This is a genomic window from Nostoc sp. ChiVER01 (genome assembly GCF_034531155.1).
GTDB lineage: Bacteria > Cyanobacteriota > Cyanobacteriia > Cyanobacteriales > Nostocaceae > Nostoc.
The window spans coordinates 241,605-299,275 of the sequence record NZ_JAVRBS010000003.1 but is presented as its reverse complement, the minus strand read 5'-3'; the positions used below and the strand labels follow the sequence as shown (position 1 = coordinate 299,275).

45 protein-coding genes and 3 pseudogenes (2 of these 48 cut by a window edge) are annotated in these 57,671 nt (G+C 40.8%); 22 read left to right on the top strand and 26 right to left on the bottom strand.

Annotated elements, in window-relative coordinates; all coding sequences use genetic code 11:
* The 7 genes from RMY00_RS05865 to RMY00_RS05835 form a co-directional block, all read right to left on the bottom strand.
* Positions 1-209, bottom strand: partial view of a CVNH domain-containing protein gene (locus RMY00_RS05865; RefSeq protein ID WP_322646652.1) — the 5' end (the start) only. It extends 214 nt beyond the left edge of the window; 209 of the gene's 423 nt are visible here — the first part of the coding sequence; it begins with the start codon at positions 207-209; its stop codon lies off the left edge, out of view.
* 728 nt (positions 210-937) lie between these two features.
* Positions 938-2,131 (bottom strand): MFS transporter, encoded by a 1,194-nt coding sequence (locus RMY00_RS05860; RefSeq protein WP_322646651.1) that lies wholly within the window; start codon positions 2,129-2,131, stop codon positions 938-940.
* Positions 2,132-2,143: 12 nt separating this feature from the next.
* Positions 2,144-2,707, bottom strand: coding sequence for a Uma2 family endonuclease (locus RMY00_RS05855; protein WP_416212044.1), 564 nt, complete (start codon positions 2,705-2,707; stop codon positions 2,144-2,146).
* Between the two features lie 284 nt (positions 2,708-2,991).
* Complete coding sequence (gene recQ, locus RMY00_RS05850; RefSeq protein ID WP_322646649.1) at positions 2,992-5,151, bottom strand: DNA helicase RecQ; 2,160 nt, start codon at positions 5,149-5,151, stop codon at positions 2,992-2,994.
* A gap of 127 nt (positions 5,152-5,278) precedes the next feature.
* Positions 5,279-6,841 carry an AAA-like domain-containing protein gene (locus RMY00_RS05845; protein WP_322646648.1) on the bottom strand — a complete coding sequence of 521 codons (1,563 nt, stop codon included), beginning with the start codon at positions 6,839-6,841 and terminating at the stop codon, positions 5,279-5,281.
* Positions 6,842-6,970: 129 nt separating this feature from the next.
* Positions 6,971-8,350, bottom strand: a complete 1,380-nt coding sequence (locus RMY00_RS05840) for an AAA-like domain-containing protein (RefSeq protein ID WP_322646647.1) — start codon at positions 8,348-8,350, stop codon at positions 6,971-6,973.
* 379 nt (positions 8,351-8,729) lie between these two features.
* Positions 8,730-9,392 (bottom strand): class I SAM-dependent methyltransferase, encoded by a 663-nt coding sequence (locus tag RMY00_RS05835; RefSeq protein ID WP_322646646.1) that lies wholly within the window; start codon positions 9,390-9,392, stop codon positions 8,730-8,732.
* A 146-nt stretch (positions 9,393-9,538) separates the two neighbouring features.
* Here RMY00_RS05835 and RMY00_RS05830 point away from each other — a divergent pair, with 146 nt between their 5' ends.
* Positions 9,539-9,973, top strand: coding sequence for a CoA-binding protein (locus RMY00_RS05830; protein WP_322646645.1), 435 nt, complete (start codon positions 9,539-9,541; stop codon positions 9,971-9,973).
* A gap of 238 nt (positions 9,974-10,211) precedes the next feature.
* Positions 10,212-11,150: a phosphoribulokinase gene (locus RMY00_RS05825; RefSeq protein ID WP_322646800.1), complete on the top strand. Its 939-nt coding sequence runs from the start codon at positions 10,212-10,214 to the stop codon at positions 11,148-11,150.
* Between the two features lie 223 nt (positions 11,151-11,373).
* On the opposite strand, the gene RMY00_RS05820 is transcribed toward RMY00_RS05825, so the two are convergent.
* A complete protein-coding gene (locus RMY00_RS05820; protein ID WP_322646644.1) occupies positions 11,374-11,907 on the bottom strand; it encodes a GNAT family N-acetyltransferase in 534 nt (177 codons plus the stop codon).
* A gap of 271 nt (positions 11,908-12,178) precedes the next feature.
* On the opposite strand from RMY00_RS05820, the gene radC reads away from it, so the two are divergent.
* Positions 12,179-12,910: a RadC family protein gene (gene radC / locus RMY00_RS05815; RefSeq protein ID WP_322646643.1), complete on the top strand. Its 732-nt coding sequence runs from the start codon at positions 12,179-12,181 to the stop codon at positions 12,908-12,910.
* A 114-nt stretch (positions 12,911-13,024) separates the two neighbouring features.
* On the opposite strand, the gene RMY00_RS05810 is transcribed toward radC, so the two are convergent.
* Positions 13,025-14,572, bottom strand: coding sequence for a sodium:proton antiporter (locus RMY00_RS05810; RefSeq protein WP_322646642.1), 1,548 nt, complete (start codon positions 14,570-14,572; stop codon positions 13,025-13,027).
* A gap of 130 nt (positions 14,573-14,702) precedes the next feature.
* On the opposite strand from RMY00_RS05810, the gene RMY00_RS05805 reads away from it, so the two are divergent.
* Positions 14,703-15,704 carry a DUF389 domain-containing protein gene (locus RMY00_RS05805; RefSeq protein WP_322646641.1) on the top strand — a complete coding sequence of 334 codons (1,002 nt, stop codon included), beginning with the start codon at positions 14,703-14,705 and terminating at the stop codon, positions 15,702-15,704.
* Positions 15,705-15,791: 87 nt separating this feature from the next.
* On the opposite strand, the gene RMY00_RS05800 is transcribed toward RMY00_RS05805, so the two are convergent.
* From RMY00_RS05800 to infC, 4 genes are all read right to left on the bottom strand, one after another.
* On the bottom strand, positions 15,792-15,983 hold the full coding sequence (locus RMY00_RS05800) for a hypothetical protein (protein ID WP_322646640.1): 192 nt from the start codon (positions 15,981-15,983) through the stop codon (positions 15,792-15,794).
* 67 nt (positions 15,984-16,050) lie between these two features.
* Entirely contained in the window at positions 16,051-16,425 is a 375-nt protein-coding gene (locus RMY00_RS05795; RefSeq protein WP_322646639.1) for a hypothetical protein, read from the bottom strand.
* Positions 16,426-16,574: 149 nt separating this feature from the next.
* A complete protein-coding gene (locus RMY00_RS05790) occupies positions 16,575-19,580 on the bottom strand; it encodes an MFS transporter (RefSeq protein WP_322646638.1) in 3,006 nt (1,001 codons plus the stop codon).
* 279 nt (positions 19,581-19,859) lie between these two features.
* Entirely contained in the window at positions 19,860-20,393 is a 534-nt protein-coding gene (gene infC, locus RMY00_RS05785) for a translation initiation factor IF-3 (protein WP_100898496.1), read from the bottom strand.
* 515 nt (positions 20,394-20,908) lie between these two features.
* Between infC and RMY00_RS05780 the strand changes: the two genes are divergently transcribed.
* The 7 genes from RMY00_RS05780 (at position 20,909) to RMY00_RS05750 (ending at position 34,125) form a co-directional block, all read left to right on the top strand.
* Complete coding sequence (locus RMY00_RS05780; protein WP_322646637.1) at positions 20,909-21,916, top strand: zinc-dependent alcohol dehydrogenase family protein; 1,008 nt, start codon at positions 20,909-20,911, stop codon at positions 21,914-21,916.
* Positions 21,917-21,925: 9 nt separating this feature from the next.
* A complete protein-coding gene (locus RMY00_RS05775; protein WP_322646636.1) occupies positions 21,926-24,172 on the top strand; it encodes a pentapeptide repeat-containing protein in 2,247 nt (748 codons plus the stop codon).
* Between the two features lie 783 nt (positions 24,173-24,955).
* The gene (locus RMY00_RS05770; RefSeq protein WP_322646635.1) at positions 24,956-25,777 is read left to right on the top strand and encodes a hypothetical protein; all 822 of its coding nucleotides are present in this window, start codon (positions 24,956-24,958) and stop codon (positions 25,775-25,777) included.
* A 377-nt stretch (positions 25,778-26,154) separates the two neighbouring features.
* Complete coding sequence (locus RMY00_RS05765; RefSeq protein ID WP_322646634.1) at positions 26,155-27,681, top strand: hypothetical protein; 1,527 nt, start codon at positions 26,155-26,157, stop codon at positions 27,679-27,681.
* A gap of 268 nt (positions 27,682-27,949) precedes the next feature.
* Positions 27,950-28,423, top strand: a complete 474-nt coding sequence (locus tag RMY00_RS05760) for a hypothetical protein (protein ID WP_322646633.1) — start codon at positions 27,950-27,952, stop codon at positions 28,421-28,423.
* A 344-nt stretch (positions 28,424-28,767) separates the two neighbouring features.
* Positions 28,768-32,964 (top strand): CHAT domain-containing protein, encoded by a 4,197-nt coding sequence (locus RMY00_RS05755; RefSeq protein WP_322646632.1) that lies wholly within the window; start codon positions 28,768-28,770, stop codon positions 32,962-32,964.
* A 510-nt stretch (positions 32,965-33,474) separates the two neighbouring features.
* Entirely contained in the window at positions 33,475-34,125 is a 651-nt protein-coding gene (locus tag RMY00_RS05750) for a Uma2 family endonuclease (RefSeq protein WP_322646631.1), read from the top strand.
* Between the two features lie 155 nt (positions 34,126-34,280).
* Here RMY00_RS05750 and RMY00_RS05745 read toward each other — a convergent pair whose 3' ends face one another.
* Entirely contained in the window at positions 34,281-35,027 is a 747-nt protein-coding gene (locus RMY00_RS05745; protein WP_322646630.1) for a creatininase family protein, read from the bottom strand.
* Between the two features lie 190 nt (positions 35,028-35,217).
* On the opposite strand from RMY00_RS05745, the gene RMY00_RS05740 reads away from it, so the two are divergent.
* Positions 35,218-35,694 (top strand): hypothetical protein, encoded by a 477-nt coding sequence (locus RMY00_RS05740; protein ID WP_322646629.1) that lies wholly within the window; start codon positions 35,218-35,220, stop codon positions 35,692-35,694.
* Positions 35,695-35,756: 62 nt separating this feature from the next.
* Here RMY00_RS05740 and RMY00_RS05735 read toward each other — a convergent pair.
* From RMY00_RS05735 to RMY00_RS05710, 6 genes and pseudogenes are all read right to left on the bottom strand, one after another.
* A pseudogene (locus RMY00_RS05735) lies at positions 35,757-36,031 on the bottom strand (cupin domain-containing protein).
* Between the two features lie 22 nt (positions 36,032-36,053).
* The gene (locus RMY00_RS05730; protein WP_322646628.1) at positions 36,054-36,413 is read right to left on the bottom strand and encodes a Mo-dependent nitrogenase C-terminal domain-containing protein; all 360 of its coding nucleotides are present in this window, start codon (positions 36,411-36,413) and stop codon (positions 36,054-36,056) included.
* Positions 36,414-37,133: 720 nt separating this feature from the next.
* Positions 37,134-38,576 (bottom strand): protein kinase domain-containing protein, encoded by a 1,443-nt coding sequence (locus RMY00_RS05725; RefSeq protein WP_322646627.1) that lies wholly within the window; start codon positions 38,574-38,576, stop codon positions 37,134-37,136.
* Between the two features lie 48 nt (positions 38,577-38,624).
* Positions 38,625-39,173 carry a GIY-YIG nuclease family protein gene (locus tag RMY00_RS05720; RefSeq protein WP_322646626.1) on the bottom strand — a complete coding sequence of 183 codons (549 nt, stop codon included), beginning with the start codon at positions 39,171-39,173 and terminating at the stop codon, positions 38,625-38,627.
* 68 nt (positions 39,174-39,241) lie between these two features.
* Positions 39,242-39,571: a hypothetical protein gene (locus tag RMY00_RS05715; protein WP_322646625.1), complete on the bottom strand. Its 330-nt coding sequence runs from the start codon at positions 39,569-39,571 to the stop codon at positions 39,242-39,244.
* Between the two features lie 454 nt (positions 39,572-40,025).
* Positions 40,026-40,217 carry a hypothetical protein gene (locus tag RMY00_RS05710; protein WP_322646624.1) on the bottom strand — a complete coding sequence of 64 codons (192 nt, stop codon included), beginning with the start codon at positions 40,215-40,217 and terminating at the stop codon, positions 40,026-40,028.
* A 269-nt stretch (positions 40,218-40,486) separates the two neighbouring features.
* Between RMY00_RS05710 and RMY00_RS05705 the strand changes: the two genes are divergently transcribed.
* Positions 40,487-40,999, top strand: a complete 513-nt coding sequence (locus RMY00_RS05705) for a GNAT family N-acetyltransferase (RefSeq protein WP_322646623.1) — start codon at positions 40,487-40,489, stop codon at positions 40,997-40,999.
* Between the two features lie 108 nt (positions 41,000-41,107).
* Here the strand turns inward: RMY00_RS05705 and RMY00_RS05700 are convergent, their stop codons facing one another.
* Positions 41,108-41,725 (bottom strand): class I SAM-dependent methyltransferase, encoded by a 618-nt coding sequence (locus RMY00_RS05700; RefSeq protein WP_322646622.1) that lies wholly within the window; start codon positions 41,723-41,725, stop codon positions 41,108-41,110.
* A 300-nt stretch (positions 41,726-42,025) separates the two neighbouring features.
* Between RMY00_RS05700 and RMY00_RS05695 the strand changes: the two genes are divergently transcribed.
* From RMY00_RS05695 to RMY00_RS05670, 6 genes are all read left to right on the top strand, one after another.
* Positions 42,026-42,313, top strand: coding sequence for a Mo-dependent nitrogenase C-terminal domain-containing protein (locus tag RMY00_RS05695; RefSeq protein WP_322646621.1), 288 nt, complete (start codon positions 42,026-42,028; stop codon positions 42,311-42,313).
* Between the two features lie 195 nt (positions 42,314-42,508).
* Entirely contained in the window at positions 42,509-43,183 is a 675-nt protein-coding gene (locus RMY00_RS05690) for a response regulator transcription factor (protein WP_322646620.1), read from the top strand.
* Between the two features lie 197 nt (positions 43,184-43,380).
* Positions 43,381-44,349 (top strand): arsenosugar biosynthesis arsenite methyltransferase ArsM, encoded by a 969-nt coding sequence (gene arsM, locus RMY00_RS05685; protein WP_322646619.1) that lies wholly within the window; start codon positions 43,381-43,383, stop codon positions 44,347-44,349.
* Positions 44,350-44,484: 135 nt separating this feature from the next.
* Positions 44,485-45,444 carry an inorganic phosphate transporter gene (locus RMY00_RS05680; RefSeq protein ID WP_322646618.1) on the top strand — a complete coding sequence of 320 codons (960 nt, stop codon included), beginning with the start codon at positions 44,485-44,487 and terminating at the stop codon, positions 45,442-45,444.
* 40 nt (positions 45,445-45,484) lie between these two features.
* Positions 45,485-46,474: an arsenosugar biosynthesis radical SAM (seleno)protein ArsS gene (gene arsS, locus RMY00_RS05675; protein ID WP_322646617.1), complete on the top strand. Its 990-nt coding sequence runs from the start codon at positions 45,485-45,487 to the stop codon at positions 46,472-46,474.
* 228 nt (positions 46,475-46,702) lie between these two features.
* On the top strand, positions 46,703-47,638 hold the full coding sequence (locus RMY00_RS05670; RefSeq protein ID WP_322646616.1) for an alpha/beta fold hydrolase: 936 nt from the start codon (positions 46,703-46,705) through the stop codon (positions 47,636-47,638).
* A 94-nt stretch (positions 47,639-47,732) separates the two neighbouring features.
* Here the strand turns inward: RMY00_RS05670 and RMY00_RS05665 are convergent, their stop codons facing one another.
* Positions 47,733-48,101 (bottom strand): BON domain-containing protein, encoded by a 369-nt coding sequence (locus tag RMY00_RS05665; protein ID WP_322646615.1) that lies wholly within the window; start codon positions 48,099-48,101, stop codon positions 47,733-47,735.
* A gap of 345 nt (positions 48,102-48,446) precedes the next feature.
* Between RMY00_RS05665 and ilvN the strand changes: the two genes are divergently transcribed.
* A complete protein-coding gene (gene ilvN / locus RMY00_RS05660; RefSeq protein ID WP_322646614.1) occupies positions 48,447-48,965 on the top strand; it encodes an acetolactate synthase small subunit in 519 nt (172 codons plus the stop codon).
* Positions 48,966-49,134: 169 nt separating this feature from the next.
* On the opposite strand, the gene RMY00_RS05655 is transcribed toward ilvN, so the two are convergent.
* The 4 genes and pseudogenes from RMY00_RS05655 to RMY00_RS05640 all read right to left on the bottom strand — a co-directional run.
* Entirely contained in the window at positions 49,135-51,420 is a 2,286-nt protein-coding gene (locus RMY00_RS05655) for a PhoD-like phosphatase (RefSeq protein ID WP_322646613.1), read from the bottom strand.
* 278 nt (positions 51,421-51,698) lie between these two features.
* Positions 51,699-53,090, bottom strand: a complete 1,392-nt coding sequence (locus RMY00_RS05650) for a malic enzyme-like NAD(P)-binding protein (RefSeq protein WP_322646612.1) — start codon at positions 53,088-53,090, stop codon at positions 51,699-51,701.
* A gap of 307 nt (positions 53,091-53,397) precedes the next feature.
* Positions 53,398-53,526, bottom strand: a pseudogene (locus RMY00_RS05645) (photosystem II q(b) protein); the annotation flags it as partial.
* Positions 53,518-54,135, bottom strand: a pseudogene (locus RMY00_RS05640) (Uma2 family endonuclease); the annotation flags it as partial. The pseudogenes RMY00_RS05645 and RMY00_RS05640, both read right to left, overlap by 9 nt.
* 231 nt (positions 54,136-54,366) lie before the next feature.
* On the opposite strand from RMY00_RS05640, the gene RMY00_RS05635 reads away from it, so the two are divergent.
* Both RMY00_RS05635 and RMY00_RS05630 read left to right on the top strand, forming a co-directional pair.
* Positions 54,367-55,395 carry an AraC family transcriptional regulator gene (locus RMY00_RS05635; RefSeq protein ID WP_322646611.1) on the top strand — a complete coding sequence of 343 codons (1,029 nt, stop codon included), beginning with the start codon at positions 54,367-54,369 and terminating at the stop codon, positions 55,393-55,395.
* A 121-nt stretch (positions 55,396-55,516) separates the two neighbouring features.
* Positions 55,517-57,671, top strand: partial view of a TonB-dependent siderophore receptor gene (locus RMY00_RS05630; protein WP_322646610.1) — the 5' portion only. It continues 485 nt past the right edge of the window; only the first 2,155 of its 2,640 coding nucleotides appear in the window; the start codon lies at positions 55,517-55,519; its stop codon lies beyond the right edge, outside the window.

Here is a 57,671-nt window from a genome sequence, read left to right as displayed (position 1 = left end):
GAGGTTGAGTTGTATGTGCCATTAATTCTACGGCAACTTGCCGTTAAGGTGGCTCCACTAACATCAATGTTCCGACAGGAATTTTGATAACTACTAAGATCGGTGGGTGCTGCAAAAGCAGCATTGATAGGAATTGTAGCTATGATTGCACCACAAGCCGCAAGACTCATTAAACGTGGTGAACGACTTAGCTTTGCGAGATAAGACATAAGTATTATCCTTGAAAAAATTAAGTTTTATTGCCCTTTTTTTACATGAAAAAGGACAATATAAATATTACCATCTGTGTTCAATAGGTAAGTATAAAAATTTATAACTATATAATTGGTAATTATGAGTACAACGTTTACGTAGCATCTCGTAGAGAAGCAATCACAAAGACTTTGACGGGTTTACATTTTGTTACAAAGTTAGCTTACAAGTCTGCTGATTCTTGAAGTAAATTGTCCTAGCGTTATTTTATATCTCTGGATAGAGAAAAATAAGATGATGACTATGAATATTTTTCATGACTTTTGATCTTTGACTTCCGCCTTGCGGTACAAGTCACCTTGAGATTGTCAGAATATATTTAGTTAGCTTATATGTAATAAAGCAAATTCAAAATCCTGATTTGAAGCAATTGTACTAATTTTGCTGCAAACTAAAAATATAGTAAACACCAATTTTGAATTCTGGAGAATCACAATATGAGTTTAATGGATGGTATATTACTGACGCTGCTAAATACTGTTGCTTGCCTAGTGCTGCCTAAATTGCTAGCAATTATATCCGCGAAAAGCCAAAATACTGCAACCTCAGAAGTTTCCAACTCTGAAATCCCCAGCTTTTCTTAATATAAGCTGACTATATAGAGATATCGCCTTGATGAAGAGAAAATTTAGTTATTGCTGCAAGGCGATATCTCAGTGTAATATTCAAAAATGAAAGTTTGAGATTATTTATTATTTATTCTTGCTGTAGTTGTTTTAGGTCTGACGATAACAAAAAATGCGATCGCAGTAAAAAATAACATTTGCCAAGTTACCAAATTCCAGCCACCGAGATTCCAGCATAATAGACCAATGCTAGTACCTACAGAACCGCCAATAAAATAGGTAGTCATGTAAACTGTGTTGATGCGACTATTCGATTGAGCATCAAGAGTGTATATTCTTGCGACGTTAGTAACTTGGGTTGCTTGTACACCTACATCTAGTAACAGTACAGCAACAGCGATCGCCAGTGCAGAATTAGAAGCAATTTTAGCAATTACTAAGCTTGCAATCACCATCGATACAGCAAGAGTTAAGGAACGTTGGGAGTTACCTTTATCAGCTAGTTTACCAAAAACTGGTGCCATTAATGCACCTGCGATCGCCACAAAGCCATACATCCCAATTGTGTCAGATTGGAAATTAAAAGGTGTTCCGCTTAGATGGAAAGTCAATGTTGTCCAAAATGAGCAAAAAACACCAAACAATAACCCGCTAATTAAAGATGCTTCTCTTAATAATGAAAAACGTTTTAATTGGTGGAGTGTTGAACTTAATAATGCCAAATAATAACCATTAAACTCATTTTTTACACTTGGTAAATAGATATTTAGCAAAACAATAACAATTAAAATCATTCCTGCTGAAAATCCATATACATAACGCCAACTCAACCATTCAGCAATATATCCACTAAAAACCCTTGCTCCTAAAACTCCAATTAATATACCAGTAAAAATATTGCCTACTGTTTGACCTGTAGTTACTCTATCTATACTTGCTGCTAAAGGTAGAATAATCTGAGCAGAGACTGTCGCAATTCCAATTGCTATGCTCAATATCCAAACTTCGACGATGTTTTGTGAAAACGTCATGCCTATCAATAAACAGAATAAACATATCATTAAGCAAAGAATTAATTTTTTCTTGTTGATTTTATCGCCCAAGGGAATTAAAAAGAAAATTCCCAAACCGTAACCAACTTGCGTAAGCACAGATATGCTACCCGCTTCGCCTTCACTGACTCGAAAAGATGATGCAATATCTTGAAGGATTGGCTGATTATAATAAACGTTAGCAACACAAACACCAGATGCGATCGCCATAATCAGTACCTGGACTTTAGTTAATCCGTTACTTGAAATTTGTTTTTCCATTAAACCTAAAATTTATGTAGGAAAAAACTGGTTCACAGTACAGCTAAAACCAGTCAATAAAGGAGAAATTATAATATCACTACTAAATAGGGTTGCTACCAAATTAAGTTGAGTTTGTTCGCGCCGATAGACCTCTAGTTTACGCGATCGCCAATCAGCAATCCAATATTCTTTTACTCCTCTGGAGGAATAAAGTTTAAGTTTAGCTTCCTTATCCCGTCTTAGGTCTTCCTGGCTAGCAGACAAAACTTCGATTACTAAATCTGGTGCGCCAGTTAAATGTCCCGCTTCATCCAATGTTAGGGCCAAGGTTTCTTTAGTAGCCCAAACTACATCAGGAATCACATTATCTGATTCTGAAAACAAAACGCCTGGGTTGATTACAGCTTCCCCTAAACCAGTAGACTCTGACCAAATGTTAAGCTGTTGGAAAATTCTGCCACAAGTTTGCTGATGTTTAAAGTGAGGCGCCCTGGTCACAAATAATTCTCCATCAACTATCTCGTACCGCGTCCCTTCATTTTCTGCAAAGAGTTCTACATCGTGAATTGTCCAGCGTACTCCTGTATTAAGCATCTGACTCATCAGCTAACTCCTTTAATCTTGCTCTTGTATTTTAATCATAAGAGGATGTTTGTAAAGCTGTGGCGATTAGAGGATTTTTGTTTACCAGACTACTATGCCCGATGGCACTATCAAAAGCGGGCCTTTTTTCGGATAATTTTAGTTCATCTCGAATTACAGCTATAAAGGGTGCATTCGCAACAAAATAAGAGCATATTTGTAAAGTCTCAATTAATACTAGTCCTAGCGATTTCTATTCGCCCAATATTTTTGAAACATCCTTTAAAATTTAATTATCACTTGCGATTTTCACGCCGCCATTTACCCCGTACTAAGCGAATTTCATCATAAGTGTAGCTTTCACCGAGTTGTTCTCGAATTGGTGTTAAAGAGATATCACCAAGCACTTCTAAAACTTGCCAAATTTTTTGTTGATGTTCAAGAGGTACTAACTGATTTATATCTACAGGCTGATTTTTTTCAATCAAATCTGTCAAATGGCGAATAATTGTTGTAGGGCGAATATTGCGTTTTTTGGCAATTTCATTAACACTTAAACCTTGTTTATGTAATTGTAATGTGAATATTTCTGTGTCAGAAGGTAAGCTAACAGAGGGTGTAAAACTAACTTGGGGTGGATCTATCAAACCTTTTTCTTGGCGGTAGGCGCGAATTTCTGTGAGGAATTTATCGCCATATTGGGAAAGTTTGTGACTGCCTACACCCGAAAGTTTACCAAATTCCGTTAGTGTTGTAGGCTGTACCTGTGCCATCAATTTCAAGGTAGAATCCTGAAATACAACATAAGGTGGTACAGATTGTTCATCAGCAAGTTGTTTACGGAGCGATCGCAACCTCTGCATTAATATCTCTGCTTCAACAGCCTTCTCGCTCCCTTCTTCCCAAGTAACCTTTTGTGCTACGGGAACAACAAGGGAAACTGTACGCTGTCGCCGCATCACTTCCCAACTGAGGGGGTTAAGTTTCAAAACTGAGTAACCATCGCTAGTCTGTTCTAGCAACCCTTGATGTAAAAGCGATCGCGCCAACATTCGCCATTCATCTACACTTTTATCTTTGCCAATACCGTAGGTAGAAAGTTTATCGTGTTCGTACTGGATAATTTTGTCTTTTTTTGCCCCCCGCAACACATCAATAATGTGCAGCATCCCAAATCTTTCTTTACAACGCGCCACACAAGATAAAAACTTCATGGCTTCAATTGTCCAGTCTTGCATTGGTTTGGGATGACGGCAATTATCGCAGTTACCGCAATTACCGGGAAAACGTTCCCCAAAATAACCTAGCTGAATTGTCCGCCGACAAACAGTACCTTCAGCATAGTCAATTACTTGACGCAGTTGTTGTTTAGCAATCAACTGTTCTTGGGGGTCAGTTTTTTGGTTAATACTCCATTCAATAGTTTTAATATCACTGAAACTAAAAAAAAGCGTACAACGTGAAGGTTCATTATCCCTTCCCGCCCTACCTGATTCTTGATAATAACTTTCTAAATTACGCGGTAAATCAAAGTGAATTACTAACCGCACATCTGGCTTATTAATTCCCATTCCAAAGGCAATTGTTGCCACCATGACGCGCACATCATCCCGAATAAATCGAGTTTGATTGCTGCTGCGTTCTTCATCAGTTAATCCGGCATGATAAGACAAGGCAGAAATTTTATCATTTTGCAATTTAAAGGTGAGTTCATCAACTTTTTTGCGTGTTAAGCAATAAATAATTGCTGAACCTTCATTTTCTCGGATGAGTTCTAATAATTCAGCATACGCAGACTTGGTTTTAGAACGAACTTCGTAATAAAGGTTTTGGCGGTTAAAGCTAGCAATGTGGATACTAGGTTGCTTTAGCCCTAGTTGTTGGATAATATCAGCACGGACGCGATCGGTTGCTGTGGCAGTGAGGGCGAGTGTAGGAACATCAGGATAGCGTTTCCGCAGAGATTTCATTTGGCGGTATTCTGGGCGGAAGTCGTGTCCCCACTCAGAGACGCAGTGGGCTTCGTCAATGGCAAAAGCCGCAATGCCAATTTTTTCTTTGACTAAATCGAGAAACGGGAGAAATCTTTCACTCAAAAGACGTTCTGGGGCGACGTAAAGTAGTCTAACTTTACCGGTGAGGATGGCTTCTTCCCGCGATCGCACTTTATAGGGATTCAAACTACTATTGAGAAATGTGGCGTTAATATTATTGTTTCGCAGTCCTTCTACTTGGTCTTGCATCAAAGCGATTAATGGCGACACCACCACCGTTAAGCCTTGTTTGATTAATGCAGGTAACTGAAAACACAAAGATTTTCCCCCACCCGTAGGCATCACAATCAATAAATCTCGATTTTGCAGCGCATCTTCGATAATTTGCCGTTGTCCGGGGCGGAATCTGTCGTAACCGAAGTGATATTTTAGCGCTTGTTCGAGATTGGGGTACTGAAGCATAGCGATCGCTTTTTCTGGGGCTGTCTGCGTGAGTAGTTATTGAAGATATCAGGATTTTAACTCACATCATCGGCAGCTTTGGGAAGCCCTGCGTTTCTCTATGATATTCTAAAATCTCTAATTCACCTCAGCATCTACCTAAGCGAGGATTTGTAGTTATTCTTTTACCTTGATGCCCTACCTGATTACATTTTAACTGTGATTCTAAGGCATCAATCTTTCGTAAAAGCGACACTCCCCACACTATAGAAATCACCAACTTGATTGTCATTCCCACGAGCAAAAGTGTCACTATTGTAGCAGTTTTCTTTTGTTGAATCAGCCTTTTTTGTTGTTCTGCAAGTCGTGCTTCAATTTCTTTGGCGCGTTCGGCTTCTAATGCGTGCTGCATTTCTCGCCGATCTAATTCTTCACTAGCAGCTAAAAATCGATAATCTAAGTTACTCAAGCTTTTGCCATTTGCCCAAGTTTGAGCATCAATTAAGGCTTGTCCCCGCAATAAGCGAGATTCATCTTTTTCCTTTGAGGCTATCCATGCATTGAAGGTTTCGTAGTAGGGGCGTAAGTAAGCTAATTTTTTTCCAACCCATTCTAAATTGAAAACTTCTTGATAAATTCGATTTTTAATTTGGAGAAAACCTTGCTTTTTGATTACTAAACCAGATAACAACAGTTCTCCCTGTTCTCGGCTATCGTCGGCTAGGACTTGCACTCCTTGGAGGATTTGTTGATAAATTCCCAGCAATCTTGCGGCAATTTGTTCGTTTCCCAGGATGCGATCGCGAATTGTCCGTAAATGCTCTGGTTCATCTTGTGATTCCCATTTTTCGATAATGTACGATCGCACTACATTTTCTATCCAAAATTCTTCTGCACCAGGGGGAATTTTGAATTTTTTACTCACATCATTTTGAGATAAAGTGACAAGTAGGCGACATAGCTTTTGAGTAAGAAATGGTTGTCCTTCTGTCCAAGCTAATATTTCTTTCAAAATTTTTTGGGGATGATTATCTTTAATATTCAGTCCTAAAGATAAAGTTTGAGCTTCTTCAAATGTAAATCCATTTACTTGAATGGCTTTACCTATATTAAACGGAGTAGTATTATTTCGATATCGAATTAAGTCTGAAGGTGTTGCAACACCAAAAATTGCAAATGTAATCCGATGATAATCTGGATCAATTGCTCGTTGGTTATAACAAAAGCGAATCAAGCTAAAAAAGTCATCAACAGAGAAATCGAGGCTGAGAATGCTATCAATTTCATCAATAAAAATGAATAGTCTTTCGTTAGGAAACTGAGCTAACAGAATTTCCGAAATAAATCGGCTAACTTTCTGAACTAAAGAAATATCTTTTTGTTCTTGCCACCAGCTTTTCAAATTGACTTTACCTAACAGTTTAAAACCTAACCATAAATCACCTACCACTCCCTTATACCATTGCTCTGGAGTTATATTGTCACAACCGATATTAGTCATATCAACGGTGGCACATTTAAAGCCCTCTTGTTGAAAGCGATGCTTTGTTTTTACCATAAGTGAGGATTTGCCCATTTGCCTACTGCTCAGGATGTAGCAAAATTCTCCCTGCTTCAAGGCTTCGTAAAGTTCTACATCTGCTTTGCGCCCAACATAGCTAGGAGCGTCAGTTGTCAGGGTTCCACCAACTTGGTATCGATAATTGTTCATTTGATTTAAGATTTTAAACTAGTTTTCATTTTTAATAAATGAATTTGCATCGAGATAATTGATTAAATTCATATTAAGAACGAGAACAAGTATTTTTATTATCTCTGTTTCAATAGTTTACCAGAACTATTATGATCCTGAACGTCCTAGTTGTTGGCTAAAATAAAAGCGATATAACTCACACATTATATGAGCTTGATTGCCGTTTAATTGAACCAAGCCCATACTTTCTAGCTTGTAAGCAGCGATCGCGTCTAGCTCCACTTTTTCGTCTGTGGCAATTACCTTTTTCATAGCTAACATTAATTCTGGTTCTTTTTGGAGTAAGCTCAACAGTTCTCGTAAATGCTGACTGTAAATTCCCACTTGTGTAGATGCGCTTTCTAGTAACACCTCTAATGTTATTTCTTCATGATATAAATGATAAAGCGCCAGGCTCACCAAATAAGGATGTCCTCCTACCATTGCTTGTAAAGGTACAAGGCGTTTTGCCCCTTCAGAGTCTGCTGCCCAATGTAGCCCGTAAGCTAATGCTAATTTCTGTATCTGATTGAGGGTAAACGGCGGCAATGTAATTGTGATCCCAACATTAAAAGGCGATTGGTTTAGCTTGAGTGGAATATAAATCTCTGTGGTATGAACTACTACCATTCGTAGTTTTTGCCAGATTTGATCCTGCTTTGCTTGTTCGTGCCAAAATCGCAGCATTGGCAGAAAGTCTTGGGCAATATTGGGATGTTCAAAAACTCGATGGACTTCATGCAAAGCCAAAACTACAGGACTTTGCTCAATGTATTGCAGCAGATATGCTTCAAAATAGATTTTGCAGCTTACCTTGCTGCCCATTTCCGTATCCCAAAAATCATCTAGACAGGGAAGGAGATTTAATTGTCTGCTGACATTGACACAAAACCAACGCAAAAATTTATCCAGAGAAGCAAAAATATCTTCGTCAGCTTCTTGAAAGTCCAAATAGGCAATTTGATAACCTTGCTCTTTAGCATAAGCAATCATTCGGTTCAGCAGAGAACTTTTTCCCGTTTTTCTAGGTGCTTTAATTCGGATTAAGCAACCAGGGTGTAAAATCTCGTTATAAACAAGTTCTTCTAAGGGAGGGCGGTTGATGTAAAGAGGAGAACCCAGTGGTACAGGGCCGCTTGGAAATTCGATCTTGCTTGCTGAAGACAAGTCTGGAGAAACCATTTCTAAGCTAGATTCTTCGCCCAATTTTTCTTGACTCTGATTCTCTCGATCAGTTATCTTCTCTTGGAGATATTTCTGCAAGGCTAAATGCAGATTTTTTTTCGTTATTTTCTTTCCAAGTGCAACGGAAAGGTCTTGCCACAACTCAGAGCCAACTTCTTTGATGTAATTGTTGCGGTAGCCTGATACCTCTGCCATTTCCTCGTAAGTTTTGCCCAACCACGATTGAGATAGCACAAAACATTGAATTGATGCAAGAGGCTTGTCTTGCAAAATTCTTTCTACTGCTTGCAGAATATCTTCCACGAATATTACTATTAAAGGTTAAACAGTTAGTAGAGACATTTATTCAATTTTAGTATATTAATAATATACAACCGATTAACAATTCAAAATTCAAAATTCAAAATTTAAAGATACTTCAATAGTTCAGAATTCAGGAGCCAGAATCCAGAATGGATTAGCGATTTTAAACGCGCGTGATATTAAATTCTTTTTTTTGTGACTCTTAGCCCTGACTTGACTACTGGGGTATTCTAAATTCAAACATTCTGAATCAATACGCTTGGCTTTGTGGAAAATTGTAGGTTGGGTTGCGCTTTGCTTAACCCAACCTACACATTTCAAGGTTTTTGGCGCTAACCTAAGCATATTGAATTCTGAATTCTCTCTTCAGCAGGACTTCTCATTTCTTCAGTGCCAGAGTCAAACCATCTGCGATCGCTACTAAACTCAGACTAACTCGCTGGTCAAGATGCAGCTTTTGATTAAAGGCACGAATCTTTTTAGTTCTATTATCTTGCACTTGGGGGTCGGCAACCTTACCTGACCAGAGGACATTATCGATCACAATCAGTCCCCCGGGACGCACTAATTGTAGTGATCGCTCATAATAACCATCATAGTTGCTCTTATCTGCATCGATAAAAGCAAAATCAAAGGTTTCCGCTTCTTTGGTTGCTAGTAGCCGATCCAAAGTCTCCAAAGCTGGGGCAATGTGCAGTTGAATTTTATCCGCCACTCCCGCTTGCTGCCAATAGCGCCGAGCGATCGTTGTAAATTCATCACTCACATCACAGGCTACCACTTTACCGTCTCTCGGTAACGCCAATGCTACCACCAAAGAACTATAACCTGTAAATACCCCAATATCCAAAGTTTTTTTAGCTCCCAATAACTGCACCAATAATGCCAAAAATTGCCCCTGTTCGGGAGCAATCTGCATTCTCCCTATTGGATACTGGGCTGTTTCCTGTCTCAGTTGGGTTAAGATTTCCGCTTCTCGCAAAGAGACTGATAGTAAATAGTCATAAAGGTTTTGTTCGAGTCCTAGTGTTTGAGTTGTCATAAAATTGGGGATTATGAACTTGTGAATGAGTCTTTGATACTCGCCAAGGATTTTTTAGAAGTCAAAATTATCTTTAAATACAACTCAGTATAATGATCAAAGCGATGTCTACGACGGGCTGCGCCTACGCTCAGGATATTTAGATCATGCCAAACCTCAAAGAAGATGATAACCTCTTGCTTAAGGTGTTAACGCAAGCCAAAACTATCGCTGTTGTGGGTTACTCTGATAAACGCCATCGTACCAGCTATCAAATCGCCCAATTTTTGCGGCAAGTTGGCTACAAAGTCTATGCCGTCAACCCTTTAATTAAAGAAATTGACGGTCAATCCAGTTATGCTGCACTTCAGGAATTACCAGAACCTGTGGATATTGTTAATGTGTTTCGGCGTTCTGAGTACTTGCCAGCAATTGTAGATAAAGCAATTTCGATCAACGTTAAAACTGTGTGGGCGCAATTGGGTATCTGGGATCAATCATCAGCACAAAAAGCAACAGAAGCAGGACTCAACGTAGTGATGGATACCTGTATCAAAATTGAGTATCTACGGCTGAGAGTGGATTCCGCAAGAAAAGTCTAAAATTACAATCTACTTTTACATCGCTCATTATGCGTACAGATAACTCTAAAAGGAAGGTAGATTGTCATTATTGCGCCAACAGCGTAGTTTACTCCCGTAGGCATCGCACACACATTCTATATATGTAGAGATATTGCATACCAAGCCTTTGTTTGAGTTACTTGCCTAAACCCTTCTAGAATAAAAACTATTGTAGGGAAATTTTATTACTAAACTTGCTTGTATTCTGGGAGGTATGATGAGCCGTCCAATAATTCTTGGTATTGTAGGCGACAGCGCTGCTGGGAAAACAACACTAACGCGAGGAATCGCTCAGGTACTCGGCCCAGAAAATGTGACGCTGATATGCACAGATGACTATCACCGTTACGATCGCCAACAGCGTGCAGAGATTGGCATCACTGCCCTCCACCCAGACTGCAACCATTTAGATATTATGCAGCAACACCTGTCGCTGCTACGCACAGGACAGCCAATTCTTAAACCAGTTTATAGCCATAAAACTGGCACATTCGAGCCACCGCAGTATATTAAGCCGAATAAATTCGTGATTATTGAGGGATTACTCGGTTATTCTACGCGTGGTGCCCGCGATTGTTACGACGTGAAAGTTTACCTAGCACCGCCTGAAGAACTACGCTCTAAGTGGAAAGTTAAGCGAGACACACAAAAGCGCGGCTACACACCAGAACAGGTACTAGCAGAATTAGAAAAACGCGAACCAGACTCAGCAGAGTTTATCCGTCCGCAGCGACAATGGTCTGATATAGTAATCAGTTTCTACCCACCCACCGGGGAAGATGATGAAACCAATGGACACCTGAATGTGCGTTTGGTACTACGTCCAACAATTCCCCATCCAGATTTTACTCAGATTGTCAACTCTGGCTATGGTAATTCTGACTCAGCAATCCGCCTGGGACTAGACAGAGATATGAGTAAGCCGGTGGATGTTTTAGAAGTTGATGGTCATGCAACCTTAGACCAGGTGAATAAGCTAGAGCATATCATTTGTTCTGATATGCCCCATTTACGAAGTATTTGCGATCGCGAAAGTAATCCCGAACTGGGAAAAATTGCTGGTACAACTGGAGAAACACTCCAAAGTTATCCTCTCGCTTTGACTCAGTTGATCATTACCTACCACATGCTCAAAGCAACGCAAATTTATCAGTGAGCAGTGAAAATGAAGGGATTTACAGGGTTTGCGATTGCATGTAGTGTTTTGTTGGGCTGCTGAATTATGCAATGCCTACGGCGGTAAACTACGCCCTTTGCTGACGCTATTCAAACTTCAGAAGATGTTTGGAAAGTCCAAGAAGGTATAATTTGCCATTCTGAGTGAAGCCTCTCATAGAGAAGCACAATGAAGAATCTAGACTATAGGTTTTAGGCTGCTGTCACTCGCCTTTAAGCAAACCGTAGGCAAGTGTATTGAATATACCGTTTTGAGTTTTCGTATGTTGCCTTAAGCACCCTTCTAGCTTAAATCTGTTTTTCTCTAAAACCTTTACTGAAGCGGTATTGAAATCAATAACATGAGCAGTTAGGCGAATCACTTCAAGATTATCAAACGCGTACTTAACAAAAACACGGAGCGCATCAGTAGCTAATCCTTGCCCACGATATGCTTTAGCTAGCCAATAGCCAATCTCTGCTCTATGTGCTTGTCCAACTTTTAAGTCATCTACACCAACTGAGCCAATTAAATAACCTTCAGGGTTGCGAAGTGCAAAGGATATTTCTCTTCCATTTTCTCTCAAAAACTCAAGCCTATGCTGTATCCACCAATCTGCGGCAGCTTCTGTATAAGGATAGGGAATGACAGGAATTGTATAAGAAATACTTCTATCGTTGAAATGTTCTAAGTAAGCAGTTTTATCTGTGGGGTAAATGCTAGTTAAATGAAATCCGTCACGGATATTGAGTTTCATATCGGAGATTTATGACAGATTATTGAATTATATTAGGTAAACTAACATTTATCTAATCTCAATTACCACACATATAACAGCATAGTTGATAAAGCCACCTAACTCTAGGTGTAACAGCTTGCTATTGATGACCATTATTTTTGTGAAGGCAAGATGTGCTGAAAGGAAAAAATTGCTAAAGATTAAAGATTTTTTCAAATTAAGATAATTTCTAGAGCAAACAAGGGATAACTAAAGATAGTTTGATGTGTGGTAATGATTATCTTAGTTTATGACCTATTGCCTCAGAATTGCCGACCTACCTACAAATGAGCGTCCGCGTGAGCGATTAATGACACATGGTGCAAAAATTTTAGCCACAGCAGAGTTAATCGCAATTCTTCTAGGCACCGGTCAGGGGCCAGGAAAACTATCAGCCGTGGGTTTGGGACAATATATTTTGAGCGAATTAGGCAAACACCAACGCGATCCTTTGGTAGTTTTGCGAGAAGTTAGCCCTGCTGAGTTGATGCAAATTTCTGGTGTTGGCCCAGCGAAAGCGACAAGTATCTTAGCAGCAATTGAATTGGGTAAACGCGCCTTTCAATCTCGCCCCAATGATGGCACATTAATTGATAGCCCACTTGCTGCTGCTGCTACCCTCAGTCAAGATTTGATGTGGCAAATACAAGAACGTTTTGCAGTGGTGCTTTTAGATGTTAAAAATCGCTTATTAGGTACACAAATAATTACCATTGGCACAGCAACCGAAACCCTAGCTTCTCCTCGCGATATTTTTCGGGAAGTTATTCGTCAAGGAGCAACGCGGGTAATAGTTGCCCACAACCATCCTTCTGGAAACCTTGAACCCAGCCAGGAAGATATAGAATTGACGCGTCAGTTATTAGTAGGGGCGCAGCTTTTGGGCATTCCGGTACTAGATCATCTAATTTTAGGTAATGGCGCTCATCAGAGTTTACGAGAACTGACAACTTTATGGGATGAGCATCCGCAGGGGGATTAAAGCAATTCGCAATTCAAACTTGTAAAAATTGCAACCCGCAGACCCCCAACAACTTTTACAAAGTCGGGGATCTTGTTGATCGCGAATTATTTAGGATTGCTATGTTACGACTAACTACAAAACATCCTCAAGCATAGATGCTAATTCTTTATTTAACCGACCTGATTTGACAAATTCTGCATAAGTGTCGGCTTCAATTGCCAACAATTCTCCTCGGAACTGTTCTGTTGTAAAGCTCTGAAGATTGGGATATTCACCCTGTAATTTGTCAATTTTTAGCCGTAAATCTGCAAGTTCGCCTTTGATTAGTGTCTCTTGATAAGGACGAAACTCTGGGTCAATACCGGGGCGTTGGTCTGCCTGGAGGTGTTCTAGAACGCGTTCTAAGGCAACATGACGGGCAACAAATTCTAAATATTGCTCACGTAAGGGTGCATCACTTAGCAAATTAAGTTTTTCCAGTAAAGGTTTGATGCTCAATCCCTGAACAAGCAGAGTAAATAATACTACTCCAAATACCGTTGCAATGATTTTTTCTTGCTCTGGCAGTGTCGTCGATACACTCAATGCCAGGGCAATGGAGACGGAACCGCGTAACCCACCCCACCATAGGATAGTTTGTTCTGGTAAAGAAATTTCCGATTTGGTGATGCTAGTACTTAATTTACTGAGAATGTAAATACCAACTGCTCGCATCAAAATCATTGCTGCCACTGTTACCATTATGATTTGCAGGTTTTCGCCTAAACTAGCAAAGCGTATTTGGTCGCCAATCAGCAGAAAAACAATTGAGTTAACAAAGAATGCGAGAAATTCCCAAAATTCGGAAACAATAATCCGGGTGCGGGGATTCATGCCGATACGAGAGCCAAAGTTGCCTAAAATCAAACCTGTGGTGACAACTCCAATTACCCCAGAACCGCCCAAGTCTTCAATAATCAGGTAAGTCCCATAAGCGGAAACTAGAGTTAAAGATTGTTCCACCAACGGCAAATCAAAGCGCTGGGTAAGGTAGGAAATACCAAATCCGATAAAAGCTCCCACTGCTAAACCGATGCCAACAACTGTAAATAACTGCAATAAAATTGGCTGGAATTCCAATTCTACAGTTCCCAAAGATAACGTCACCAAAAAACCAAAGGCAACTACAGCCATGCCATCATTGAACAAGCTTTCGCCTTCCATTAAGGTGACAAGACGACTATCTACGCCCAGTTCACGAAACAAAGCGGTGACAGAAACAGGGTCAGTGGCAGATAAGCTGGCTGCAATGAGTAAAGCTGTAGTTAGAGAAATACCAACGAGTTGATTAAGAGCGATCGCTACCCCTGCGATCGCAATTACTACCCCGAACACTGCATACAAGCAAATTGGCACTAAATCCCGCTTCAGTTCTGCCCATTTCAAATTCCAGGCGGCTTCAAATAGCAGTGGTGGTAAAAAAATGAACAAAATTAATTCGGGGGAAAGGGTTACTAAACGGACATCGACAAACGCCAAACCTAACCCGACAATCACTAGTAGCAAGGTGTAAGGTATATTGCGAAACCAGCTAAATATCTGCGGTAGTGTCGCCACACCCAGAGACACCGAAAGCACCAACAGAAACTGCTTGAGATTGTTTGTAATGACTTCCTCGGCGATCGCTGATTCAAGTACCATAAAAATATTTTTGGTATAATTTTGCACTTATTATCATTTGACTATTTTCAGATGACACCAGTTCAATGTAAGACTTTAATTAACAGAGAATAAAGATTTTACAGTTAACCAAGCATTCAGGAGGAAGGTCTTGGGTAATAACATTCGAGACCGCTTTCAAAATTTCCGCCGCCGGGGTTCGCAGCCGGAACAACTCCAACAGCTACAAACAGACTTGCTGGCAGAATCAACCTTAGACTCAGCTTACATAATTTTGATTGTTAGCTCCTGTGCGATCGCAACTTTGGGTTTATTATCCAACAGTGCGGCCGTGATTATTGGCGCGATGATCATTGCCCCTCTAATGTTGCCGATTCGCGGTTTAGCTTTTGGTGCTTTGCAAGCAGATATTATTTTGTTTCGCAAGGGTGTAATTGCTGTAGCATTGGGCACGCTGTTAGCGGTAGCGATCGCCTTTACTCTGGGTTTGCTGGTGGGGTTGCCCAGCTATGGTAGTGAAGTGCTAGCTCGTTCCAGACCAACATTGTTAGATTTAGGAATTGCGGTAGCGGCTGGTGGTATCAGTGGTTATGCGAAAGTTGAGACGAAAATATCTACTAGTTTAGCGGGAACTGCGATCGCTGTTGCCCTTATGCCCCCCATCTGTGTGATTGGCTTAGGCTTGGCACAAGGAAATTGGTCACTCAGTTTAGGAGCAACCCTACTTTATCTTACCAACTTGCTAGGTATTGCGCTCTCCTGTATGGTGACATTCTTAGTAGCGGGTTACACTTCAATGGCGCGGGCCCGTCAACCTCTAATTTGGACTATGACTTTGACAGCTATCCTGTTAATTCCCTTGGGAGTCAGCTTTGCTCGACTTGTACGGCAATCGCAACTAGAAACTAGCTTACGACGAGCCTTATTAAATCGAACTGTCACCTTTGGGCGATTGCAGTTACTTAACAGTAATACCAATTGGTTGACAAATCCTCCAGAAGTTCGTTTGAGTGTCCGAGCAAGAGAGCCTGTTACACCTCGGCAAGTAGAGTTATTAGAAGAATTTATCAAGCAAGAGATGGGGCAACCATTCACTCTCATTTTCGAAGTTGGTCAAGTGGAGGAAATTAGAAGTTCTGAACCCACACCGTGAAGTTGACTTTTGACTTTTGACTTCTTCGTAGGGACTGACGATTTATTAATTTTTTGAGCATTTGTTCCCATCTGAGAACTACGGCGCTCAGTGGCGAGTAGTTTTCGCAGGCTCCTTTGGTTGTGTGTGGGTTGGCTTTTGTTTGGTTCCGGGCGTAATTACATATGCTACTGCACCAACCCCAATCATTCCACCGCCTATGATATACATAATATTTCTGGTGAAGTATTGGGAACCGATATATCCAAAAGTGATTGCCGCCACTGTTGTGACGATCATTTGAGGTAGTTTCATATTTAAAATGCTGTTGTTTGCTTAATGAATAAAAGAGTCTTTAACAGTTAGTCTATTCATTGATTTGTTGCTGAGGCTTTTCAGCTAACGAGGCACTAGCAACAAAGCTGGAAAACCCAACAAGCATCCAGCCCAAACAGATATGTTTTCGTGTCTGCCACTCATGCTCTTTACTGAGGGAAATTGATTTTGTGTTCGCCTCAATAATCTCTAAGCCCCAACACGAAAGCGTGCCTATCCCAAATAAACAAGTACTGACAACAGAGGCAACCGCGATTGTGTTTAGAATCCGACCAGTAAAACTTGGATTCATCACAACAGGCTTTTGCTGACGGCGATTACGGAGCAGGACTAATTCGCCTGTGCCTAGACGCTTTATATGCTCTTGTTGAATCAGACGATAAGCAAGTTGTTGATTATTAGTCATTTCTTGTCACCAGCATTTAGTTTTAATAGCATCCATATCAGTGAACACATGATAAACTTCCGTGACAGGTTGTACTACATTCCACAGGGAGGAATCAAATTTTCTTTGGTAAGAAGTTAGAGGTAATTGCACTAATAAGGCTATAAATTTTAATTTTTAAACTGGTATTTTTCGAGTAACTCTTTGACTTGAGCAGCTACCAAAGGATGTGGATCTTTTTCTAACTGGGGGAGGATTTGTCGGAGAACACGATGTGAAACCATATTTAAATATGCGATCGCAGCTTCTCTAACAAAGCCGGTTGGATGACGCAAACTCACTAAAATTTCAGAACTTGTCAATGGCGTGCGAGTTACTTGAGCAAAATGAAAACAGCAAGCTAGACACCAGTCAGAAAGGAAGTTACCCAACGTCAGCAATCTGTGGAGGCGATCGCTAACTATCATATTTTCATATTCTATGATTTTAGCTTCTACCAGATGTTGCAATTTTTCTGGCAGTGGTCGGTTATCTAAAATATTCAGCAACAGAGATTTTGAAGACAAAGTTATGGTATGCTCTAGGATTTCTAACCCTCGCGCTAAGTTTACCACTGAGAGCGATCGCAAATTAAATGCTGCTGCCTGCATCTTTTCTGGCGAGTAAAGCAGTTTCAATAGCAGTAAAAGCCGCTCTTTGACATCCAATTCCAATTCTAAAAGGGCGCGTTGCAATAACTCAGAGACAATTACAATCCTCTCACTAGATTGCTGATTTCCTTTTTCGTCTAGTGTTTTCAAGTCTATATATGCAGCGTAAATCTCACCTAAAAACTTCAATTCCTGCTCAATTAAATTTTCTACCCGACTTTCATAAAATCGGTCTACTAAACCTTTAATTCCTGGTTGTTTGTGTATTTTTAGTAAGCTGCGAAGAATATGATCCCTAGTTGTACCCCAAGATGTTTCCAATTTTTCCCATAGAATCTCCAATGCTTCTTGAGTACCAATTTGAGCAATGGTACGCCAAGCGTACATTCGCACTACTTCTGGTTTGTAAATATTGGTAGCTACCCGCAACAGCATCTCTATAACTTCATTCTCTAGCCGGACTAAAGCTGACATTGCTGTAGTGCGGGTTGATTTGTAATTAAGTGCTGCTATTAATGCACAATAATACTCTTCTAAATGGGTTGCTGCAATCATTTCCAATACGGCACAGCGCACCCGTAACGACTCATCTTGTAATAAATTCGGAATGTGAATCCGCAACGCTTGTAAATAAACTGCTTCTCTAAGCGCCCTGACTCCATTTACCCGTTCCCGTTCTTTCTTATGAGTCAACATCCGGCGCATAGTTTGGGTAGCTGCTACCTTCTGCATAGGCGTTCCCTGACGTAAAACCAAAGCGGCGGCGGTGGCGCGGATGAGCGAGTTATGCCGGGGGTTCAGGTATTCTTCTAGGATGCTTAAATTGGGATTTGGTTCAGCTAGCCAAACGTAGCGCAGCGCTAGGGCGAAAACTTCGGAGTTACTTTCTTGGGGTTGTTCTAGCAAAGGACGGATAGCAGATAAATAAGCGGGATTTGCACCTGCTGTCAACATAACTTCCAAACTTTGGCATTGCAAATCTGGGGTTAACTTAACTAACAGAGGTGCTAAAACTTCCGCACATCCTTGGGGATCAATTTGGGCTAAAAGTTCAATACAAGAGCGTTTATCTGCTTCGCTGCCTTTTTCTCCCAAGGCTTTGACTACACCTTGCTTGAAAAATCGTAAGCCTACATTGGTTGCACTTAACTGGCCCCGTGCCACACTCAAGACTAACAGTTCAACATAGCGCGATCGCAATTCCCAAACTACTTTTAAACAGGTGCCAGCTATCAGCATTGTTTCTGCTACTAACACCCACTTTTGCAACGGTACGGGTATAAACTGCCCACAAAACAATATAGTTGCAAAAATTAGCACTCCTGTCAAACCTGTAGCGATCGCTTCGGCAGTTCCACCAGATAAAGTCTGCATCCGGCTGCGAATTGCCTCTGGAATTGGTTGGTACAGGATGGGGCCGCTACTCATGACAAAGGTGTAGCGTAGGAGTTCATCAAAGAATTTGACAATTACCAAACCCCAAAAAAAGCTTTGTGATTGGATAGCGGGAATTAAATAAAATAATACCAGCACTCCTGGTAGTGAAAAGCCTACGGTAATAGGTAAAAGCGTCGCTGTGAAAAATACCCCCATCCGTTCGATAATTCGGCTGGAAATAAACCACTGCAACAACAACTCACACAGTCCTAACGTCCCACCAAAAAGACCTAAGAAGCTGGCAAGTTCTCGGTCGCCCAAATTAGATTGGAGTTCACGTAGATATTGAAAATCTATTAATAACCCAATGACTTGCAATAGACCGACAAAAGCAAACAGCTGCCAAACATATCGCTTCAAAGGACTTTTAATAAAACGCTGTCGTGAAGCTTGTTCTTCAGTAACTAGTTTTTGTGGCGTTTCAGGAAAAGCTGCTCGATATTGATGAGTTAAATATAATAAAATCCCCGACCCTAATAAAATTACTATACAAGCGATGAAGATGATCTTATTCAGCGTGGTGTATTGCAATAGCCAAGGCAAACTAAAGCCACTGATCACATCTGCGACTAAAAGCCCACTACTCACCAATGGGTAAGTCCGTTTAATCTCCCGAATATTAAATATTTGGTTGGCAACGATGGAAGTATTAAGGTCATTGACTACATAAAGGGCATCTACCCACAGCCGCAGCATAAATGCCGAAATAACTGCCAGGTATGAAACATGCGCTCCCCAACGTAATACAACTAATAATAGTAATGGCATTAACATGCAAGGGGCGATCGCTACAATCACCCGGCGCAAAGGAAAAATCTTTTGCAGCCAAGAGTATAAAAAAACTAGTGCTGCACTCATAACGGCACTGGCAATATACATCCACGGCAGTAAATGAGTCCCATATTCATCCAAAAACAGCGCCACAGTACTGTCTTCTGCCCACCGCAATCCTACACATACAGTTGTGTAAAAAAAGAACATGAGTTGAGTTCGTTCGCTCTCCTCTGGCCGGAGATTCACCCACTGTAGTAGTCTTAGTCGTGGTAAAGCAACTTTATTTGGAGCCAACCAGTAATTTTTCAGTTCCATGCAGTTTTATTTTCTGGTAGTATCACCGCGTAATGGGGAGCGGGGGCAGGGGCAGGGGGGAGTAGGGGAAGAAAATACTCCCTCATCGGCTGGAAATAGCAAAATTCTTAAGCAACTGAGTATTATGTTTCCCACTCAGGCTTCAGGATTATCAATTTCAGATAAATTTATACAACCCCATAGCTTTAGGCGCATGTTGCATGGAAACGAAACATCAAAAAATCCCCTGACTTTAAGCCAGGGGATTTTCAAACTTGGTCTATTAATACAGTTAGAGGATTATTTTTTAGGCGAGATGAGCATCATCATGTTTCGCCCTTCTTTTTTAGGCGCTTGTTGCAGCTCCCCAAATGGCTCCAAATCAGTTGCCATTCGCTTGAGCAAATCTTCTGCTAGGTCGCTGTGTTGAATTTCTCGACCCCGGAACATGACAGTAGCTTTGACTTTATCGCCATCTTTCAAAAAGCGCTCTGCTTGCTTAACACGCACGTTGTAGTCGTGTTCTTCTATTTTGTAGCGCATCTTAACTTCTTTGACATCAGCCGTGTGCTGCTTTTTCCGGGCTTCCCGCGCCTTTTTCTCCTGCTCAAACTTATATTTCCCGTAGTCCATAATCCGACAAACTGGCGGGTCAGCTTTGTCACTAATTAGCACCAAATCTAACTCTTTCTCTTCTGCTAGTTGTAGTGCTTCTTGTGGGAGCATAATTCCCAGTTGGGCACCATCAGTATCAATTACCCGAATTTTCGGGTAGCGGATTCGTTCGTTAATTTGGGGCAGATCGCGAGTTCTTTTCTTCTCAATCACAGGCATTATGATTTGTGGGAGCTCTTAATGAAGGATTTGGTGTGGTCTTGATTGGTATGCCTCAGAGGCAAAATACAAAAATAACTCAGGACTGAAAACATAGTCTACAGTTCTAGAGTAACTAATCCATAAAAGAGTTGCGTCCTTGTATTTGTCATTCTACTAACTCTGAGATACTTTCTCTCCAATAGTTAATCTAAATTACACAACCTAGACTCATGTTAAATATTATTACAATGATTTAGCAATACTTTTTGCGATGGCGTAACCGTCTACCGTAGGCGATCGCATTGAGCAACAACATTATATCTCCATAATACTAAGCTCACAGATGCAGGACATCTAGCACAATTAATGTAACATATTACCTTACACAGAGTAAGCCTAGTGGTTTGTCTCATTAATTTTGATGAGTTCGTAGTACGTACAAAGCGTATTTAAGAATCAGATATAACTTTGTGTCTACCCTCTTGCGCTAAAGTTACATAAAAACATGCATTTAAAGCCAGGAGGAAAGAGTTGTGAAAGCAGTCTTGATGACAGCAGCTGGCAGTCCCGAAGTTCTGCAACTACAGGAAGTGCCAAACCCTAGTGTTCCTGTAGGTAATAGTGAACTCTTAGTGCGTTTGGTGGCGGCTGGTATTAACCCCATTGACACTAAACTTCGTAGCCGAGGCACTTTCTACCCCGATCGCACACCGACAATTTTAGGATGTGATGGTGCTGGTATAGTCGAAGCAGTGGGTGCAAGTGTTCAGCGTTTTCGCCCAGGTGATGAAGTATATTTTTGCTATGGTGGATTGGGCGCACACCAAGGTAATTATGCTGAATATACCGTTGTGGATGAGCGGTTTGTAGCACGTAAACCCACGTCTATTTCCTTTGCCGAAGCAGCAGCAGCGCCTTTAGTGTTAATCACCGCTTGGGAAGCTTTATACGAACGAGGACGATTGGAACCCGGCGAAAAAGTTTTGATTCATGCAGGTGCTGGTGGTGTCGGGCATGTAGCAATTCAATTAGCGAAACTTAAAGGTGCTACTGTTTCCACTACAGTCGGTTCTGAAGAAAAAGCTAATTTCGTCAAACAATTAGGTGCTGATCATGTAATTTTTTACAAACAAATAGACTTTGTACAAGCAGCATTAGATTGGACTAACGGCGAAGGCGTAGACTTGGCTTTTGATACCGTAGGCGGCGAAACCTTTCACAAAACCTTCCCCGCAGTGCGAGTATATGGTGATATTGTGACGATTCTCGAACCAGATGCCAACACTGTTTGGAAAACTGCTAGACAACGCAATCTCCGCATTGGTTTAGAATTAATGCTCACACCAGCGTTACTAGGATTAGAAGAAAGCCTCCAGCACCAGGCAGAAATTCTCGAACAATGTGCCACCTGGATCGATGAAAGCAAATTAAAAATTTATGTTAGTCACAAATTTCCTTTAAAAGAAGCCGCTAAAGCCCACCAACTAATCGAAAGCGGTTCTGTGACAGGTAAAATTGTTCTACTGATTAGCGACGATTGATCGAACAATTTGCATAATTTATTTTTTAAACATAGATACACCCAGAGGTTAAACGCAAAGATACCCAGAAACCTCACTCTGCGTCCCTCTGCGCTTCCCTTCTCTGCGAGACGCTTTGCGATTGCGTTCCTTTGCGTTTTACTTCTTCTCCTCCTCCCCTTACCTACTTCAGCAGCACAAACGCAACCAGAACGCACACCCTTAACTCTAGAATTATTACAAGAACGTCTACGCACACCTACACTCCGCGAAGGTAATTTGACCGTAGATTTGCAGAAAATGGTGATTGATTTGCGCCCAGAAAATGCTAGCTTTCGTGATGCCTTTTATCAACTCATGCGAAAAGGACTAAATGCAAAACCTCTGGGTTTAGACCTCAGCTATACCCTAATTTTAGGGGATTTTGTAGGCAGCGATTTAGGTTTAAGAACCCCCTTATACGCCCAAGCGATCGCTTCAATTTTCAGCGTCCCCGAACAAAAAGAACTAGAACGTTTGCGCTTCGTTTGTCTAGAGTCACTCACGAACTCCAAAGATTGTCGATCGCTGTTAGGAACACAATCAACTCCATCCAGTGAAATCGCCGTTTTTCGTGGTGTATTAACACTAATGCAAACTCGCTTCAATGGCGAAATGAAGTTTTCTAATACATTTTTTCTTCAGTCTGTGGATGCCCAAGGTGCAACTTTTCTCCAATCCACTAATTGGAATGAAACCAGATTTGCTCGTCCCGTCAACTTTAACGGTGCTAAATTCAACCAACCAAGCAATTTTCAAGGCAGTATTTTTTTTGAAAAAGCTAATTTTAAACAAACTCAATTTCAAGACATTGCTGATTTTCAAGGCAGTATTTTTGAAAAAACTGCCAACTTCAACCAAGCAACTTTTAAACAGTTAGCTAAATTCAATAGTGGGCAGTGGCGAGATAATGCTGATTTTTCTAATGTCCGTTTTGCAAATCAAGCCCAGTTTAATAAAGCAAATTTTAATCAGTTCCTCGTTTTAACAGAAGCAACTTTTGAGCAAGCTGTCACATTTCGAGAAGTGGAGTTTAATCAATCGTTAAATTTGCAAGGTGCAAGCATTCTTAACCAAGCAGATTTTAGCGATGCAAGGTTTTCTACAGAAGCTTGTTTAAGCGTACCTGGTTTAACTTTTAACTCTAACCAAGCAAAAATTTTAGGTAATCCGGGTCAGATTGGTAAGATGTTCTGTATCCCTACATTGCAAGGTAATCAAAACATCTTGCGGAATTTGGGGCAAAATTTTCGTCAGCAACAACAAGTTGCCGATGCTAATGAACTGGAATATACAAAACAACAACTCCGATTAGTAGAAATGAGTCGCCGTTTGACAGCTACAAATATTAATAGTGCATCCGTCGCAAGTTTGATTAATCTGGGTTTTTCTGCAACTCAAGCCGAAGCGATCGCCCAACGTCGTCTGATAAAATCATTTCGCAATAGCAGTGAGTTACTGACTTTAGCAGATATCGATTTAGAAAAATACACACAACTGAGTAAGCGCTTAATTGTTGGTGAACCCCTTTCTATCGTTGGGTGGTTACTGCAAGCTTGGAGTTGGTTGGGGTTGAGTGTACTGCTGTTGTTGAGTGGCTACGGTACGAACTTTTGGTTAGTCTTTGGTGTGGGAGGAGTTGCGATCGCTTATTTCGGCTTACTATTTTGGCTAGTGGATCGTTATCGTCGGCTGCATCCTGTACCAATTATTCCCACATTTTACGAAACCATTTCGATATTTGTGAGTTTTAGCGTTTTGGAATTATTGAGCTTACTAGCCATCTTTCGTAATGCTCAACAACCTTGGCTGACATTGGGGTGTCTTTTAATAATTATTGTCCCCGTCCCAATGGCTTTATTGATCCGACTTTACCAACAAGGTCGTTATCACGATTTAATGGATGTTTCTTACTTCACAGAAGACGGCACATTTCGCCAGTTACGATTGTTGATTGGACGTTTACCAGTCATACCAAGGAATCAGACATTTCGGGAACGATATATGCCTCTGTTGTGCGATCGCCGTTGGAACTGGCTCAACTACTATGATTTTAGTCTCAACAACCTAGTTAAATTAGGATTTAACGACATTCGACTGCGAGACGAACACCTACCTGGTATCGTCTCTGCACTTGCTTGGTATCAATGGAGTTTGGGTGTAATCTACATCACGCTAGTTTTGTGGACACTTTCCCGCACAATTCCGGGATTGAATTTGCTGATTTATCTGAAGTAATTCTTTAAAGCTTTTTTTGCTGTACTTCGTAGTAGTGTTAGGTAAGTAGGCATGATAAAACTAAGGTATGTTGAGTTTTATAAAAACCTTGAAACTATTTACTTATAGTCTCTTTCCTAACCTTATACTTTGTTGCCTTGCTTTATTTTTTATCACCGACTTACTTAATATAGGAATCGTATTTGATTTTTGAAATTATCTCCGTGGGCGGGGAGTGGGGAGTAGGGAGTAGGGAATAGGGAATTAGGCTTTTAATTTGTACTGAGCTTTTTCAGAAATCAAACATTAGTCCTATATCATGCAACGTATTGCAGTGTGTTATAAATTGTGCTATTTATTAATATCAGTCTGGCGGGATTACATCAGCTAAAAGTAATAGAAGCCCGGTTAAACGCAAATTAATTAAGTATCTAAAAATTTGGCAAATTTATCAAAAGATTGTTCATTGCAATATAATATTTAACTCAAATTTAAATTTATTATAAAAACGTATCAGTTAACTTTTTCAGTTCTATCTAAAAATAACTAAAATTTTGATATATTTATCAAAGTATTTTTCATTGTCTTTCAAAATTAACTCGTATAAATTGTAGGTGAAAGTAGCATTGATGAAAAGTTTGTTATCTACTCTTAATAGAGATAACTAAATAATCTAGTAGCTACCAACTAGCTTTGCTAACAATAAAACAACCAACAAAGTCACAAAGCAGACTTAATCTTTGTTTATTTTATGTTGCGATGCTAGCAAAATTTTTATCAAAACAATAACGAGGATTAATTCTAATGGCAGACAATTCAAGTAATAGTGGTAGCGGTAAGCCCTCTACTAGTGGGAACGATGCGATTGGACAATTTGCACAATCACCCTTCGGTCGCTTGAAAGAAGTTATCCCTGAGAAAGACCTTCCCAAGATATTTAGTGGTGTTGGTAATGGAGAAAGTGGCGGTAGCCCATTTGGTGGCGGTGCTACTGGTAGTGATGCTACCGATAGCAGTAAAGCTGATTTAGCCTATGGTGGTAATCCTTTCGCTGGCGACAACTTCTGGAATATCTTTGCAGGCGGTGTCAATCCATCCAAAGTCGCTGGTAACTCACCCGCAGGCGGTGGTAACCCATTCGCAGGTGGTGGTAAGCAAGGTAGTGGCAGCGACCCTTTAACTGGTGCTGCCAATAACCCATTTGCAGGTGGTAAGCCACCCGCAGGCGATGGTAAGCAAAGTAGTGGCAGCGACCCTTTAACCGGTGCTGCTGCCGATAACCCATTCGCAGGCGCTGAGAAGCCACCCGCAGGTGGTAGTAACCAAGGTACTGGTAGCCAGACCTATGGTATTAGCACAAGTGAAATACCGAACGGGTTCGATTTGAGGGTTACTATTGACAGCCTAGTTAACTCAAAGCTTGACAAGGAATCGGTTGGTGGTGTCGGTAGCGGTAACCCATTTGCTGGCGGTGTCGGTGGCGGTGTTGGTAGCAGTAACCCATTTGGTGGCGATGCCAGTGGTGGTAACCCATTTGGTGGTGGTAACCCATTTGCTGGCGGTGGCGGTGGTGCTAACCCATTTGGTGGCGGTAACCCATTTGCTGGCGGTGCCGGTGGCGCATAAGTATTTGGCGGTCGATAAATTTCGTTCGCTTAATAGAATCCTTGTGAAAATCAGCAGATAAATAGAGGAGAACAATAATGAGTTCTTCAGTACATAGTATGCTAGTGCAGCTTGGCATAAATAAACATACAATTCGATAAAACTCAAAAGCGTGTATTATCGGTGATGTACCTTCCGCCTTATTGTACTAGTTTGCTATTTTACGCCCTAAAACTTTTTACAGGTAAGGATTTGAGAAATACTTCCTGCTAATTTGACAGTAAGATGATTAAAGCCTTTATTATTAAATAGATTTGGGTTTAGTAAATTCACAATTGGTATAAGAAGTACTGAAGATCCTATAACCTTTTTAACTAATAATAGGAAAAATAGTGCCAATGGAAGAGTCTGTTGTCAATCCCCTTAATGGTGGAGTTAATCCTTTAAATGCAGGTGTCCTTAACAGCGTTAGTTCTTTTGCTCCCAATGTCAATTTGTCTACTGAAGGCAACCTGTTGACGGGTAGTAGCAATCTGTTATTAGGTAACGGTAACAATTCCATTCCAGGTGGCGGTATTAATCCGTTTGCAGGCGATGCTGGCAGTGGGCTTCAGAAATTAATATTTGATCGATTAAAGTCAATTTTAGGTGATAACTTTTTCAAGGATATTGACAACACATTGGCAGGAGGTAGTAATCCTTTTGCAAACAGTGGTTATCCAATTCCAAGTGGGGCTACTAACCCTTTGGCAGGTAACGGTAATGCGATTCCAAGTGGGGCTACTAACCCGTTTGCAGGTAACGGTAGTGCGATTCCAGGAGGAGGTAACCCATTTGCAGGAGGAAGTAACCCGTTTGTAGGCGGTGGTAATGCGATTCCAGGTGGAGGTAATGCAAACCCATTTACAGGTGGTGGTAATCCGATCGCAGGCGGTGGAAACCCTTTTGCAGGTGGTGGTAATGCGATCGCAGGCGGTGAAAACCCTTTTGCAGGCGGTGGAAACCCCTTTGCAGGTGGTGATAACCCGATCGCAGGTGCTGGAGGTCTGCTTCAACAATCGCCTTTCGATCCATTGAAAGAAGTCCTTGGTAATAATTTACCCTTTAGTAACGCTGGGAATACATCTAATCCTAGTAGCCAAACCTTTAATGAGGGGAATGCACCGGTTGGTAAAGGTAACAAGAACCTTGGTGATAATAACGCAACTATTGGTAATTTTAACTCGGATTATGGCAGTAACAGCGCAACCATTGGCAATGGAAACTGGAACTTTAATAATGACAATGCAACTATTGGTAATGGCAACTGGCTATTTGGAAAGAGTAATACAACCCTTGGTAACGGCAACTGGTATTGGGATGACGGAAGTAATAATTCAACATTAGGTAATGGTAATTGGCACTTCGGCAGCGACAACGCAACTATTGGAAACGGCAATTGGGACTTTGGTACTGATAACACAATTATTGGTAATGGTAACTGGGTTTTTACCAATGGAAATGAAATTATTGGAAACGGCAATTGGTTAGCAAAGACTGATAACACAAAAATTGGAAACGTCAATAATCTCAGCAGTTTAAAGTTATCCCCTCTAGGGATCAAAACTGATGTTAACAATCTGATTGACTCTCTTATAGGTAAAATAGGTAAAAATTTTCTTGGGTTCACAGGAGATTTTGATAAATCGAGTAGCCAAACCTTTAACCGCCTCATCTCTTCTAAAAGTGTTGGTAATGATATTGATATATCTAGCGATATTCAACAACTTTTGGCATCACTCAGCCCAATTCAAGGGAATTTCATCAATTATCAGCCTGTGCAAAACCCTCAACCTGTCCCAGAATCTGCTTCTTCAGTGCCATTGGTAGTGATGGGACTCGTGTGTTTGTTATTGTCACTGTTCAAAAAACAACAACACTGTTAAGGTAACGTGAGGCATAATAAATGCCGTTCGTTGGAAGCTTAAGGCAATGGACCTCTTGCAAAAGTACTTTTTGCAAGAGGGAAAAAAGGGGTTCATGTTAAAGGGGAAGGGGATAATACAGAACCTTTCCCCCTTCCCCCTTACCCTTTTCCCGACTTATGCAAGAAGTCTAATACAGTGTATACGATTGACTTTGCTCTACACATTGAAATTTGAGTTGTATAGATGGGAACTCTAGATTAAAGAAACTTACTGGAGAGTGATTTCTATGTCTACGACCCCAATTAGTGCAACATTGGCACAAACAGACAGAGATGCTGTGTTGCAAGCCATTACCACCATTAAAGAAAAGCTACCATTTTTAGTTGATTTGAGTTCCGACGATCGTAAGACTTTACCCAAGATGGGAGATAAGAGTCGAGCCTTTGTCAGCAAAGCATTAGAGGTGGCGGCGCAGAATCCAGAGTTTTTACCGCGATCGTTCGACTTAGAAGAGATGCGGAAGGACGTACAATTATTTGAAGCGTTGTATCCGGTGCTGTTGTCGTTGACGCAGTTACAAGAATTGGTGGATGATACATCTCTTGCAGTTGGTAGTGAAGCTTATGCAGCCGCCTTACAGGTGTATAACTACGCTAAAGCCAGTGGACAAGGCGCGGGTTTAGATGCAGTGGTTGTAGAAATGGGACAACGATTTGCTCGTAAATCTGGAAAATCCAAGTCTCAAAAAGCAGCATTGTAGATAATAGCTCAGTACTTGCACTTAAAAGATGCAACATTGAGGCTCAGAATTTGGATGTTGGAGTTAAAAGCACGACATTTCGAGTTCTGAGCTTTATTTTTGGAGTTCAAAGGCTCAAAGTTCGAGTAAAAAGGTGCAACTTCCGAGTTCAGAGGCTCAACGTTCGAGCAAAAAGGTGCAACTTCCGAGTTCAGAGGTTGAAAGTTAAGATTTTGAGAGCGATGTCTACGACGGGCTACGCCTACACAGAAGTATTTATCCCGAAAACTTGTCTTTTAAGAGGCATCATTAAGGGTTAGTGAGGTTAACATAGTAAAAATGTTTTCAGCCTTTTGTCGGTGAAAATGCCAAGTCAAGATTACAAATGGAAGCGGTTCTGGTGTCCTCGGTCAGGTCACATTAATCTAGCTGATGGCGGTTATCTATGCGACCCAGAAGAGAAGTGGGGCAAAATATACAATCCAGATTTAGTAACCTTTGATGCTATTTCTGCCTTACCATGTTTAGCACTTTTGGGTGAGCCAGGTATTGGCAAAAGTCATACTATAGAGGCAGAGAAAAATGAAATTATTAAGGAAATTCAAAAACAAGGTGGTCAGGTACTTTCGTTAGATATCCGTTCTTATGGAAGTGAAGACAGACTGGTTAGCAGATTATTTGACAGTCTAGAATTTACTCAATGGCTAAAAGGCACTCATCAGTTACATATTTTTTTAGATAGTCTTGATGAATGCTTGCTACGAATAAAAACATTAGCAACACTCCTAGTTGACGAGTTCAAACGTTATCAGAATCATATCCAGCGTTTACATCTTCGTATTGCCTGCCGAACAGCTGTTTGGCAACCAGTCTTAGAGGAAGGACTGAAGGAAATTTGGGGTAAAGATAGTGTAGGAATTTATGAACTAGCTCCACTTCGACGTGTAGATGTGAGTAAAGCTGCAAAGATTGAAGGCATCGATAATTCTGAAGCATTTCTAGAAGAAATTAACAGGAAAAATGTTGTACCTTTGGCTATTAAACCAATTACATTAGAATTTCTGATTAAAACTTATCGTAACTATGATGGTAAATTTCCTCTTAATCAAAGGTTGCATGAACTTTATCTTGAAGGATGTCTCTGGCTTTGTGAAGAACGAAATAAGAGCCGGATTTCATCGAAATTAAAAGGCAAACTTAAACGGCAAGAACGTTTAATGCTTGCGGCTAGGATTGCAGCAATCACGATTTTTGGCAATAAATTTGCGATCTGGACTGGTATTCAGAGCGATGTTCCAGATGATGACGTATTTATTGAGAAGATATGCCAAGGAACCGAAACAGTTGACGGTAGAGAGTTTGAAATTAGTGAAGAAGCTGTTGAAGAAGTTTTAGATACTGGTTTATTCTCATCTCGTGGTGAATTAAGTCGTATGGGATGGGCACACCAAACCTATGCTGAGTTTCTGGCTGCATGGTACTTAGTTCAGCACGAAACACCTTTGAATGAGGTAATAAAACTGATTGTTTCACCTGAAGATCCTGAACATAAGTTAATCCCACAACTTCATGAGACAGCAGCATGGCTAGCTAGTATGAGGACTGACGTACTTCAGGAAATCATGAAGACTGATCCTGATGTACTGTTGCGAAGCGACATACCTACAGATGCAAATCTTCGAGCAGCAATAGTTGATAACTTATTAAAACAGTACGAGCAAGGAAAGCTATTTGATTCACATAGAGATAATTATCCCAGATACGAGAAGTTTAAACATTCTGGGTTAGCTGTACAATTGCTTCCATATATTCAGGATTTAAGCAAGCCAATCGATGCACGAAATGCAGCAATAGATATTGCTGAGGCTTGTAAGGTAGATGAACTTCAGGAGGAGTTGGTAAACCTAGCACTTGATTCATCTCAATCAATTTACCTCCGAGCTAGTGCAGCAAAAGCAATCTGCACAATTGGTAATGCGAGTGCAAGATTGCGGCTGAAGTCTCTAATTTATAGTCAAATGCCAGAAGATGAGGATGACCAACTTAAAGGGTATATTTTCAGAGCCATTTGGTCAGATCATCTACCAGTAGAGGAATTGTTTAATGTCTTAACTCCACCTAAGAAGAGAAACTTTACAGGATCGTATCGAGTATTTCTTGATTTTGAACTCGTACCAAAACTACAGTCATGTGATTTGCTAGTTGCTCTTAAGTGGGTCGAAAAGCAAGGTCTTAGGTGCTTTGGACATTCATTTGAAAGACTTGCAGATGCGATAATGTTAAAAGCTTGGGAACATCTCGATTTACCTGGCCTAGCAGAAAGTTTTACTAAAGTCGCTCTAATACAGTGGAGAGAACATCAGAAAATCATAACTTTCGACAATGAGATTCAAGCACAATTTGAATTATCACTTGTTAATAATCTTGAAAAACGGCGCAAGCTTGTTGAGCAGGCAGTTATAACAGTTTCCCAATCAGGAGAAAATATATATTTTTTATTGCATTCATTAACAGAAAATACCCTTTTGACAGAAGATGTTTTTTGGATGCTCGGAAAACTTCAAAATATTGATTCTCAGCAAGAGCGAATTTGGACAGCCCTAATTCAGTGGAAATTTAAGCGTGATGATTTAAAACAGATAAATGCTGTCCTTGAAGCTACTCAGACTAATAATATCTTGCGTGAAGAATTTGCATTCTATTTTTCAACAATTGATTTGGATTCAATGCAGGCTGAGAATTTGAGGTCTAACTATCAAAGGATGCAAGAACAGCAGAATCGTAGACAAAAACCTATTTTAGACCCACCACCTCAAGAACGAGTACTTCTATTTTTAGAGCAACTAGAGTCAGGAAATCTATTAGCTTGGTGGCAAATAAATATGGAGATGCTGCTTAAGCCAGATAGTCAATCTTATGAACAAGAGCTTGAATCAGATTTAACAAAACTTCCTGGATGGCAAGAAGCTGATAGAAAAACTCGTGAAAGAATTATCAACGGCGCTAAAAAGTATATTCAAGAATATAATCAAGTAGCTTATGAATGGATAGGGACAAATACGTATGATCGTCCAGCATTAGCTGGCTGTAAAGCTTTACAATTGCTTTTACAAGAAACTCCAGAATTTTTAGATACTATATCATCTAAGATATGGCAACGGTGGGCATCTGTTATTGTCGCCTTTCCTCATAGCAGCACCACCCAAAGAGAACATTACTACACCGAATTAGTTAAGCGGGCATACATAAATGCCCCTTCTGAAACCCTGAATACGCTGCTGTCCATAATTAATAAGGAGAATGAGGAACATGGCTATATCTTTATTCTTAATAAATTTGAGAAATGCTGGGATGAGCCTTTCAAAGCTGTTCTTTTAGAAAAGGCTAAGGATGCAACAATTAAGCCTAAATGTATAGGACAGTTACTTGAAGAACTTTTAAAGCGTGAATCGATTGGAGCTAGAGAGTTTGCTAAATCCCTTGTTTCTATTCCTCTACCTTTAGAAGAAGAAGCACACCAGAAAGCTGTAGTTGCAGGTAGGGTATTAGTCGAATGTGCAGAACCTAGTAGCTGGGCGGTTATTTGGTCGGCTATCCACCAAAATACAGACTTTGGGCGAGAAGTATTTGAAGCAGTCGCTTACCGCTACTCGCATGGTTTGCATTTGAAGCTGACTGAAAAACAGTTAGCGGATTTATACATCTGGCTAGTTTGTCAGTATCCTCATTGTGGAGATCCTGATTACAGTAATGATGTTCTTGCTCACAATATGGGCGCTAGAGAAAGTGTTGCTAACTTAAGAGACAGTGTTTTAACACAACTTAGGGAAACTGGGACATCTCAAGCGTGTATTGAGATTGAGCATATTGCTGAGGAGTTTCCTGAATTAACGTGGCTTAAAAAAACGCTGCTGAAAGCCCACAGCGTTAAACGGCGAAAAAATTGGCAACCACTTAAACCAGAAGAGATTCTCCAGATTGTGACTCACAAAAAGTCATCCCCCATGAAAACAATACTAATTTTGGCAGCAAATCCTAATAATTCAACTCCCTTACGTTTGGGTGAGGAGGTACGAGAAATTGATGAGGGTTTACGTCGATCTCAGAAACGTGATCAATTCAGATTAGAACAGAAATGGGCTGTTCGGGCTGCTGATGTACGTCGAGCCTTATTAGATCATGAACCACAAATCGTCCATTTCTGCGGACATGGATCTGGAAATGAAGGATTGGTGCTAGAGGATAAAAACGGACAATCAAAACTAGTCACTACAGAGGCTTTAGCAAATACATTTGAACTGTGTGCTGAACACGTCGAATGTGTTCTCCTTAATGCTTGCTATTCTGAGGTGCAAGCCGAGGGAATTGTAGAATATATTGACTATGTGATTGGGATGAATGATGCAATTGGAGATGCTGCCGCAATTCATTTTGCTACGGGATTTTATGATGCTCTTGGAGCAGGAAAGTCTATTGAAAATGCTTATAAATGGGGTTGTAATGCAATTCAGTCTGAGAATCTGCCAGATCATCTGAAACCAAAATTAAAAAAGAAAAAATAACTCAACAGCTTTCTAGTAATTAGAAAAGCGCCTCTTCAATCACCATCATCCAACCTTATACCTTCAAGTTTTAACCTCAGAACCCGAAACTTAAACTTCAAAAGCTCAACGTTCAAGCAAAAAGGTGCAACTTCCGAGTTCAGAGGCTCAACGTTCAAGCAAAAAGGTGCAACTTCCGAGTTTAAAGGCTTAATGTTCGGGTAAAAAGGTGCAATTTCCGAGTTTAAAGGCTTAATGTTCGGGTAAAAAGGTGTAACTTCCGAGTTCAGAGGCTCAACGTTCGAGCAAAAAGGCGCAACTTCCGAGTTCAGAGGCTCAACGTTCGAGCAAAAAGGCGCAACTTCCGAGTTCAGAGGCTCAACGTTCGAGCAAAAAGGTCAAACTTCCCAGTTCAGAAGCTCAAACATCCCCTTCAGAACTCGAACATTTGGCTTCAGAGTTTAAAGAGTCGAGCTAGAAGTTTAGAATTTAAGTTACAAGGATATAGATTACTGGCAGAAGGGTTAGGCAATGAGTGAAACTCAGACCCAGTTACCGACAGATATATGGATTTGTGCTTCTTGGCAAGAGTATGAGCAAGCGATCGCTAATTTACTCAACGAGAAGGGAAAGAGTTACTACTACAAAGGACACATGAGGCTGGAAATGCCACCAGTTAGTTTTGATCATGGTAAAGACCATGTTGTAATTATTTTTGCGGTAACTTTATTTGCGGCACTTAAAGGAATACTGGCGACAGGTTTAGACACAACCACCTTTCGTAAAACTGGTGTTCAGGATTGTCAGCCCGATGTTGCCTATTACTTGAGAGAACGCGCTCAAACTATCCCAGCAGGTACAGGAATTGTCAACCTTGATCGCTATCCTGCACCAGATTTAGTGATTGAAATTGCGAAAACATCTCTGTTGGATGATTTAGGTACAAAGCGATCGCTCTACGAAGAATTAGGCGTTGCTGAATACTGGATAGTGGATGTCCAAAATGCCCAAATCATTGCCTATGCGATCGCGGATCAAGGCAGTAAACGTATTCAAGAATCACAGGTGTTGGCTAGATTAGCGATGTCTATTTTAGAAGAAGCTTTACGCCGTAGCCGTGAAATAAATCAATCTGAAGTTGGAGCTTGGTTATTGGGCCAGTTTCAGCAAAAGGAGGCTTGAGCTACATATCTGATTTTAATTGTCAGAATTGCAACTCGCAGATCCGCGACTTCTTGAAGAAGTCGGGGATCTTGTTTCTGTGCGTTTAATTGAGGATTGCTAGTTTGTGCAGAGACGCAATTTTAATCGCATCTCTACAGTATCCTTCATAACTTTTATTCTGCGTTTACAAATTCCAGATACCCACTGCTAAGTTCTTTCACCGCCAAATCATAAAATTGCTTACCGTGATCAGGCGTTGCTAAAGCCGGATTTGATCCCATACGTCCATCTGGATAACGCACTCGAAAGTCAGCTGCGCTATAAATCCGATATCCACTTGCAACTTCTGGTGAAAGATATGCTTGCTTAATCGCATTTGGATAAACGTACTGCGTGAGAGCTACTTCACTTGGCGTTGCATGAGAACCTTCTTGATCCCCATATAGTTCTTTAGCTAGTTTATATACAGAACCGCACATAAACCAGTTTGCCACTTGACATTGCACCTGTTGAGCATTAGGAATCTGCAAATCTTCTAAATGGGCGTAAGTTTCTGAAAAAGCAGCTTTCAGGGTGGCGATATTACCACCATGTCCGTTAATAAAGTAGAACTTGCTAAAACCAGCTTTGGCTAAACAAGTTACATAATCTCGCACTACTTGAATTAAAGTGCTAGGACGTAGACTGATTGAGCCAGGAAAGGCAGTATGATGTAGTGCCATGCCCACATTTATTGTAGGGCCAACAATCGCACCAGTAGCATCTCCTACACCAGATGCGATCGCTTCTGCACAAATGGCATCAGTGCCAATTAATCCCGTTGGCCCATGTTGTTCTGTGGAACCAATAGGGAAAATAATCCCCTTTGACTGCTGTAAATAAGCTTCGACTTCTTGCCAAGTACTTAAATGTAGTAACATTTTTAATGAATTTCCTCAATAAAATGGCAGTGGGATGAAACCTTTTTCTGCTAAAGCCCCACTAACATGATTATGAACTCTCTAGATTTTCTGTGGTGGCGACGCTATGAAATTCCATCATCTCTGCCAAACTTTTATCGGATTAACTGGAATATTTTTGCTCATCAACAGTATTTATAGTTTTTCTGCTATGGCGGGACGCTATGTTTTTAATCAAACGCCTCAAAGAATCGAGCGCTATTTTGGCCGTTATATTACCAAACAAACCAATGGCGATACCGTTAGCTATATCTATGCTCCACAAAGCTTTCGGCGGCTATTTCGTGAGTTTCCTAAAAGCAATTTTTCGATCGTCTTTGTGAAGAATCAGGTTAAATATATCAAGCTAAATTTCAACGGTGATTTTTCTCAATACCAAGGAAGTTATAATTACAACCAAGCTGAGGCAGCAAAATTTTACAACTATATTTTTAGTTATCAGCCACCAATTTGGCAAGAACTTTCTGCAAAATTCGGAGGAAATGAGACTATTTATTTCTATGAATATTGTTTAGGGGATGGAGTCGCAACAAGTTTCGAGAGATATGGATATAAGCAATTTACTGATTCTGCCACTTTATCCTATGACACTCGCTGCGAACCCCCTTATAGGAGAAATCCAAATTGAGTTGTGAGATGTTGGTATTGTGGATCATCAACTAGACAACGGGGATCAATCTTTTCTGTTGATTAATCAAAGTAATAATGTTTTTTCACGTCCTTTGTAATTTCCCAGGTGCAGGACATGCCAGCAGGAAAAGTTACTAAATCGCCTTTACCCATTTGCACTGGCTGTCCACCATCAGGAGTAACAAGAACATAACCTTCCAAAAAGTAGCAAGTTTCTTGAGAATCATAAGTCAAAGGGAATTTTGAGACTTCCTTCTTCCCAAATATCCCATTTAGAGATACCCAATTCATTGAGGCGTTCAAGTTTTAGGTTGATGCTCAATTTTAATTTCCATATTGTGTTTTCTCTAGTTATGTTTAGCAGTAGGATTGAATATCTTCTCCACACTGATCTACTAGATAACACAAAGCACGAAAACGCAAATAGACAAGTTCGTTATAAAGCGGATTAAGTTTGCACATTGGCGGAATATGCCCTATTTTGCGACCAAAAAGCATGATATCGCGCTCGAATGGACACTGAGCAGGAATTAGTTTAGCAATAAATTTAGCTAATTTCCGATTCTGAATCTCAATTTTATCCAGCCATTGACGTAATGGTTGCAGTAAATCTAATTTAGGTCTAGTAAATTGCTTTTTACTACCTTTTTTATTCTTTTCTTCTAAAGGGCTAACAAAAGCAGGCAGAAAAATACGCTGATTAATGGTTTTAAGCATAGTAGTAGGCAAGGTTTTCCTTGTGTAGATGAACTATTTGCCGATTGGAAATATTAACATGTAATCTGTTAACCAATTTGCATTGTGCTTGTAAATTAGCCAAGAAAAGAAGCACAAGGCAAATAATTTACATGCATCCTTAGGGGGAAATTGTTTAACTAATTGTTATTTAACCCCACCAAATCGGGAAGAACTGTCCCGTTAAATACAAAATAACAAAGAAAATATAAAAATGGCATTTCTTTAACTTATGGATTGCTAATCTTGGAGATAGCAATTTTATATATTAAATATAAATGCCTGGTTCTCAAACTGCCTAGTATCTACAGATGGACTTTGGGTAAGAAAAGAACAGTTTAGCTCTAACTCCATATAGACTTCGCTAGCATTAGCATCTAATAGCTAGCGATTTTAGGCTATTAAATATTTAGTAATCTGTCTACTATCTTACACTAGCTAGCCTAGATATTATCTAATAAGCAGCAATAAATCCTTTGATAAGCCCCAGCTAATATACTTAGAACTTATACCATTTACAAGAATATTTTGCAATAAATGCATCGCGTGTAAGGATGTACAGCACTATGCCCTCTCCTTAGTAAGGAGAGGGGTTGGGGTAAGGTTCAAAAAAGTAGTTTATGCAAAGGATAACCGTTATATATATATCAAATATTTTGTGAAATGGTTGAATTACAAAAAAATGGTATAATTACAAAAATCTTATTTCTTAAAATATCTCAAGCCATAACGATCTTGATACTTGCTGATATACTCTACATTCTGTTGCTCTAATTTTGACAGTAATTTAGGTGGAAATGCTTGTGGTGAATATATAGGGTGATACCAAGGTTGCTTATTAAAGTAATCTTGTATTTCAGGAGTATCAAAACGGCGACCATGATTAGCAAAAATCGAATTTCGCATAATATCTAGTTCAAAACCGTCTTTTCCATCCAAATCTGTATCAGTTACAAGTCTTTGGGAAAGCCAGAAATAAGTGCTGACAGGCGTAGTAGCATCTGGCGATATTGTTATAGATTGAGTAGGAAATGGGGTGGTTGGTATAAATTTAGGAGTTTCTATTACGGGGCTTGTGACAGTTGACGGTGTTTGTGAAGGTAATACCGTTTTGTCTGCTGTAGATTGAGAAGATTTTGGTAACACTTGGCTAATAATCACAGATGCACCGATTAGCCCACCTGCAATCAAACTACCAATGAGGATATTATTCTGATTATCACCTTGAGGGGTAGGCTGTGGTTTTACAGGAACTGTTTGAGGTGGCGGTGCAGAGACTATTGGTTGAGTCAACAGGGGTTGCGTGGGTGGAATTGGATTTGCTATGCTCTGCAAAGTATCCAGCATTGCTCTAGCTGTAGGATAGCGATCGCGCGGATGATATGCGATCGCTTTATCGATTACTCCTGCCATAATTGGGCTAACATGACTCGCGTACTGTCGCCAGACAATTTCACCCGTCTGGGAATCCGTTTCTAGTTGTTGCGCCTGTTTACCAGTCAGCAAATAAATTACCGTCATTCCTAAACTGTATAAATCACTCGAATAAACTGGTCTACCTGCGGCTTGTTCGCTAGGCATATAGCCAGGTGTACCAATCACAATCGAACTGGTAGGATTGCCTTGAGAATTTACTACTGTTCCCATTGACTCTCGGATAGCGCCAAAATCAATTAGGACTGGTTTACCGTCCCGATGACGCACAATAATGTTATCCGGTTTAATATCGCGGTGAACGATATGCTTAGAGTGAACGTAATCCAAGACGGGTAATAAATTGATTAATAATTGCTGGATGGCGGCTTCACTAAATAGCCCCTGCGTTTGAACTTTTCCAGTTAGGGTATCGCCTTCAATCCACTCCTGAACTAAGTAAAATTGTCCACCTGAAGAGAAATAGGCATACAATGCTGGAATTTGGTCATTTGTGCCACCAAGTTCTTCTAAAATAGCTGCTTCGCGTTGAAACCTTTCTTGCACTAACTGGTAAATTTGGGGATTGTTGTGAATCGGTCTTAGCTGTTTAACCACACAACGGCGCTTTGAGGGCATATAGGTATCTTCTGCTAGATAGGTTTCACCAAACCCACCAGCGCCCAGTGTGCGGATAACTTGATAGCGATCGTTCAGCAGCTGTATTGTCATGGGAGATTAGAAACAATATTCTTAAGATAGTTTTCCCTAAAACTACCTTCACTTCAAATCTAATAAACCTTCTTCTTTCAATTTCGGATTGAAGCGAATTTGCATTTGCAAACCACGCACTTCTAATAAATGGGTTGAAATTTCTGCTTCTACTCTCCGTGCCACATTTTTAAGAATTTTTATTTGTGCTAATTCATCATTAGCTGGATTTTGATAACTTGCCTGTTCTTCAGGTGTCATTACAACTTTGACATCAATGGGATGAGTCCATTTTTCCTTTTGATCCCCATTTCCCCAAGGGACACTGCCATTTTCAGCAATCCAAGCATTTTCAGTATTTTCTAAAATTGTACGACTAGGACGTTCAATAGTTTGAACTTTGATCCAATAGCATTGCTGTGGCTGACGGACTAAATGCTGTTTGAGGCTGAGATAAACATCACGAGAATATCCTACAAATTGCAGCACTTTTTCTTGGTCAAAGATAGCATATACCCCGATTTTACCTTGAAATTGTTCGGGTAATTGACCGCGATCGTCAATGTAAGGTATGTATTCCAGGGCTGCCAAAGAAGAAAGATTAGTTTCAAGAGCCATACATCAAATATTAAACTTACTATTTTTTGCCTGCAAAATTGCTAAGTAGGAAAAAACTATCTTTAAAATTACCCGTTATCCACTTTTTGGTAAATTGCACAAAGACGACTGGGTTTAAAAACCTTGGCACTAAACATAAAATTTGGTGGAACGTTTATAATGGCATATTCATCAGAATCATGATACTTTTCAAATTCTTCTGGCATTCCTTTAGTCGTAGTTAAGCTGTAAGGAACTGGTTGAAAAAGCAATTCTGTAAATTTAACTTGCTCACACTGTAACTGTTGACAAATTTGTTTTAAGAAAGCCTCGCTGGTCAATAAATTGAATAAAGTTTTTTGGGCTTGTGCTTCGAGTGTGAAACTGCTATCAAAGTTCTGGACGATTTTCAGGGGCATTTTTTGTATAGGTAGCTATTAAGGGTTAAGTGATAAGAGAGGATAGGCAACAATCCAAAAATGCTGGACAACGAAGCCTGTCTTTTTATGCAGATGAGCTTTATGAAAAATTACCACTTTAAGATCAGCCTATTGGATTGTGTGACTTCTGTCAGCCACAGGAGTAAGCTGGCATGATTAAGAATCGTGAAGTTTAGCAGATTTTCAGAAATAGGTGATTTTTTCTTAAGGTTGTGCTGACAAACTTCAGATATTGTACTAAAGTGATAGCCTATAGTGGGCTGCATCTACGCACTTATCACCTAAGCCCCCAGCTTTCCTAAAAATAATTCTCACACAAAAAAATAAGTGGATAATCGTGATATAAATCACAACTATCCACTCAAAGTTTTGTAAATCGGGATTACTAGAAAAACCCAAGTAGATTATTGAAGCTTGAGAAAGATCAAACCAATTAACGTGACTCAGTTCCCTGATTGGGGCTACCTGCTACAGAATCATTTTCTGGTGCTTCTGGTGTAGCAGTGGATTTAGCATCGCTCTTTTCATCATCGCCAGTTTTGCGCTTACCTTCGTCAAGAGTGGTTTCGTAATTACCAGAAGCGGGTGTATTTTCTTGGCTACCAGATTTTTGTGGTTCAGACATTATTGCATTCCTAATAATTTTATTGTTGATATTATCTTAAGAAGGTTAGGGGTGTGAGTGCATCTATCCAGATATAGTTATGGCTGATTTCTACCTCTATCGGAAGTATTGTTTAGTAATACTCATGTATACTGAAAAAAATCTAGGAATGTAGAATTTTTTAACCTTACAGCGCTTTCTATAGTTAAGGGAAGTTTATTGCCGCCTGTCTGTACTAGGTGAATAATATGATGTGATGATTGTGATACAAACTAATCATTGTGTAATGAATGAATCAGAGCAATCTGTCGTTACCATCTGGGTGTATACTTCGCAAGGCAACCTCTGGGGATCAGTGGTCGATTCGATTGCTAGTGTTTTCAGCGAAACTCGATCCAACCCAATTAAATTGGCAGCAATTTTGGGTAGTTGAATGCAATGCCTACGGAGGGCAAAGCCTACGGAATCTGGTAGCTTGTGGACAACTACGTAATTTCTCAGGGGCACAAGAACTTGGTAGTTTGGTAGTTGCATCACCTTGGAGAGGTCGCGGTTTAGGTACTTTGCTAACGCAGCATTTGATTAATACAGCAACAGAACCACTTTATCTGGAATGTTTAGGTGAACGATTGGCGCAGTTTTACAGTCGCTTTGGTTTTGTGCCAATATCTTTTGAAGACTTACCACAATTCCCTAAAACAAAAGGCAAGTCTTCGCTCAAGGGGAAATTTAGATTTTCGCAATTAGCTAAAAGGCTGTTTAAAGTTCCTGTGGTGTTTATGGAACATCGAGGTAATTCGTAATTCGTAATTCGTAATTCGTAATTAAGATCCCAGAACAAGGCTTGATACAAGCTGTTTCCAACCCTTTACTTTCCCCATTCCCCACTCCTCATTCCCTACTCCCCATTTTCAAATCTGAGGTTTAGCAAAGACTGTTAGTAAGACTGGCCCTAATAAATAGTGGTGATTCAAACACAATAACCCAGCTGAGGAGCCAAGAAGTTGACGTTGATTAGGGCTGTAAAGTCTAATTCCAAGGGTAGAAACTGGCAATAATTGAGATTCTGTCTCTTTGATAGAGGTAAAATCAACCAAGTAAAAGCGTCCACTGGGGGAAAGTACCCGTGCTATCTCACTAAGCACCTGTTTAGGTTCCAAATAGTGCAAAAAGCTGACAGTGCTGAAAACAGCATCAAATTGACCATCAGCAAAGGGAAGAGACTCAGCTTTGCCCTCGACATAAATTAAGCGTGGACGGTGGCGGTTACTTTGTCTGGCTACCCGCAACATATTAGCAGATAGATCCAATCCGATCGCTTGCAGGTCGGGAAACTGAGTTGCAAGGCGCTCAAGTAAGCGTCCAGTACCACAGCCGATATCAAGTACATTTGCTGTCTCTGGTAAATCGACGTACTCCAGCAACCGTTTGTGAATGGCTTGATAAAACACTGAAGGAAAGAGCCAGTCGTAACTTGGCGCCCATCGGTCAAAAAGGAACTTTTTGTTACTAAAAAAGTCATTAGTCATTAGTTTTCGCAGTTCACCTGAAGCTAAATGCTTTTTTAGGGTAAGTAGCTGCGCCTCAAATAAGTTGGTTAACTATATTGCAGTCCGGCAATATCTAGTATGCTCATCTTGGCAAATCATCCGAAATTTTGGCAATTGAATCTGTAGTTAACAGTGTGCCTAGAGACTCATTCTATCTCTTCTGTAGAGAACTAAAAAACGAGCAATCAGTGCATAAAACTATAGAACCTAACCGTATATATTTATAGAGGTTCCAATACAACCAACTGATCTAGTTTGAAATTATTAAGGTGAAAAATTATGAGAAGTTTTATTCAAACCCGGTTACACAATGATTTACTCCATCCAGTCCGCCAGTGGTTGGAAACGATAGAAATTCATAACTCCAAATTAGCTCATTTATTGTGCAAAGCTATTCCTGCTCAGTGTCCCTTTGAGCGAGACATCACGCTTTTTAGCCGGAAGCTGTTTCACATTCCTCCGATGTGTAAATTAAATCCCCTATACGAGGAAGTGGTTGGTTTGCGTTTTAAAGCGCTCTGTTATCTTGCCGATGAATGCGGTGAAGATGTCACAGTCTATTGCTAATAGCCAGTTGGATAGTTTTTTGATCAAGCAGCGATCGGTAATTGTAGATTTACGGTTGTTACTTACTCAGGTTTATACTAAGCTAACGTACACCCAATTTAGATGTTTGGCTATTTAAGTAGCTGACACCACGAAGACAGTGTTTCCAGACAGTATTTTTGCTTACCGTATCCTGCTGAAATCATTAACATTATCATGACGCACATCTTACTGGTTGAAGATGAAGTCAAACTGGCACGATTTGTCGAATTGGAATTGAATTACGAAGGCTATCAAGTCAGTATTGCCTACGATGGATTAACTGCACTTACCGCAGCGCGTAAGTTACATTTAGATTTAGTAATTTTAGACTGGATGTTGCCTGGTTTATCGGGATTAGAAATTTGCCGCCGCTTGCGAAGTATTGCTGAGAAAGTGCCGATAATTTTATTAACTGTCAAAGACGAAGTGAGCGATCGCATTGCAGGCTTAGACGCTGGTGCTGATGATTACCTGGTTAAACCCTTCAGCGTTGATGAATTATTAGCCAGAGTTGGCGATCGCTTGCGAAGAAGCCAGCTAGTAGACGGCGTAGATGTTTTAAAATTTAAAGACTTAACTTTAAATCGTCGCACGCGCCAAGTGTACCGAGATCAGAGGTTAATTGAGTTAACTGCTAAGGAATTTGATTTACTAGAATATTTACTGGCCCATCCGCGACAGGTAATCACCTGCGATCGCATTTTACAAGAAGTCTGGGGTTACGGCTTTATGGGCGATGCCAACATCATCGAACTTCAGATGCGCTACCTACGGCTGAAACTTGAAGCCAATAACGAAAAGTGCCTCATTCAAACTGTGAGTGGTGTCGGCTACACATTGCATGATTGAATTTGGGCATTGGGCATGGGGCATTGGGCATAAGTCATCTCCCTCATCTCCCCTTCCACTGTCAAATAACGTAAAACCCCAAACTTTTCTATTCCAGGAGATTTGGGGTTTTTGGCAATCTGAGTAAAAACTCATCCAACTCAGGGTTAATTATATTAGGATGCACAAAGCTGTCATCATCTAAAATCTAAAACTGCATGACCTATCTAGAAACAGCAGCGCAATTCTACCGCGAAGTTGCCGAAACCCCGCAAGTTGGACTTTGTTGTGTGCAAAGTACACCCCTGCAACTACCAGGATTGAAAATTCCTTTGCCAATGCAGGAAATGAACTATGGTTGTGGCACTACTGTTCATCCCACTGAACTAGGAAACCAACCTACCGTGCTCTATGTAGGTGTTGGTGGCGGCTTAGAAGCGTTGCAATTCGCTTATTTTTCCCGCCATGCAGGTGCTGTAATTGCGGTTGAACCGGTTGGGGCCATGCGGGAAGCAGCTGCACGCAATCTGGAAATTGCTGCTCAAGAAAACCCGTGGTTTGACACCAGCTTTGTAGAAATCCGCGAAGGCGATGCTTTTAACCTACCCGTTGCTGATAGTACCGTCGATATCGTGGCGCAAAATTGCCTTTTCAATATTTTTGAACCAGAAGATTTAACCCGTGCTTTAAAAGAAGCCTATCGGGTATTAAAACCAGGCGGACGTTTGCAGATGAGCGATCCAATTGCTACTAGTCAAATTCCAGCACATCTTAAACAAGATGACCGACTAAGAGCCATGTGCTTATCAGGCGCACTCACATATCAAGAGTATACTGAAAGAATTACAAATGCTGGTTTTGGTCAAGTTGAAATTCGCGCCCGTCGTCCTTACCGTTTACTAGATTCCCAGACTTATAATTTAGAAGAACATCTACTTTTAGAAAGTCTGGATTCCGTCTCATTTAAAGTTCCTATTCCAGAAGATGGTGCTTGTATCTTCACGGGAAAAACAGCAGTTTATGCTGGCTTAGAACCATTCTTCGACGACTTTGCAGGTCATCTACTCCAGCGAGGGATTCCCGCCGCAGTGTGTGACAAAACTGCTGCTAAACTTGCCGCTATCAACGCAGCAGAAATAATTGTTACCAATTCAACCTGGCACTATAGCGGTGGTGGTTGCTGTTAATTTTTTAAGAAAGAATTCAGGCGCCAGAAGTCAGAATTACTCTGTACGGCTGGGAATGAATGCACATGAATATTTCATGAATTGCATTATTAATTCTGGATTCTGGATTCTTACTTCTTCTCTATAAACCCTAAAATGTTGTTAATTAGTCTATTTATCGCCACGCTTTTTTTAGCATATTCCAATGGTGCAAATGATAATTTTAAAGGGGTCGCAACGTTGTTTGGTAGCCGAACCTGTAGCTATCAAACAGCTATTTTGTGGGCAACTTTTACAACTTTTGCTGGTGCAGTTACTGCAACTTTTGTGGCAAGTACACTAATTAAAAACTTTTCTGGGAAAGGACTAGTGCCTGATGCGATCGCTAATTCACCAGAGTTTCATTTGGCAGTTGCGATCGCTGCTGGTTTAACTGTACTGATAGCCACCTTCATGGGGTTTCCCATTTCCACAACTCACAGTTTAACAGGTGCGCTAGTTGGCGCTGGATTAGTTGCGATCGGACTCAAAGTTAATTTTGCAGCTTTGGGAACTTCTTTTATTTTGCCTCTATTACTCAGTCCAATTATTGCTATTCCTTTGGGAGCAGGAATTTACAGTTTATATAACTATATCATTTTAGAATGGCAAGTATCAATTAATCAAAAAATAATTGATACTTGCCATTTTCTCAGCGCTGGGATTGTCAGTTTTGCTAGAGGATTAAATGATACTCCTAAGATTTTTTCACTCATTCTAGTTATTGAGTATTTTTCGATTCAGGGAGGAATGATCACGATTGCGATCGCAATGGGACTTGGCGGTTTAATCAACTCCCAAAAAGTTGCAGTAACCATGAGTGAAAAGATTACCTCATTGAATCATACTCAGGGCTTATCAGCAAATATAGTAACTGGAATTCTGGTAATCGCAGCTAGTCAGTTTGGGCTTCCAGTTTCTACCACTCACGTTTCAGTTGGTTCTATTTTTGGAGTAGGGTTGACTAGCAAAAAAGCCAATCTAAGTGTTTTTTATCAGATACTATTATCGTGGATTTTAACTTTGCCTACAGCTGCAATTATTAGTGCAATAACCTACAGATTATTGCAAGGTTAGAAGAATTGAATATATTTTTGCCATATTTAAGGAGTAACTAATGCAAACTCAATCTAAAGTTACACCATTTAAAAACAAACTCAATTATCCTTTTACGAAAAAGGGAATCACTGTTTTACAAATTAATCTAGGTAAGCGTTGTAACCTTGCTTGTACACACTGTCATGTCGAAGCTGGCCCAAAACGTACAGAAGAACTTTCTCAGGAAGTTTGCGAACAATTGATTTCGCTAATCCATAAATTTCCTGAAATTAAAATTGTGGATTTAACTGGTGGCGCACCAGAAATGAATTATGGATTTAAGCCATTGGTAGAAGCAGCAAAAGCAACTTATAAACAGGTAATTGTCCGGTCTAATTTGACCATTTATTTTGAAGATGGATTTGCTGATTTACCAGAATACTTTGCTCAACACCAAATAAGAGTTGTGGCTTCCCTACCCTGCTATCTAGCAGATAATGTTGATAAAATGCGCGGTGCTGGTGTTTTTGATAGTTCAGTCAAAGCTTTGCAGTGGCTTAACCAACTTGGCTATGGTAAAGAGCCAAATTTAATTTTGGACTTGGTATTTAATCCCCAGTTACCCACGAATGAAAATTTTTCCTTAGCTCCCGAACAGACTAACCTAGAACGAGATTACAAAATGTTCTTACAAGAACATTTTAATATTGTGTTTAGTAACCTCTTCACCATTACCAACCTACCAGTTGGTAGAACCAAAATGCATTTAGAACGGAGAAAACTGTACACTAGCTATTTGCAGTTTTTAGAATCGCATTTTAATCCTCACACAGTTGAACATTTAATGTGCCGCGATGAACTCTCAATTGACTATCTAGGCAATGTATATGATTGCGATTTTAACCAAATGATGAATTTGCCTGCAAAAAATCGCAATGGTGAAGCTTTAACGATTAGCAAACTATTAGAAGCTGACAGTTTAGACCTGATTAGTGAGATACAAACTGCTGCTTATTGCTATGGTTGTACAGCTGGATGTGGTTCTAGTTGTGGTGGTGCTTTGCTCTAAAGGCAAATAAAATAGCGTAGCCAACTCATTTTTTAAGACTCTTTTATAAATCTAATACCATTTCTTTGTGAGGTCGCGCCAAATCTCTTAAATTATTATTTCTTGGCGTACTTGGCGCTCTTGGCGGTTCGATAAATGAAACTTTTTGGTCATTTTTGCGTAAGTCCTATCTTAAAATTAAAGAAAATTTTATAATAGTATTTTCACACTGCTGAGTTAAAGGAGACTGTGACCACTACATTACACTGGCAGGAACGGGTTGGTAATCAAAGAGATTGGGTTTGGCGCGGCTGGCAAACACGCTACACTTACATTCGCCCTAGCCCAAATCAGCACAATACAATACCACTAATATTGCTACATGGCTTTGGCGCTTCTATTGGTCATTGGCGACATAATTTGGAAGTATTGGGTGAGCATCATACAGTGTATGCCATCGACATGCTGGGTTTTGGCGCTTCTGAAAAAGCCGCAGCTAATTACAGCATCGAACTCTGGGTTGAGCAGGTTTACGATTTCTGGAAAACATTTATCCGTCAACCAGCGATTTTGGTGGGCAATTCTAACGGTTCACTGATTTCTATGGCCGCCGCCGCTACTCATCCCGATATGGTGTTGGGTATGGTGATGATGAGTTTACCCGACCCTTCACTAGAGCAAGAAGCAATTCCACCTGTACTGCAACCGATTGTCAGAGCAATTAAAAATATTGTCGCTTCGCCGTTGATTCTTAAACCTGTATTTAACTTCGTGCGCCGTCCTGGGGTGCTGCGTCGCTGGGCTAGTCTTGCCTACGCTAGCCCAGAGGCGATTACCGATGAACTCATAGAAATTCTAGCAGGGCCTCCCCAAGATAGAGGTTCCGCCAGAGCTTTCAGTGCTTTGTTCAAAGCTACCCTTGGAATTAACTTTAGTCCCAGTGTCAAGAAAGTATTACCAACCTTAACAATTCCCATGTTGTTAATTTGGGGACAAAAGGATCGGTTTGTTCCCCCAGCCCTGGCAAGTCAATTTGCCCAGTACAACGAGAAATTGGAAGTGTTGAACTTAGAAAATGTTGGTCATTGTCCCCATGATGAATGTCCTGAACAAGTCAACCAAGCTATTTTAAATTGGATTGGGAGGTGGGTTAGCGTAGGCGTAGCCCGCAGTAGGCATCGCTAACCGTTGCTTACTTCCTAAATACTATGCAATGGGAGCGTAGGCGTAGCCCGCCATAGGCATCGCAGCCACTATTGAATTTTGAATTGCTTAACACCTAGCCAATCGTGGCTTGGTTAGTGTCAACATCTGTAGCCCCACTAACAGAACGAGCTACAGAAACCATTTTGTTGAGAATTTCTTGACTGGGAACTTTACCTTTCAACACCACAGTGCTACCAGTCTGAGCAACCCAAAGGGTATCAACATCATCGAGTTGGGGGTCTTGATCAAATGCCAATGCTACCCGCTTTGCCAAACCACTTTGGTCATATTCACCGCTTAATCCCACACGTTCTGGGGGAATTGATTGAGTAGCAGTAGGAGCATCATTAGTATTAGGAGCTTGTGCTATCGACTGTGCAGTAGGATTTACTTGTGCATTTTGAGGTTTTTCCATCCCAAATAATCTTTGTAACCAACCCATAAAAACTTTTCTCCTAATTCTCGGTTTATCAAATCTGAGTATAAAAGCTTCACAAAAATGCCGCATCTGCCTAAGAAAAGAGATGCATTTAATGAAATCCCTCCTTGCAGGATGATTTTTGCTCAATTTTTTATTTCTAGAGAATGCAATGAGTGCAGCTATTGAGTTTACAATAAAAGGTCGCACTGACAATTAGTGCAGTAGTACGCTACGACAGAAAAAACCTACATTTGACAAAATGTCAAGAGTTTGTAACTCAAGGAATTTTGATTGAATAAGTGAATTCTGCCAAGCGGTACTAGAATCTGCGTTCCTCAAATCCTGTGCTAGCCTCTGTTGGCGAAGATGAAACATACCCTTTCAGTTCTCGTAGAAGATGAGGCGGGTGTTCTTTCCCGCATTTCTGGTTTATTCGCCCGTCGCGGCTTTAATATTGAAAGCCTTGCTGTTGGCCCTGCTGAACAAGGAGGAGTCTCTCGAATTACGATGGTTGTACCTGGTGACGATCGCGTTATCGAGCAACTCACTAAGCAACTATACAAGTTAGTCAATGTCCTTAAGGTACAGGATATTACCGAAACTCCTTGTGTAGAGCGGGAATTGATGCTCTTGAAGGTGAATGCTAGTACCAGCAATCGTTCAGAAGTGATCGAACTGTCTCAGATTTTCCGGGCGCGAGTCGTGGACGTGGCGGAAGATTCTCTCACCTTAGAAGTTGTAGGAGATCCAGGTAAAATGGTAGCGATCGTGCAGGTGTTGCAAAAATTTGGTTTGAGAGAAGTCGCCCGCACTGGCAAAGTTGCCCTGACTCGTGAATCGGGTGTGAATACAGAGTTACTCAAGTCTTTGGAAGCAAAAGTTTAGTTAGGAACATCAGAACCCCTCCCCCAGTCCCCACTTTTCGAGGATTGGGGGGATCTTCTGGGGTCAACCCAATTAAAAATGTAAAATTAAAAATTAAAGAATTATTTTTAATTATCAATTTTTAATTGGAACACAGTGGGGCCTTGTACCCAGAATTAATTAAAACTGGTCATCGTAACAATGACTGATTAGGCGTTAACTGGCTCTCAAAACGGCTGTAAACAACTTGGGTTGGATACCAAGAAGAAAACCAGTACAAATCTTGAATAACTTTGCAATAACTACTCTCATCTACTAATTCAAAGTGAACCAGACCTAAATTATTAAATCCAACTACTTCTCGCCCCTCCTGAACCCAACGAAATTTCCAAAACATCAGGGGTTGTAACCATTTCCATTTGGCATTTTCGGCTCGTTTCCAGGGAGCTATCAACGATGATATATCTGCTCCAAAGCCAGAAGTCTGAACGCTGTTTCGAGGTACCCACTCCAACACACAATGCCACTCAGAGTTAGTCAGTAACTGGCGATTATGGTGTAATTGTTTATCCGAAATTTCTACCATATTAGGTGGATCAATCCAACCTATCCAATGTCGCACTTTTTCTGGTAGTAGCCAATGTTTCAATCGTGTATGAATGAGCCTTGTCAAAATTTCTTCATTCTTCAATGCACTAGCGGTTAATTGCACTAAGACAGACTGTAATTTGGAATGAGTGCGTGCATAAGACAAGTGAGCAACAGAACTGTAGTGAATATCTCCTGATAGAATAACAACTTGTTGACGTTCCTCAAACAAAGTAGTTAGAAATTTCGCCAGTGCTTCAACATTAATGTTCCAGGCATCTCCAACATCAGTTGAAAAAACTTTCTCCTGTTGTAAATTCCAATGGTGAATCCAATCAATCACTTGTAGTCCGAATACATTCGTGGGCGCAATCACAAATGTAGTTTGAATTTGAGTTTGTTCAGCTATTTCTTGTAAAGGTAAAACTAGTTGTTGCTCAAAGGCTTTTGGACACAGCAGCATCGGTGGTGCAATTGGTTTTTGATCAGCTGGATAACCTCGCCAAGTTCGCGTGTCCAGCACAATTACTTCATAGCAATCGCTCCTGACTATGTAGTTCCAGGTGATTGCTTCAGGATGTCGATCCAGAATGAACACTGCACCATCTCGAACTAAAATCGGTAAGTCTGTGTGGGGATCGTTAGCTGGCATACCTACATAATGAGCGATCGCCTCATCAGCCTTTGCATCTCTCCCTTTAGAAGCTGACCAAGCTTGTGCAGCCGCCAACAGCTTTTCACCGGATTTACCTGCTGCAAATTGCTCAGGCGTATTGCCCCAACCTTGAAACACCGTGTAAGCTAACAAGGCATTTTGGACTATTCTTCGTCCTAAAGGATGTCCTAGCACTCGCAAACACCAAGCTTGGTTTAGGTTCCAGTCATCAGTAACATCATGGTCATCAAAGATAGTGTACATGGGAATATTGGCAAGGGCGCGGCGCACTTTCCCAAGGGTATAAATGAATTGGCGCAAGTGCCGGACTTGTCGGTTCCAGTTCTTGATAGCTTTCTTTTTGTGCGTTACTTGGTGTCCTTTGGGAAATGCGGCTGGCCAACACACTGGCGACCAAGCTAGTAAATAAGTAGCGTAATATTCACCCAGACTGAAAAGATGACTGTTAACTTTCTCAGCTTTATTATGTAATCCTGCGGTCAATCCAGCTTGATTTGTCGCCACATCAGCTCGCTCTCCAGGAGGTAGTTGCTGGGGAGTGTAGTATATTCCATTCACAGGAAGTTGTTCTTCCCAACCTAAAAGGGCATCACCAAGTGTACTGGCAACCCACAGCGATGGTTCTGCTACATCGTCGCCGTAAATTTGATCTCCGGTGAGGAATAGCTGGTGGGGGCGATGTTGCGGTTGATTTGCTTTTGCTTCAATCAAATTGTCGAGAATCGGCAGTGCATCAAACCCATGACCATGAGGTTTACGGCAGGAAGCATGAATAATTTGCAAATCTTGCAGACGGTTTGGCGGCAAAACAAAGGTTGGTTTTTGATGCTCAAAGTAGCTGATGCTGACTGTAGGAGAGGAGTTTGAGCATAATGCTTGTTGCATTTGCAGGCAATGATGAGCGAGAGTAAATTGGAGGTCGTATGCATATATGCGGTTACTAGTTAAACGATGCTCCTCCATAGACCGAGCTGTTATAGCTGCAATGTGAAGATACTTGCCCAAAGCGACGGTAGAGCGTTGCCCCTCTAATAAGCAATTTCCTAGTGCTTTACCATCATTTGTTGTGCCATAAACCTTGAGTTCTACCTGACAAGACTGTTTTAGTGCCACCCATACCGTCACTGACTTCGGTTCAGTATGTTTTAGAATTGGCCCCGCCAAAATCAACGGTAGTTCTTGTATAAACTCGCCTCCAGCTTGGTACTTCATTAAATTTAGACATCAATTCCCATCTGTTTCACTCTATCAGTCGATAGAGCAGTCGATTGTAGTCTAAATAATAAAGAATGGACGAGATAATTTAAAGTTTTGAGCGCTGGAAGCCAGCGCTCAGACTTTTGTGAATCTTACAAGAATTATTCTTTTGGCGTTGCTGAATTGAAGTATGAATCTGGATGTAGAGACGGAGCAGTGCTACGTCTCTAAAAGGATTTTGGTATTATGCAAAATCATTTTCATACATGGAATCAGCAACACCATTCTTTTAATTAATTCCGAGCGATACCTTCTTGACGCGCTGCTTGTTGTACAGCAGCAGCAACAGCAGTAACGACGCGCTCATCAAAGACGGAAGGGATAATGTGTTCCCGATCCAAGTCTGAAGGCTTAACTAAAGAAGCGATCGCACTTGCAGCTTCTAGGTACATTGTGGTGGTAATTGTCTGGGCCCGACAATCTAAAGCACCACGGAATACCCCAGGAAAAGCTAAAACGTTATTAATTTGATTTGGGTAATCACTGCGACCGGTAGCAATCACAGCTACATCTTTGCTGATTAATTCTGGCTGAATTTCTGGAATCGGATTTGCCATTGCAAAGACAATTGGATCTTTCGCCATCGATTGCACCATTTCTGGTGTTAAAACTCCCGGTGCGCTGACTCCAATAAACACATCTACCCCTTGCATTGCACCCGCTAATGTACCCTGCGCTTTCACGGCAAATTCCAGTTTTTCTTCTGTTAAATCGGTACGACTGGTTGAGATAATTCCTTTAGAGTCGCACATCCAGATTTTTTCTGCCCCAGCTTTCCTCAGTAACCGAGCGATCGCCACTCCAGCCGCCCCAGCACCATTAATCACGATGCGGATTTCCGCCATTGATTTATGTACCAGCTTTAGAGAATTAAACAATGCTGCCAAGGTGACAATTGCTGTACCATGCTGGTCATCGTGAAAAACGGGGATATCTAACTCTTGGCGTAATCTTCTTTCAATTTCAAAGCAGCGAGGTGCAGCGATATCCTCTAAATTCACACCCCCAAAAACTGGCGCGATATTCTTGACTGTCTGGATAATTTCTTCTGTATCTTGGGTGGCCAAACAAATGGGAAAAGCATCTAGCCCAGCAAACTCCTTGAATAGCATTGCTTTGCCTTCCATGACTGGTAAGGCTGCTCCTGGGCCGAGATTTCCCAATCCTAAAACGGCGCTACCATCGGTAACAATGGCAACAGTATTTTGTTTGATGGTTAACTTGTAAACTTCCTCTGGATCTTGAGCGATCGCAGTACAAATCCGACCAACTCCGGGTGTGTAAGCCATTGCTAAATCAGACACACTTTTTAAGGGAATTCTGCTAGTAATGCTGATTTTGCCACCGCGATGTAAATTAAAGGTGCGATCGTAGACGCTGAGTAACTTGATGTCTGGCAATGCTTTGACTGCTTGCACAATGGTTTCAGCGTGTTCAGTACTAGCAGCATCTACAGTCAGATCGCGGGTGGATTCTTTACGGGTTTGCTCGATTAAATCAATTTGACCAAGATTACCGCCAGTAGTTGCGATCGCCTGGGTTATCGATGCCAACATCCCTACACGATTGGGAATCTGCAAGCGCAGTGTCAAACTAAAACTAGAATTAGGAGTTAGGTTTGCCATGTTGATTTTGGATTTTAAGTTTTAGATTTTATATTGAATTGAGACAAAAACTAAAATTTGAGAGATGTAGTCAGTGAAAATACAATGAATATTAACTCTGAAGAGAACGTCAGTAGTTAGTTTACTCACTGCTTAAAGTTTTGATAATTATTTTTATTTATACCAATGCATTTACTAATATAGATGAGTAACAATTTAGTAATTGTACCCAAATACACCAGATATTTTTTTAAAATTTTATCTGTGTAAATTTTTATATAAAAAAAGCGCCCTCTAGATAGAGAGCGCGGTGAATTTTAAATTACAATTAACCGTGAATTACGGGTGCAAACATTGCCAGAGGTACTGCTTCACCAGCCGCCAAATCCAGGGGGAAGTTGTGAGCATTGCGCTCGTGCATCACTTCTATACCCAAATTGGCGCGGTTTGTCATATCTCCTGTGATTAGTGAGGTGATAGCTAACCACAAACCCGGAAATACTTTACTTTTAATCACACCATCTACATCTGCCACCAGTGGCAAATATTCCCTATTCTGCAAACAGAACCAGTCAAGTTTATTTTCTAAAGTCTGCTAAACGATATATTCCTGCACTCCGTTGCGGCGGTAAGCGCGTTTTTTGTCGTACAAATCAATCGATGCACTACTGGATGCTATTTCTGCTACTAATTCTGGTACGCCTTCTACGTAATCATCTTCACTGATTTCTGCCTGTCCCTTGGCTGGTTTATCTATTAACAGCAAAACATCAGGTTGTGGTTCATTGTCTAAATCTAAGCGCACGGTAGCATTATCGCCTAGCTCTACCCCTGGAGTAGAAATTTTGTAATTTCCTAACCAAACAATTAAGTTTCCATGAGGTAAACCATGACTTCTAAAACGTAGGGGTGATGCCACGTAGACGACTCCTTCGATTAATTCTGCTTTTTTATTAGGCATTGCTTTATAACGACGCTCAAATTCGTGGCGGGTTAAGCGATCGCCACTTTCTAAAGGAGGAATAAAAGCGCTATTACTTAAGCCATGTTCCACAGAAGCAGCCATTACCTAATTCCTCATCCGCAGGAGTTGTAGCTTGAATTTAACATAGTGGAGCGCAAGGTTTTAAACAAGACCCCAATATGGCATCTAGGCCTTTTCGATGCAAATTTAGCATTAATCGCAAGGCTTACCAAATAGCAGCTAGAATCAATCTCTCTTGTTTAAGCTTCTATAACTAGTAAACCAAGCGATTGCCATATAATAATTAGGATAAAATATCAATAAGCTACAAAAATGACCCTGTTTCTTTCAGCTAGAGAAGCTTATCGACAACAGCAAAATACTACTCCAACCTCTGAAGCTACAAAAATCAACTCATATAACACTGGATATCAAGCAGTGTTGGACGATCCAAAACAACAAAGTCGGGGTTACGAAAACGTTATAGCTTTCCCAACAGGTATTAACTTGCTAGTGTCACAATTCGACTTAGCTGAGGATTTAATTCTTGAGACAAATTTCTATAATCTTCCCTTCATGGCATTTAGTTTTGCAATTATTAGTAATTATACGTCAGAAATAATACCTGTTGGACATAATTGTACGGCAACATATTTTGATTTCGATGAGGGGATTCCTGGTAATGGAGTTTATTTACGCGCAGGTCAACACATTCTGCACGTAGAAGTTGGAATCAACCCCCAACAATTTTTTTGCAGACATGAAGTTAGTGGCTTAGACTTCCTACCCAAATCACTCCAGTTGTATCTAGAAACTGATAATATATCTTTTCTTAACTACTTTCGTATCGGGCAAACTACTCCCGAAATGCAAATTATTTTGCATCAAATAGTTAATTGTCCCTTTCACGGCTTGATTAAAGAGATTTACTTGCAAGCAAAATGCTTAGAATTAATGGCGCTGAAGTTGGAACCCGATACAGCAGGGGAACGGGAACTGATGCGATCGCGCATTTTGCGAACAGATGATATTAACCGAGTTTACCACGCCAGAGAAATTTTAATCCGCGATTTTGACAATCCCCCCTCGTTGCTAGAATTGGCGCGACAAGTAGGTTTAAACGATTACAAGCTCAAAATCGGGTTCCGCCAGGTTTTTAACACAACAGTATTTGGCTATTTGTATGCTCACCGGATGGAGAAAGCCAGAAAACTAATTATGAGTCAACAAATGACCATAAAACAGATAGCTAAGATCGTGGGTTACGAATGTCCTAGTCGCTTCGCTGTGGCTTTTAAAAAGCGCTTTGGCATCCAACCAAGTCAATACTTAGATAGATTTATTGTTGCAAAAAACACCTAAAAAAATCCGTTTCGGCATATACCTTGATAAGATTTCTCGCAACAAATTCCCCTATGCTGTTGATAATAAATCCTAATTAAAGATTGGTGTAATCTGGGATACTACGGTGTGTGGGAAGAAAATGAGCAAGCGAATATTTAAAATCTTCAGTTGCAGACTGGAGTGGCTGTTGGTACTTTTAACAGTTTTGGTGGTTCAGCCAACCAAAGCGCAAGATATTCCTAAATCTGATTCATTGGTTAATCGGCTTAAGCGACTAAGTGAGGTAAAACCCGCTATTAGCAGCACCCAAATGTTACTGGTACAGTCGCCAGCACCATTAACTGAAGTTGTGCAAGTTACGTCAGTTAAGGCAAATCCCACTGATAAGGGTGTGGAGGTGATTTTACAGACTACCAAAGGGGAACAGTTGCAACTAGTCAATCATAGTGCTGGTAGCAATTTCATCACTGATATTCCCAATGCTCAACTACGCCTACCATCGGGTGATGCGTTCACATTCCGTTCTGAAAAACCAATTGCGGGTGTAACTGAGATAACAGTTACTAACTTTGATGCCAATACTATCCGAGTGACAGTGATTGGTGAGGGGAGTGTACCAACAGTCGAGTTGTTTGATAGTCCGAATGAGGGTCTTATCTTCTCTGTGACTAGTGCAGCATCGTTGGCCCAACAACAACCGCAAATTCAACCAACTCCTGAACAACAAAAGCCAGAGAATCAAGCACAGCCAAAACCATCAGCTGCGGGTGATGAACCAATCGAGTTGGTAGTAACGGGTGAACAAGACGGATATAGTGTACCAGATAGTACAACTGCGACAAAAACTGATACTCCTCAACGTGACATTCCGCAGTCAATTCAAGTTATCCCCCAACAAGTCATCAAAGATCAGCAAATCACGCGGATTAGCGATGCTGTACGTAATGTCAGTGGCGTGACTTTGCAAGGGGGCTATGCCGGGGCTACAGATAATTACAACATTCGGGGATTTACAACCTATGACAACTTGAGAAATGGTTTTTACGCTCAGGATAACTTTGTGAATCCGACTAACATTGAGCGGATCGAAGTTCTCAAAGGCCCGGCTTCAGTGCTATATGGACAGTTTGAGCCGGGAGGTGTGGTGAATTACATTACCAAACAACCACTCAGCGAGCCTTACTACTCTGCTGAATTTACAGCCGGAAGTTTTAGCACTTATCGTCCCTCCATTGATATTTCCGGGCCGCTTAACTCAGACAAAACGTTGCTGTACCGTCTGAATGCTGCATACGATAACTCCGGTAGTTTTATCGATTTTGGTAATCAGGAAGTATTGGCGATCGCACCAGCACTGAGCTACAAAATTGGTGATGCGACAACATTGACGCTGGAGTATGAATATCTCAAACTCGATCGCACCTATTATGATGGTCTTCCACCCGATCCAATCGTTTTTCAAGCTCCTATCAGTCGTTTTCTGGGGGAACCAGGCGATCGTTTCTCCGAAGAGACACACTCTGTATTTCTGAATGTCAATCATCGCTTCAGTGAAAACATCCGGCTTCGCAGTGGCTTTTCAGTTACGCTTGATGATTCTGAAGAGTCAGAGTTTCGCCCGAATAGCATTGATGCAGATGGTACCGTCCAGCGAAGGTTTGCTGCTGGCCCTGGTTATTTACAAAACTACTCTCTGCAAAACGACCTAATCGGTAATTTCAGTACGGGTTCCATCCAACATCAAGTTCTTGTGGGGTTGGAGTGGAATAAATATATCTATGGCTACGATTATCTGCGAAGTTCTACTTCAGTGACTCCCAGTATTGATTTATTCAATCCTGTGTATGGCGCTTCCCCGCCATCAGAGTTTGATGAGGCCGCATCAAGGGATCGTTTTGAGCGCAATACGATCGCTCTTTATTTGCAAGATCAAGTGACGTTGCTGCCAAATCTAAAACTATTGGTGGGCGGCAGGTATGACTTTATTCATCGCAAAAATCGCTCTCAATCGCTGGATTCTTTCGGTAGAGAGCCGATTGATGATGCTACAGTTGAACGGCTTTATGATGAAGCATTTTCCCCTCGCGTTGGCATTGTTTATCAGCCTCTACCGCCAATTTCTATTTACGCTAGCTACAGCCGCTCGTTTAATCCTAGTTCTTCGCAGACAGTAGATAGAACTCAACTGCCACCAGAACGCGGCACTCAGTATGAAGTCGGAGTCAAAACGGAACTGATTAAAGACAGGCTATCCGCTACCTTTGCCGCATACAATATCACCAAGCAAAATGTCG

Coding starts and splice junctions, on each gene's coding strand:
- RMY00_RS05860 (WP_322646651.1), bottom strand. CDS start 2,131: ATGGAAAAACAAATTTCAAGTAACGGATTAACTAAAGTCCAGGTACTG.
- RMY00_RS05855 (WP_416212044.1), bottom strand. CDS start 2,707: ATGCTTAATACAGGAGTACGCTGGACAATTCACGATGTAGAACTCTTT.
- recQ (WP_322646649.1), bottom strand. CDS start 5,151: ATGCTTCAGTACCCCAATCTCGAACAAGCGCTAAAATATCACTTCGGT.
- RMY00_RS05845 (WP_322646648.1), bottom strand. CDS start 6,841: ATGAACAATTATCGATACCAAGTTGGTGGAACCCTGACAACTGACGCT.
- RMY00_RS05835 (WP_322646646.1), bottom strand. CDS start 9,392: ATGACAACTCAAACACTAGGACTCGAACAAAACCTTTATGACTATTTA.
- RMY00_RS05830 (WP_322646645.1), top strand. CDS start 9,539: ATGCCAAACCTCAAAGAAGATGATAACCTCTTGCTTAAGGTGTTAACG.
- RMY00_RS05825 (WP_322646800.1), top strand. CDS start 10,212: ATGAGCCGTCCAATAATTCTTGGTATTGTAGGCGACAGCGCTGCTGGG.
- RMY00_RS05820 (WP_322646644.1), bottom strand. CDS start 11,907: ATGAAACTCAATATCCGTGACGGATTTCATTTAACTAGCATTTACCCC.
- radC (WP_322646643.1), top strand. CDS start 12,179: ATGACCTATTGCCTCAGAATTGCCGACCTACCTACAAATGAGCGTCCG.
- RMY00_RS05810 (WP_322646642.1), bottom strand. CDS start 14,572: ATGGTACTTGAATCAGCGATCGCCGAGGAAGTCATTACAAACAATCTC.
- RMY00_RS05800 (WP_322646640.1), bottom strand. CDS start 15,983: ATGATCGTCACAACAGTGGCGGCAATCACTTTTGGATATATCGGTTCC.
- RMY00_RS05795 (WP_322646639.1), bottom strand. CDS start 16,425: ATGACTAATAATCAACAACTTGCTTATCGTCTGATTCAACAAGAGCAT.
- RMY00_RS05790 (WP_322646638.1), bottom strand. CDS start 19,580: ATGGAACTGAAAAATTACTGGTTGGCTCCAAATAAAGTTGCTTTACCA.
- infC (WP_100898496.1), bottom strand. CDS start 20,393: ATGCCTGTGATTGAGAAGAAAAGAACTCGCGATCTGCCCCAAATTAAC.
- RMY00_RS05770 (WP_322646635.1), top strand. CDS start 24,956: ATGGCAGACAATTCAAGTAATAGTGGTAGCGGTAAGCCCTCTACTAGT.
- RMY00_RS05765 (WP_322646634.1), top strand. CDS start 26,155: ATGGAAGAGTCTGTTGTCAATCCCCTTAATGGTGGAGTTAATCCTTTA.
- RMY00_RS05760 (WP_322646633.1), top strand. CDS start 27,950: ATGTCTACGACCCCAATTAGTGCAACATTGGCACAAACAGACAGAGAT.
- RMY00_RS05755 (WP_322646632.1), top strand. CDS start 28,768: ATGCCAAGTCAAGATTACAAATGGAAGCGGTTCTGGTGTCCTCGGTCA.
- RMY00_RS05750 (WP_322646631.1), top strand. CDS start 33,475: ATGAGTGAAACTCAGACCCAGTTACCGACAGATATATGGATTTGTGCT.
- RMY00_RS05745 (WP_322646630.1), bottom strand. CDS start 35,027: ATGTTACTACATTTAAGTACTTGGCAAGAAGTCGAAGCTTATTTACAG.
- RMY00_RS05740 (WP_322646629.1), top strand. CDS start 35,218: ATGGCGGGACGCTATGTTTTTAATCAAACGCCTCAAAGAATCGAGCGC.
- RMY00_RS05730 (WP_322646628.1), bottom strand. CDS start 36,413: ATGCTTAAAACCATTAATCAGCGTATTTTTCTGCCTGCTTTTGTTAGC.
- RMY00_RS05725 (WP_322646627.1), bottom strand. CDS start 38,576: ATGACAATACAGCTGCTGAACGATCGCTATCAAGTTATCCGCACACTG.
- RMY00_RS05720 (WP_322646626.1), bottom strand. CDS start 39,173: ATGGCTCTTGAAACTAATCTTTCTTCTTTGGCAGCCCTGGAATACATA.
- RMY00_RS05715 (WP_322646625.1), bottom strand. CDS start 39,571: ATGCCCCTGAAAATCGTCCAGAACTTTGATAGCAGTTTCACACTCGAA.
- RMY00_RS05710 (WP_322646624.1), bottom strand. CDS start 40,217: ATGTCTGAACCACAAAAATCTGGTAGCCAAGAAAATACACCCGCTTCT.
- RMY00_RS05705 (WP_322646623.1), top strand. CDS start 40,487: ATGAATCAGAGCAATCTGTCGTTACCATCTGGGTGTATACTTCGCAAG.
- RMY00_RS05700 (WP_322646622.1), bottom strand. CDS start 41,725: ATGACTAATGACTTTTTTAGTAACAAAAAGTTCCTTTTTGACCGATGG.
- RMY00_RS05695 (WP_322646621.1), top strand. CDS start 42,026: ATGAGAAGTTTTATTCAAACCCGGTTACACAATGATTTACTCCATCCA.
- RMY00_RS05690 (WP_322646620.1), top strand. CDS start 42,509: ATGACGCACATCTTACTGGTTGAAGATGAAGTCAAACTGGCACGATTT.
- arsM (WP_322646619.1), top strand. CDS start 43,381: ATGACCTATCTAGAAACAGCAGCGCAATTCTACCGCGAAGTTGCCGAA.
- RMY00_RS05680 (WP_322646618.1), top strand. CDS start 44,485: ATGTTGTTAATTAGTCTATTTATCGCCACGCTTTTTTTAGCATATTCC.
- arsS (WP_322646617.1), top strand. CDS start 45,485: ATGCAAACTCAATCTAAAGTTACACCATTTAAAAACAAACTCAATTAT.
- RMY00_RS05665 (WP_322646615.1), bottom strand. CDS start 48,101: ATGGGTTGGTTACAAAGATTATTTGGGATGGAAAAACCTCAAAATGCA.
- ilvN (WP_322646614.1), top strand. CDS start 48,447: ATGAAACATACCCTTTCAGTTCTCGTAGAAGATGAGGCGGGTGTTCTT.
- RMY00_RS05655 (WP_322646613.1), bottom strand. CDS start 51,420: ATGAAGTACCAAGCTGGAGGCGAGTTTATACAAGAACTACCGTTGATT.
- RMY00_RS05650 (WP_322646612.1), bottom strand. CDS start 53,090: ATGGCAAACCTAACTCCTAATTCTAGTTTTAGTTTGACACTGCGCTTG.
- RMY00_RS05635 (WP_322646611.1), top strand. CDS start 54,367: ATGACCCTGTTTCTTTCAGCTAGAGAAGCTTATCGACAACAGCAAAAT.